Source organism: Ruegeria sp. CDSB136 (assembly GCF_059610965.1).
Window position 1 is genome coordinate 272,179 of record NZ_JBXWOP010000002.1, and the last position, 46,861, is coordinate 319,039.

The following is a 46,861-nucleotide window of genomic DNA, read 5'->3' on the forward strand; positions in this document are numbered from 1 at the left end:
GGTGATCGTAGGACAGCGCCAGATACATCATCGGGCGGATCTTGATCTCACCATTGATGACCATCGGACGATCCTGGATCTTGTGCATGCCCAGAATACCCGATTGCGGGGGGTTCAGGATCGGCGACGACATCAGAGAGCCGTAGACACCACCGTTCGAGATGGTGAAGGTGCCGCCCTGCATTTCGGCCATCGACAGCTTACCGTCACGGGCGCGCTTGCCTTTTTCGGCGATGGCTTTTTCGATTGCTGCAAAGGACATGCTGTCAGCATCACGGATGACCGGAACAACCAGACCTTGAGGCGTGCCGGCGGCAACCCCCATGTGCACGAAGTTCTTGTAGACGATATCGGTGCCGTCGATCTCGGCGTTGACTTCCGGAACTTCTTTCAGCGCGTGGCAGCAGGCCTTGGTGAAGAAGGACATGAAGCCAAGCCGCACACCGTGCTTCTTCTCGAACTGCTCCTTGTACTGGTTGCGCAGGGCCATCACCTCGGTCATGTCCACCTCGTTATAGGTGGTCAGGATCGCTGCGGTGTTCTGTGCATCCTTCAGGCGCTTGGCGATGGTCTGGCGCAGACGGGTCATGCGCACGCGCTCCTCGCGGGCCTCGTCCTCGGCGGCAACCGGTGCGCGCTGGGCCTGGGCAGCGGGGGCGGGCACAGCCGCCGCAGGCGCTGGGGCTGTAGCCGCTGCAACAGCTTTTGCCACGTCTTCCTTCATGATGCGGCCATCGCGGCCCGTGCCCGTGACCTGATCGGAGGACAGACCGGCCTCGGCCATCGCCTTTTCGGCGGACGGCGCGTTTGCAACGTCCTTGCCAGCGCTGGCCGCCGCCGGAGCAGCCGCAGCGGCAGCAACAGCCGGTGCGGGCGCCGCGCCAGCGGCCGCGCCCGAGATCACCGCCAGTTTCGCGGTTGCATCCACGGTTGACCCTTCGGGTGCCACGATTTCGGCCAGAACGCCGGCTGCCGGGGCCGGGACCTCGACTGACACCTTGTCGGTCTCCAACTCACACAGCATCTCGTCCTGGGCCACGGTGTCACCAACCTGCTTGAACCAGGTGGATACGGTTGCTTCGGTAACGGACTCGCCCAAAGTCGGGACCATCACGTCGACGCTGCCTCCGGATGCTGCCGGTGCTGCCGCCGGAGCCGGGGCGGCCGCAGCAGGCGCAGGGGCGGCGCCTTCACCGGCGGTAATGGTGGCCAGCAGGGCGTTCACGCCAACCGTTTCACCCTCTGCCGCTACAATCTCGCCCATCACGCCTGCGGCGGGCGAGGGTACTTCAACTGTCACCTTGTCGGTTTCCAGTTCACACAGCATCTCGTCCACTGCCACGGCGTCGCCGGGTTTCTTGAACCATGTTGCGACCGTGGCTTCTGTGACGGATTCGCCAAGCGTGGGAACACGAACTTCAATCGTCATCGCTTACTTTCCTTCAATGCTCAGCGCTTCGTTCACGAGCGCCTCTTGTTGGGCTTTGTGTTGGCTGGCCAGACCCGTCGCGGGCGAGGCCGAGGTTGCGCGACCGGCATAGACTGGGCGAGTATGTTTTGCGCCGATACGGGTCAGCACCCATTCGATATTGGGTTCGATAAAGGACCAAGCGCCCTGGTTTTTGGGTTCTTCTTGACACCAGACCATTTCGGCACCCTTGAAGCGCTCAAGCTCGTTGATCAGCGAATGCGCCGGGAACGGGTAATACTGCTCGATCCGCATCAGATAGACGTCATCAATGCCGCGTGCGTCGCGTTCCTCCAGCAGGTCGAAATAGACCTTGCCGGAACACATGACGACGCGTTTGATCTTGTCGTCCGCAACCAGCTTGGTGTCCGAATTACCTTTCTGCGCGTCGTCCCACAGCACCCGGTGGAAGCTTGAGCCGGTGGTGAAATCCTCGGCCGTGCTGACCGCCAGCTTGTGGCGCAGCAACGATTTGGGCGTCACCAGGATCAGCGGCTTGCGGAAGGTGCGGTGCAGCTGACGGCGCAGGATGTGGAAGTAGTTCGCAGGCGTCGTACAGTTCGCCACGATCCAGTTGTCCTGACCGCACATCTGCAAGAACCGCTCCAGACGGGCCGAGCTGTGTTCAGGTCCTTGACCTTCGAACCCATGCGGCAGCAGTGTGACCAGACCGGACATCCGCAGCCATTTGCTTTCGCCCGAGCTGATGAACTGGTCGAACATGATCTGGGCACCGTTGGCAAAGTCACCAAACTGCGCCTCCCAAAGAACCAGTGCGTTGGGTTCGGCCAGCGAATAACCGTATTCGAAACCCAGAACCGCATATTCGGACAGCATCGAGTCAATCACGTCATATTGCGACTGGCCCGCGCGAATATGGTTCAGCGGGTAATAACGCTCTTCGGTTTCCTGGTGGACGAAACCCGAGTGGCGCTGGCTGAACGTGCCGCGCGTCGCGTCCTGACCTGCCAGTCGCACCGGGTAGCCCTCGGTCAGCAACGACCCGAAGGCCAGCGCCTCGCCCGTGGCCCAGTCGAACCCTTGACCCGACTCGAACATCTGTTTCTTGTGATCCAGCAGACGACCCACGGTCTTGTGCAGGGCAAAGCCCTCGGGTGCACGGGTCAGCGCACCTCCGATTTCGCTCAGCGTTTCGGGTGTGATGGCCGTCTCGCCGCGCATGTATTCTTCTTTGTTCTTGTCCAGATGAGACCAGCGCCCGTCCAGCCAGTCGGCCTTGTTGGGTTTATAGTCCTTTCCGGCCTCGAACTCATTGTTCAGATGCGCCTGGAAGGCCGCCTTCATGTCCTCGATCTCGCCCTCGGGGATCAGGCCGTCCTTGACCAGCCGCTCGGTATAAAGCGACAGCGTGGTCTTATGCGTCTTGATCTTCTTGTACATAATCGGGTTGGTGAACATGGGCTCGTCGCCCTCGTTGTGCCCGAACCGGCGATAGCAGAAGATGTCGATGACCACGTCCTTGTGGAACTTCTGACGGAACTCGGTTGCCACCTTGGCGGCATGTACCACGGCCTCGGGGTCGTCGCCATTCACGTGGAAGATCGGTGCCTCGACCATCAGCGCGATATCGGTGGGATAGGGGCTGGAGCGCGAGAAGTGCGGCGCGGTCGTGAAACCGATCTGGTTGTTCACGACGATGTGCATGGTGCCGCCGGTCTTGTGCCCGCGCAGACCCGACAGACCGAACCCTTCGGCCACGACACCCTGACCGGCAAAGGCCGCATCGCCATGCAGCAGAATGGCCATCACCTTGGTGCGGTCGGTGTCGTTCAACTGATCCTGCTTGGCGCGGACCTTGCCCAGAACCACCGGGTTCACCGCCTCAAGGTGCGATGGGTTGGCGGTCAGCGACAGGTGCACCGAGTTGCCATCGAACTCGCGGTCGCTGGACGCGCCGAGGTGGTATTTCACGTCGCCCGAACCGTCCACGTCCTCGGGCTTGAAACTGCCGCCCTGGAACTCGTTGAAGATGGCGCGATAGGGTTTGCCCATCACGTTGGCCAGAATGTTCAGACGGCCCCGGTGCGGCATCCCGATCACGATATCGCTCAGACCCAGCGCGCCGCCGCGCTTGATGATCTGTTCCATCGCGGGGATCAGCGCCTCACCGCCGTCCAGACCGAACCGCTTAGTACCCATGTATTTGACGTGCAGGAACTTTTCGAACCCTTCTGCCTCGACCATCTTGTTCAGGATCGCCTTGCGGCCTTCCTTGGTGAAGGCGATCTCCTTGCCGTATCCCTCGATCCGTTCTTTCAGCCATGCGGCCTCTTCCGGGTCAGAGATATGCATGTATTGCAGTGCGAAGGTGCCGCAATAGGTCCGCTTCACGATCTCGACGATCTGACGCATGCTGGCCATCTGCAGGCCCAGAACGTTGTCGATGAAGATCGGACGGTCCATGTCGGCATCGGTAAAGCCGTAGGTCCTTGGGTCCAGCTCGGGGTGGTTGCTGGCGGCGCGCATGCCAAGCGGGTCCAGATCGGCCGCCAGGTGGCCCCGGATACGATAGGCCCGGATCAGCATCAGCGCCCGCAGGCTGTCCAGCACCGCGCGCTTGATCTGATCGTCGCTGACCTCGACACCCTTGGCCGCAGCCTTGTCCTTGATCTTCTTGCCTGCCGCCTTGGCGTCGATCTCGGCCCATTCGCCGGTCAGCGCACCCGTCAGGTCATCCGCCGGCACTGGCGGCCAGTCCGTGCGCGCCCAGGATGGCCCTTCCGCTTCTTTCTGCACATCCGGCGCGTCGTCGCCCATGGCTTTGAAGAACTCGGCCCAGGCGGCATCCACCGCACCGGGGTTCTTGGTGTACTGGGCGTAAAGCTGCTCCAGATATTCGGCATTGTGCCCCTGCATGAAGCTCGAGGCATGAAAGGCTGAGTTGGGCGAATGTTCGGTCATTGGGCTACCTCATATGGGTTGGGACCGTATTGGTTGGTGCCTGGCTGGCTGGGGCGGGTCAGCCACCACAGCACCAGAAGGGGCGACACAAACAGAACAAGCAGTGTCGGAATGACGATAAGCAGCGTGGCACGTGTCAGCAGAATATCCATCGTACCACCGTGGAACTGGTTGGCGAGGCCGATGCCAAAGATCAGAACCGCAAACGCGCCCACGATCAGCAGGATCGGCAGCAAAGCATAAAGCCCGCTGCGCCCGGTGTCGTGCATCCGGCGGAAGGCCACGGCCAGATGCGGAAAGAACACGATCAGGCCGACAATGCTCTGCACAGGTTGCCGGGACGTGGCGGCGACGGACTTGACCTCATCGCTTTCGCTGACAGCGACCTGAGTGAAGAACTGCCAGTCGATGATCCCGGCAATGATGTTCCAGATCACGATGAACAGGAAAAAGAACCAGTATTCGGGCCGCGAAGCACGACCCGAGAAGGTAAGGAACTTGCCGAAACAGGTGCGGATGGCGTCAGAGAAAGTCATGACAGTCCCAATCGGAGCTCAAGGCTATGAGACATTATTCGTCTCCCATCTGGTTCTCAGTGTGTTGCCAAATTGAGGCGACAACCATGAGTTCCCCGGGAAACTCTTGTTGGAGTTCCATGCTTATGTGCGCGGTGTCCCAAAGGTAAATCTCTACATTTTGTTCAATGCCATTGTGGTAATTGTTCCAAGTTCCAACACGAGCAACAAGTGAGCTCTCAAAGTTGGCAGACTTAAGGTTCCGTTGTAGGTGTGCGAAGAGACGGGGCGCAGTTTCTTGGATATAGAAAAAGGTGCAGGTAGTTCTTTCAAATTTCGGAAGATTATCTGCTTGAATACTAACTAAGTCTTGCGTGGAACTGTTTCGGAAAACAGCGCCACCGGAAAAGCTTGAAGCGGAAGTATTGCGGGCCATCTGCTGTTCGACGCGTCTAATCGCAATCTTGGCGGTCTCTTCGAAAGATTGCTGCCTATGGGGGTTATTTGGCCGCCGGGCTTTGAACAGGAAATGCTCGGTCGCAAGTATCTCTTTTTCATCTAGCGAGAGTTCGACTGGCATCACTTGTTGCCAGCCGAGACTTTGCAAATTGGCGTAAGCCGACTCTTCATCCAGTTGCATACACGCGAATGCGGCACGCTCGCTGGCGGTTTGTGCAAGTGCTGGCGTCGTAAAGCTCGCGACAGCACCTATGCAAATGGCCAAACCCCAATGGATGCTAAGCCGGTCAGAGGTCATGATTTATCCAATCGCTTCCAGCACAGCCTCACCCAGCTGTGCCGGGCTTTCGGCCACGACGATACCGGCCGAGCGCATGGCTTCGATCTTGTCCTCGGCACCGCCTTTGCCACCGGCAACGATCGCGCCCGCGTGGCCCATGCGACGGCCCGGAGGGGCTGTGCGGCCCGCGATGAAACCGGCGGTTGGCTTTTTGCGGCCCTTCTTGGCCTCGTCTGCCAGGAACTGCGCGGCTTCTTCCTCGGCGGAACCACCGATCTCACCGATCATGATAATCGACTCGGTCTCGTCATCTGCTAGGAACCATTCCAGCACGTCGATATGCTCGGTGCCTTTGATCGGGTCGCCGCCGATGCCCACACAGGTAGACTGGCCCAGACCCACATCGGTGGTCTGCTTGACGGCCTCATAGGTCAGCGTGCCCGAACGCGACACAACACCGACCGAGCCGCGCTTGTGGATGTGGCCGGGCATGATGCCGATCTTGCAGGCGTCGGGCGTGATGACACCGGGGCAGTTCGGGCCGATCAGACGCGATTTCGAACCTTCCAGAGCACGCTTAACCTTCATCATGTCCAGAACCGGGATGCCTTCGGTGATGCAGACGATCACTTCCATCTCGGCATCGATCGCTTCGAGGATCGAGTCGGCTGCAAACGGCGGGGGAACGTAGATCACGCTGGCGTTGGCTTCGGTCACATGCTTGGCCTCGTGGACCGAGTTGAACACGGGCAGGTCAAGATGGGTCATGCCACCTTTGCCCGGGGTCACACCGCCGACCATCTTGGTGCCATAGGCGATGGCCTGCTCAGAGTGGAATGTGCCCTGCGAGCCGGTGAAGCCCTGACAGATGACTTTGGTGTTTTCGTCGATGAGGACTGCCATTTACTTTCCTTTGTTCCTGCTAGCCGGGATAGGTCATAGAGACGCGCACAGTGCCCGGAGTTTCATATCTGTGGTTGTTCTGGATGGTTGAGAGTTCGATGATCAACGGCATGCCGCCGTCCAGTGAGATATGCCAGCTTGTCGGGCTGAACTGCTCAGTCGTCGGAAAATACTGGTAAAGCGTTCGGCCCACGATCGCCGCCATGTCCGCCTGATTCAGATGGGTTGTGTACACAGTGCAAAGACCGGCGGGACGGCTGGTATCGTCCACCTCGGCATGCGCCGTGTTTGCGGGTGCGTCGAAATAGTGGCTGCTGCCCCGATGAATGCCGTATTCGTTCACGCCGCGATCGACCTTGCGATAGGTGAACCCTGCCGCCGGAAAGGCCTGCGCGGCCTGCGCCCGACGGAACATCACCTCGACACACCAATAGGTCAGGCCGGTGACATTGGCCTGCGCCGCATCACGCAGCGTTACGCCCTGCTGCGCCAGAACCGGTTGCGCCAGCGTCAAAAGCGATATGAATGCCCAACGGATCATGACAGGGTTTCAGCGCCTTTCATGACGCACCTCTGTGCCGCTCGAGGGCGGCGATGACCTGTTCGCGTAACCAAATGCCCAATGACCGCTGGTTCTGCCCCGCCGGGCTTTGCAGATACTCGGGGTCCAGGTTGATCTCGCCTGTTTCCGAAATGGTCTCAACGGGGTCTTCGAAATTAAATGGCGCGGCGCAGGGGTTGAACCTTTGAAAGCCAGCATTGGCTCTTAGCCTTCCATTGACGGGAACGTAATGCATTGTGGTCAACAGGTAGGGTGTCCCGCTTCGCACGAAATTTTCGAAGAAGGCCCAGCGCAGCCACCATTTCAGGTGAAACAGGCAATCCCGGCACATCATCAGGTCGACCCGGGGCAACGGATCGGACGTGATGTCCAGATGCATGAAGGAACGACCCGGTGCCCCGTGCCGGGCTTTGACCGCGTCAACCACCTCAAGCGAGATATCGCCGCCGGTATAGTCGATGCCCGTCAGATCCACATGCTGCATCCATGTCCAGTCCCCACAGGGCGCATCAAGAAAGGTCCGGACCCGATAACTTTCAAAGATCCCGGGCAGTGCCGCGCGTAGCGGAGCCGTCGCCTCAAGCGTCGAGCCCTGACCCGAGCGCGGCCCTTTATGGCGCCCCGCCCAGCTCAAGTTTTCAAACGCGTTTCTCAGACCGCTGCGCATCCCGGATGTCCTATCAGCCCCTGTGGTTGAACCAGCTACCCGAGCTTACCCCTTGACCGCCTTCACGATCTTCTCGGCACCGTCTTTCAGGTTGTCTGCCGCAATCACGTCCAGGCCGGAGGTGTTGATGATCTCTTTGCCCTTCTCGACATTCGTGCCTTCCAGGCGCACGACCAGCGGTACTTTCAGGCCGACTTCTTTCACAGCCGCGACAACGCCCTCGGCAATTACGTCACAACGCATGATGCCGCCGAAGATGTTGACCAGAATGCCTTTGACGTTCGGATCGCTGGTGATGATCTTGAACGCTTCGGTCACTTTCTCTTTGGTAGCACCGCCGCCAACGTCCAGGAAGTTGGCGGGCTCGGCCCCATAGAGCTTGATGATATCCATCGTCGCCATCGCCAGACCCGCGCCGTTGACCATGCAGCCGATCTCACCGTCCAGCGCGATGTAGTTCAGGTCGTATTTCGACGCTTCCAGTTCCTTGGGATCTTCCTCGGTCGTGTCGCGCAGTTCGGCGATATCGGGGTGGCGGTAGACCGCGTTGCCGTCAAAGCCGACCTTGGCGTCCAGCACCTTGAGGTCGCCCTTGTCCGAGATGATCAACGGGTTGATCTCCAGCATCTCCATGTCCTTCTCGACGAAGGCGTTATAGAGCTGGTTCATCAGCTTGACGCATTGCTTGACCTGCGCGCCTTCCAGACCCAGCGAGAAAGCGATGCGGCGGCCGTGATAGGCCTGATAGCCGGTTGCGGGATCAACTGAGAAGGACAGGATTTTCTCGGGCGTGGCTGCGGCCACCTCTTCGATGTCCATGCCGCCTTCGGTCGAGCATACGAACGAGATGCGGCTGGTCTGGCGGTCCACCAGCAGGGCCAGGTACAGTTCACGCTCGATGCCCGAACCGGCTTCGATATAGATGCGGTTGACCTGCTTGCCAGCCGGGCCGGTCTGATGGGTGACCAGTGTGCGGCCCAGCATCTTCTTGGCTTCTTCGGCGGCTTCCTCCACCGACTTGGTCAGACGGACGCCGCCCTTTTCGCCGGCATCGGCTTCCTTGAATGAGCCCTTGCCGCGCCCACCCGCATGGATCTGCGCTTTGACGACCCAAAGCGGTCCATCCAGTTCACCGGCTGCGGTTTTGGCTTCCTCGGCGCGCAGAACCGCGCGACCCTCGGAGACCGGAGCGCCATAGCTGCGAAGAAGAGCCTTGGCCTGATATTCGTGAATGTTCATCGAAACTGTCCCGTCTGACTACGATTAAACCGTTATAGGGGGGTCTAAGGGACAAGTTTAAAGGGTTTTTTGATGGGGGTGGGGAAATTGGCGAAGATTTTTCGGATTTGTGATCACAGCGTTTTACCGTGTGATCACAAAATTCAACCGCCGTCGTCATTGATTCGAAAGTTCTTTGACCGCTCTGGAAAACATATTCAAAAAAGGCATTTGCGACGTTTGCGCCAACACTGCCGATTGGGTTTTGTTCTGAAATCCGTCGTCGTCCGGATAGTATGAAAAAAGAGCCGGCCCGAAACGGACCGGCTCAGCTTTAGTGCAGGCGCGAGATTAGCTCAGCGAGCCGTCGATGCCCTTGCAGGCTTCGATCAGACCTTTGACGGCGTTGACCGAGTTGTCGAACCCCGCCTGCTCGTCTTCGTTCAGCTTGATGTCGACGATCCGCTCGATGCCGCCGGCACCGATAACGGTCGGCACACCAACATACATCCCATCGACGCCGAACTCACCGTTGCAATAGGCCGCGCAAGGCAGAACGCGCTTTTGGTCTTTCAGATAGGCCTCGGCCATTTCGATCGCCGAGGTGGCGGGCGCGTAATAAGCCGAACCGGTTTTCAGCAGGCCAACGATTTCGGCGCCGCCGTCACGGGTGCGCTGCACGATGGCGTCCAGTTTCTCCTGCGTGGTCCAGCCCATCTCGACCAGATCGGGCAGCGGGATGCCGGCGACGGTCGAATAACGGACCGACGGCACCATGGTGTCGCCGTGGCCGCCCAGGACAAAGGCGGTGACGTCGCGCATCGAGACGTTGAACTCTTCCGACAGGAAATGCGCAAAGCGCGCCGAATCCAGAACGCCCGCCATACCGCAGACCTTGTTGTGGGGCAGACCCGAGAATTCGCGCAGGGCCCAGACCATCGCGTCCAGCGGGTTGGTGATGCAGATCACGAATGCGTCGGGGGCGTGGGCCGCGATGCCTTCGCCGACCGACTTCATGACTTTCAGGTTGATGCCCAGCAGGTCATCGCGGCTCATCCCCGGCTTGCGGGCCACGCCTGCGGTGACGATGCAGACATCAGCGCCCGCGATATCCGCATAGTCGCTTGTGCCGGACATGGCCGCGTCAAAGCCCTCGGACGGGCCGGACTCGGCAATGTCGAGCGCTTTGCCCTGCGGCAGCCCGTCAGCAATGTCAAACAGGACAACGTCACCCAGTTCCTTGACAGCTGCAAGGTGCGCGAGCGTGCCGCCGATGTTCCCCGCGCCGATCAGCGCAATCTTGGGTCTGGCCATTTGGAATATCTCCGGTCGGTTTTGAAATCGCGGTTTTGCTAGTCCTTAAATGGGTTTCGCGCAAGGGCCGCGCAGCGCGGCATGCGACCGCATACCGTTTGCGCCGGGCAATCAGTTTGCGCTAAACCGGCTGGGAAATATGCCAAATCGGGGCCGCCCGCATGTTCGATCTGAACCTGATGTTTTTTGCCGTGGCGATCCCGGCGGTGATATTTGCGGGGATTTCCAAGGGCGGTTTCGGCTCGGGCGTGGCTTTTGCGTCCTCGTCGATTCTGGCGCTGATCCTCGAGCCGGGGCAGTCGCTTGCCCTGATGCTGCCGATCCTGATGGTGATCGACGTGGCCACCCTGGGGCCCTACTGGAAACGCTGGAGCTGGCCGGATTCGCGCCTGTTGATCCTGGGTGGCGTGCCAGGCGTGGCGCTGGGCGCATGGCTCTATCGCGCCACCGATGACGACCTGCTGCGGCTTCTTATCGGCGGGATCTCGGTCGGGTTCGTGATCTGGCATGTCGCGCAAACCCGGGGCTGGATGCGCGGCTTCGCCAACCGGCTGCCGCCTTCGGCAGGTCTGACAGCCGGTCTGGTCGCAGGCTTCACCAGCTTTGTCAGCCACGCCGGCGGCCCGCCCGCCGCCGTCTATCTTCTGTCACAGCGCCTGTCGAAGACCGAGTTTCAGGCCTCGACCGTTCTGGTGTTCTGGGTGATCAACGTCGCCAAGTTCATCCCCTATGCTTTTCTCGGCCTGTTCACCTGGCATACCGCGCTGGCGGACCTTCTGCTGGCACCCTTCGCAATTCTCGGCGCCTGGCTGGGCGTCCGAGCGCACTGGATGATGTCCGAGCGCCTGTTCTTTGGCATCGCCTACGTCCTGCTGACCCTGACCGGAACCAAGCTGATCTGGGATGCGCTGACCTGACGGGTCAGATCTTGTCACCTTTTGGCGGCAGCGCATCCGCCAGCGCCTCATAGGATTGACCTGATGCGACCAGACACGCCATACCGTCAGGCAAGGTGACGATGATGGTCCAACTGCCGGTTTCGTCTGACGCGTAGATCTCCATCACCGCGCCTTGGCGGGCAATTCCGATGCCTTTTCGTGTTTCGCCGTATGTGGCCGCCAACCGCTCGATTACGTCCGGGCGCAGGGCGCAGGTGCCCGGCCGGGCAAAGACCTGCTGCGCGGCGGCGACCATGATTATCAGACCCAATGTCATCCTCAGAACCGTCATCCTCATATCCGACCCCTTTGCTGTAAGACCTCAAAAGCTGGCGGCAGAGGTGTGAAATCCGGTTAAGCCGCCGAGCGTTGCGTGCCGATGCTGCGCTGCGGCGATTTTTGCCTTGAACTTTCCGGTAAAAAATGCCCCATTCCGCGCAACATTATTTCTTTGGGAGAAGCCAGATGGACCCGCGCCAGCGCCCCTATCGTTCCGTTCTTTATATCCCCGGTTCGAAAGAACGGGCGCTGGACAAGGCGCGCACTCTGCCTGTGGACGCGATTATTTTCGATCTGGAGGATGCGGTTGCAGCAGACGAAAAGGACAATGCGCGCGAAACGCTGAAAGGTGTTCTGGCCCAAGGCGGTTACGGCAACAGGGTTCGGATCGTGCGAATCAACGGGCTCGACACCGAATGGGGCCGCGCCGATGCCGAGGCCGTGCGCGACATGGACGCAGACGTCGTGCTGCTGCCCAAGGTCAACTCTGCCGCAGATGTGGACGCGCTGGCGGCCATCACCGGCGATCTGCCAATTTGGGCGATGATGGAAACCCCGCGCGGCATGCTGAACGCGGCTGAAATCGCGGCGCATCCCCTGATGGCCGGATTTGTCATGGGAACCAACGATCTGGCCAAGGAACTGCAAACCCGGTTCCGCCCGGACCGGCTGCCTCTGATGACCTCATTGGGCCTGTGCCTGCTGGCCGCCAAGGCCGAGGGCCTCATTATCGTCGACGGCGTCTACAACGCCTTCAAGGACAATGACGGGTTGGCCGCCGAATGCGCGCAGGGTCGCGACATGGGCTTTGACGGCAAGACGCTGATCCACCCGGCGCAGGTCGACGTCACCAATGCGGCCTATGCGCCATCGGACGCCGAGATCGATCTGGCCCGTCGTCAGATCACCGCGTTTGAAGAGGTCGAGGCCCAGGGGCAGGGGGTTGCTGTCGTCGATGGGAAGATTGTTGAAAACCTTCACGTTGTAACCGCACGGGAAATTCTGGCAAAAGCAGAGGCAATATTGGCTTTGCAAGCGGGGTAGCCGGCAATGGGTTTTCTTCTTCTGATTCTTGGTGTGGCGCTTTGGTGGGCGGCGCATCTGTTCAAACGCGTCCGTCCGGAACAGCGCGCCGCCATGGGCGAAAAGGGCAAGGGCGCGGTGGCATTGGCGCTGCTGGTGTCGGTCCTGCTGATGATTTTCGGCTACCGCATGACCGATTTCATCCATGTGTGGTCGCCGCCGACCTTCATGATCCACATCAACAACCTGTTGGTCCTGATCGCGATTTTCATGATGAGCCCCGCAGGAACCAAGGGAAAGCTGCTCAACGGCATGCGCCACCCCATGCTGGCCGGGTTCAAGACATGGGCCTTCGCGCACCTGCTGGTAAACGGCGATCTGGCGTCGATCATCTTGTTCGGCGGGCTTCTGGCCTGGGCCGTAGTAGAGGTGATCGTGATCAACCGGTCCGAGCCTGAATGGACGCCCGGCGAACCTGGCACTTATGGCAAGGACGCGATGTTCTTTGTGGCCTCGATTGTTCTGCTGGGCGTCATCGGTTACATCCACGGGCTGGTCGGCCCCTCACCTTTCCCCTCGTAAGGAGCTGACAATATGGCATTTCTCTACCGTCTCCTGACCGAGGAGGACACGTCAGCCTTCTGCCACAAGGTTTCGGACGCGCTGGCCAAAGGGTGGGAATTGCACGGATCGCCGTCCTATGCCTTCGATCCGGCCGGCAACGTCATGCGCTGCGCGCAGGCCGTGACCAAAGAGGTTGCGGCCGACTATTCACCTGACATGAAACTGGGACAGCAATAATGGCAAAGACAAATCCGGGTCATTTCTTCGAGGATTATTCGGTCGGGCAGGTTCTGCATCACGCGGTGCCCCGCACCGTCACGACCGGCGAGCGTGCACTGTATCACGCGCTTTATCCCGCGCGGCATGCGCTTTACTCCTCGGATGAATTTGCCCGGAATTGCGGCCTGCTGCAAAGCCCGATTGACGATCTGGCCGCCTTTCACGTTGTGTTCGGTAAAACGGTCCCCGACATATCGCTGAACGCGGTGGCCAATCTGGGCTATGCCGAGGGTCGTTGGCTGCAACCCGTCTATCCCGGCGATACACTGCGGTCGGAATCCGAGGTGATCGGGCTCAAGCAGAACTCGAACGGCAAGGCCGGTGTGGTTTGGGTGCGTACCCGCGGGCTGAACCAGCGCGACGAAGTTGTGATCGAGTATGTCCGCTGGGTCATGGTGCGCAAAGCGAACCCCGATGCCCCTGCGCCGGAAACGGTTGTTCCGGATCTGAAAAAAGTGCTGGACCCGCAAGATCTGGTGGTGCCGCAGGGCCTCGATTTCTCGAAATATGACTTTGTACAATCCGGCGAATCCCACCGCTGGGATGCGTACAAAACAGGCGAAACCATCAATCACGTCGACGGCGTGAGCGTGGAAGAGGCCGAGCACATGCTGGCCACCCGCCTGTGGCAGAACACCGCCAAGGTTCATTTCGATCTGACCTTCCGACCCGAAGGACGTCTGATCTATGGCGGCCACGTCATCTCGATGGCACGTGCGCTGTCGTTCAACGGGCTGGCAAACGCGCAGATGATCGTCGGCCTGAACGGTGGTGCCCACGCCAATCCGTGCTTTGCCGGCGACACGATCAAGGCTTGGAGCGAGGTTCTGGACAAGGCCGAAACCGGCACGCCCGGCATTGGTGCCATCCGTCTGCGACTGGTGGCGACCAAGGGAGGTGAACCGTTTGCGTTAAGAAACGATGACGGAAAATACCTGCCGGACGTTCTTTTGGATCTGGACTACTGGGCCCTGATGCCGATCTGACAGATTACATTCATTTGAACGCAGATCGCGCCAACCATGCTAATCTGCGTTCATGTCTTGGCTTCGCAATATTCTGGCCTGTCTCTGCTTTGCTCCACCGGCAGCCGCGTGCGATCTGGCGCTGGCGCTGGCGGTTGACGTATCAGGATCGGTCGACGCGCAGGAGTTCCGTATTCAGATGGATGGCCTGTCTGCTGGATTGCGCGACCCCGTTGTGTCCGAGGCACTTGTCAGGGGACAGGCGCAACTGATGCTTGTCCAGTGGACTGGGTCCTCGCGTCAGAGGATCACGATCCCCTGGACCCGCATCGACAGCTTCGAAGCGCTCGACCGGTTTTCCCAACAGGTTTCTGATGATCCAAGGGTATGGCGCAACTTTTCCACGGCGATTGGCGAGGCACTGGAGATGACGGTTCCCAGCTTTGACGAGGTTGCGGACTGCAAACGACGCCTGATCGACATTTCCGGGGACGGGATTTCGAACGAAGGGGTTGAACCCTCGCAGCTCCATGCGGTTCTGCGCAGCCGGGGCATCACCGTAAACGCCATCGCAATCGAAGAAAGCGAGCCGGATCTGACCGCCTATTTCTTTGAGAATGTCATTGTCGGCGAGGGCGCATTTGTCGTCTCGGCGGCTGGATTTGACGATTACCCGGAGCGTATCCGCAAGAAACTGCTGCGCGAAGTGACGCAGCAGACGGCGGGCTTGCGACAGAGCAGATGAGATTCGTGATCACATTGCTTTGCCGTTGAAAACGCTAACATAGGCGGCGCAATATGTGATTTGTGATCACGAGAATATTTACCGTGATCACATATTAACTTTATCTGTGATTTTGGACCGAATATGCGGCTTTTTGCATCCGCAGCACGTGACAGACCCACAAAAAACGGTAAAACCTTCGGTAGCCAACCGAAAAGGAGCCGCCATGGCCGATGTTAATCGGGGCAACCGCCCGCTTTCTCCGCATCTGTCGATTTATCGTCCGCAGCTGACGTCGGTCACGTCCATCCTGACGCGCATCACCGGCAACGCCATGATCGTGGCCGCTTTGCTGATCGTCTGGTGGTTCCTGGCCGCTGCCACATCGCCCGAAGCGTTCGAGCGGGCCAACTGGTGGCTGACCTCGGTTCTGGGCGATCTGATCATGGCCTTTTCGTTGCTGGGCCTGTGGTATCACTTGCTGGCGGGCGTGCGGCATCTTATCTGGGACAACGCTGTGGGGTTGGACATTCCAACCGCCTACAAGCTGGGTTGGGCCGTTGTGATCGGTTCCGTTGTACTGACCGTTCTGACCCTTTTGATCGTCGGATAATTAGGAGGCCCTCATGCGTTATCTTACCGACCGCAAGCGTGCGATTGGCCTGGGCTCTGCCAAGTCCGGCACGGCTCATTTCTGGGCGATGAAGGTCAGCTCGATTGCGTTGCTGATCCTAGTGCCACTGTTCATTTTCACTTTTGGACCGATATTGGGGCAGCCGTTTGACGTGGTGCTCGACTACTATGCGCGCCCGTTCCCGGCCATTGTCGCCGCGCTGACCCTCGCGGTCGGTTTCAAGCACTTCGCCGACGGCGCGCAGGTGATGATCGAGGACTACGTGCATGGCACGATGAAAAAGGTCCTGATCATCCTGACAATCTGCCTGTCCTACGCTGCTGCTGCCGCTGGTATCTTTGCCATCGCGCGCATCGCCCTGTAACACCCCGGAGCTGAACGAAATGGCTGCATACGAATACGAAACACACGAATATGACGTGGTCGTTGTCGGCGCTGGCGGGGCAGGTTTGCGCGCCACGCTGGGCATGGCCGAGCAGGGGCTTCGCACAGCCTGCGTAACCAAGGTTTTCCCGACCCGTTCGCACACGGTTGCCGCGCAGGGCGGTATTGCCGCGTCGCTGGCCAATATGGGCCCCGACAACTGGCAATGGCACATGTACGACACCGTCAAAGGCTCGGACTGGCTGGGTGATACCGACGCGATGGAGTATCTTGCGCGCGAGGCTCCCAAGGCGGTCTATGAACTGGAGCATTACGGCGTGCCGTTCAGCCGGACCGAAGAGGGCAAAATCTATCAGCGTCCCTTTGGCGGTCACACCACCGAGTTCGGCGAAGGCCCCGCAGTGCAGCGCACTTGTGCGGCGGCTGACCGAACCGGTCACGCAATTCTGCACACGCTTTACGGCCAATCGCTGAAGAACAACGCCGAATTCTACATCGAGTATTTCGCCATCGACCTGATCATGTCCGAAGACGGGCAGTGTCAGGGTGTCGTCTGCTGGAAGCTGGACGACGGCACGATGCACGTCTTCAATGCCAAGATGGTTGTGCTGGCCACGGGTGGTTACGGCCGCGCCTATTTCAGCGCCACCTCGGCCCACACCTGCACCGGTGACGGTGGCGGCATGGTGGCCCGTGCCGGTCTGGCGCTGCAGGATATGGAGTTCGTTCAGTTCCACCCAACCGGCATCTATGGGTCCGGCTGCCTGATCACCGAAGGTGCACGGGGCGAGGGCGGATACCTGACCAACTCGGAAGGCGAACGGTTCATGGAGCGTTATGCGCCCCAGTACAAGGACCTTGCACCGCGTGACTATGTCTCGCGTTCGATGACCATGGAGATCCGCGAAGGACGCGGTGTTGGCAAGGACGGGGATCACATTCACCTGAACCTGAGCCACCTGCCGGCAGAAGCGTTGGCCGAACGTCTGCCGGGCATTTCGGAAAGCGCCAAGATCTTTGCCGGCGTTGACGTCACCAAGGAACCGATTCCGGTACTGCCGACCGTACACTACAACATGGGCGGCATTCCAACGAACTATTGGGGCGAGGTTCTGAACCCGACGGCCGAAGACCCGACCGCCGTGGTTCCGGGTCTGATGGCCGTGGGTGAGGCAGGATGTGCCTCGGTGCATGGTGCGAACCGTCTGGGTTCGAACTCGCTGATCGACCTGGTGGTTTTTGGCCGTGCGGCAGCGATCCGCGCCGGTAAGGTTGTGGACGCAGATGCGGCGAATCCTGTTTTGAATCAGGCGTCGGTCGACAAGGCCTTCGACAGGTTTGACGCCGTGCGTAATGCCGATGGTGCAATCCCGACCGCCGATCTGCGGCTCGAGATGCAGCGGACCATGCAGGCCGATGCAGCCGTGTTCCGGACCGCTAAGACAATGGCAGAAGGCGTCGAAAAGATGACTACGATCGCGGCCAAGATGGACGACTTGAAAGTCACCGACCGCAGCCTGGTCTGGAACAGCGACCTGATGGAATCGCTGGAGCTGACCAACCTGATGCCCAGCGCGCTGGCCACCATCGTCGGTGCCGAAGCCCGCAAGGAATCGCGCGGCGCCCATGCCCATGAAGACTTCACTGAACGCGATGACAAAAACTGGCGCGTTCACACCGTCAGCCGTGTCGAGGGCAACAAAGTCGATCTCAGCTATCGCCCCGTTATTGTCGATCCGCTGACGACCGAAGATCAAGGTGGCATAAACCTGAAGAAAATCGCGCCCAAGGCGCGGACGTTCTAAACAATTCCACAGGCCATTTCCAAACAAAATGGCCTGCGCTCTCGAGGCGGCGAATGCCTGCGAAAATACTTATCTTATTGTGCTGCGACGTAGCGGTGAATGTACGCCTGCGTATCCGCTTCGGAAATTGCTTGCCGCTGTGCCAGGATTTCAAGAATCTTGATGCTCACATCCGTGAAGCCGAAAACACCCTCGGACAATATCGCCATTCGTTTCAGCTCGGCCGTGCCGATCTTGTCGGGCATTGACAGATCCCGAAGATAGATGATGTCACCGTCCAGCATTTGCGAAGGTTTGAAATCGGTCAGCAGGCCGGACCATTTTGAAACAACCAAACGATTTTCGATATGGGCGAAGCTGTGCGGAACCAGCCCAAAGCTTCTTATGAGCGTATCTATTTCGCCGAAACCGGGCTGATCTTCGTAAAGCGGAAAGAACGAAACCTCGGTTTGTATCGCAACGACATCCCTGAGGGTGGTTTTTCCGGCCTCGAACACGGAAAGCTCGGCCCCCTGAATGTCGATTTTCAGAAAATCTACGCGACCGAGATCCTGAATATCATCCAGCTTTCGTGTCTGGATTTCCATCGAACCTATTTGCCGGGCCGCTCGGCGCAACCCTCTCAGGTGCCGCAATGTAGCATCGCGCAGGTGCAACAGCGACGTCAGGCCAGACCCTTTGTAGATGTTCAGGGTCGCCAGCCGTCCGTCGCCGACAGCGGTATTGAAATATTGCTCGTTCGGTCCCTTTTTCCGGATCAGGTCGCGCATGGTTTCTTCTTGGGGTTCAAAGCCGATGACGTCGCAATTTCCGGATGCCAGAAGATCGCGATAGGGCGCATCATGGCGCATGGGGTTGGCGCCGATATCGGCGATGCGCACCAGATCGGGAAGATCAAGAAGGCTATTGAGAGATGAGAGTCTGGAACTAAAGTCCTGATTCACCGACAAGCTCCTTCAGGGTGTTGGCGAGCATTTGGCTAACGTTCTCCGGGTGCCGCGCTGTGGCGAAATCGAAACAGGCCTGCCGTTTTTCGGATAGCTCCTGGTCGGTCATCTGCATCACGTGACGCAGCATTCGTATCAGACCCCGCGCGTTATGAGGCTGATACAGCAGATCATGGCAGGCCTCGGGTGTGGTATCTCGGTGCGCTGCCGTGTCGGGGGCAATGATCGGCAGACCGAAACTGAGTGCCAGCATGGCTGTCCCGGATGTGAATGTCTGAGCGGACGGTAACACATAAGCATGGGCCTGCGCGAAAACCTCAGGGATGTCTTCGTTGGGAATACGCGTATCGGTCACGTCAACAGTGTCGACTGACTGTAGCTGGCGGATCACGCGGCGATTGGCAGGAAATACCTTGCCCGCAACATGCAGATGAAAATCGTAGCCCCGTCGCGACAGCTTAGCGACCGCCGCGTGCAATATGTTCAGCTCGCGACCGCCTCGCATTGTGCCAAATGTAAGAAACCGGGTCTTGTCCCGCGCGGGAAGCGGGCGGTTCAGGGTGATCTGGCTATCTTCGTAAACGTCAAGATAGCTGGGGTGCGGGATCAGCCGGATCTTTTTCGGATCGGCATTGTACTCCTCAATCATGTGCTTTTTGGCATGCGGAGTGTGTACGTGGATCAGATCGACAAGCATGGTTAGCTGTATGCGACTGGCTCTGAATAACTCAATCTCACCGGGATTCGAATGCGCGACCTGATTGTGAATGGTCCAGATAACCCGGCCGCCATTGTCCTGAAACTGGCTCAGATTGTCGTGGGCTATCTGAAAACGCAAAATATGGGAGTCAGCCAGCCCGTCCTTGCTTTGAAACAACCGATCGTCCCAATGCAAATGAACAATGCCGTGCTGTTCCCTGAATTCCGGCTGACCAAAGGTTGCGAATTCTCCATTTCGGGCTCCGCGTAGGATGAATTCCGGCCCACATTTCTGGTACATCATGTGTTGATACGGATTCCCGGTGCCGAAAGGTATGTTGGCTACTTTTGTCGGCGGCATGAGTTAGGTTTCCGTCTCAAAACATCAAATAATCTCAGTGCTGCAGAAAGGTTTGTAAAGGTCAAATTTCCCAATTTATTCGGCTGTTTCAATGGCTATACTGTTGGCTTTTTGCGCTGCAGTATGTATCAATGGCCGTGAAATTCACGAGGTCGGAAATGGTACAACTTACCCTACCCAAGAATTCCCGTATCACGACAGGAAAAACCTGGCCCAGGCCGGACGGCGCCAGCAACGTGCGCAAGTTTCAGATTTATCGCTGGAACCCGGATGACGGGCAGAACCCGCGCGTGGATACGTATTTCGTTGATATGGACGATTGCGGCCCGATGGTTCTGGACGCGCTGATTTATATCAAGAACAAGGTGGATCCGACCTTGACGTTCCGCCGCTCGTGCCGTGAAGGCATCTGCGGTTCCTGCGCAATGAATATCGACGGGATAAACACTCTAGCTTGTATCTACGGCACGGATGAGATCAAGGGCGACGTGAAGATTTATCCTCTGCCGCACATGCCGGTGGTCAAGGATCTGATCCCCGACTTGACGCATTTCTACGCGCAACACGCCAGCATCATGCCGTGGCTCGAGACCAAGACCAACCGCCCGGTGAAAGAGTGGAAGCAATCCATCGAGGATCGCAAGAAATTGGATGGCCTTTACGAATGCGTTATGTGCGCCAGCTGCTCGACATCCTGCCCCAGTTACTGGTGGAACGGTGATCGTTACCTAGGCCCCGCCGCTCTGCTGCACGCCTATCGGTGGATCATCGACAGCCGGGACGAGGCCACGGGCGAGCGCCTGGATGAATTGGAAGATCCGTTCAAGCTGTATCGCTGCCATACGATCATGAACTGCGCCAAGACTTGCCCCAAGGGGCTTAATCCGGCCAAGGCTATTGCCGAGATCAAGAAAATGATGGTTGAGCGCGCCGTTTAATCGAAACACGACAATATGCGCTTGCCGCCTTGCGGCAAGCGCATTGCCCGTCTGCAAAATTGTATGATGTAGCGGTGACCCTGCAGCTATATCTTTGCGACAGGGAGGAGTGACAGGATCTAACGGGGTCACTCCGATGAAAAAATCTAAAGACAACAAAAAGATCAACGCGTCCGAAGCATTGGAAATTCTGGGTCAGGCCTGGGCCTATTACACGCCGGAACCTGTGCTGAGGCTGGCTGAGGGTGAGCCTGAGTTGTTCGAATACGCAAACGCAGCTTGATGCGCGCGGCAAGGGCAACCCTCTTGAAATTCACCGGCAGATGAGCAAAGCAGAACCATGCCAGTTCTTCTGCTTTTGCTCGCTGCGGGTGTTTTTGCTTATTTCTTTTGGAGGTCGCGCCATTCGTCTCTGACCCGGGATTGCCGGTGGCGTCAGCATCTGAAAGAGGGCACGTGGTCCTGCGCTTTTTGTGGGGCCGTTGTCCAAACAAATGATCAGCCTACGCAATGCCTGAGGAATCAGGCTTAGCCGGAACGCCGAGGCTTTTCAGGTCGGGCGATATGAGGCACTCTGGCCAAAAAGCTGGATGGACTGAAGATGGCTCTGCCCCCTGAAGATGCTGCGGCCCGCCGGGCGATAAAACCGGTAATCTGTTATCCTAATGACACTTTGCCCATGCCTGATATTGCGCTGTACCGGCGCGCCCGAAAGGATGCGATCAAGACGGATGACGTGTTGGTTCCCCCGCGCGATGCCCGGTGTTTCGAGGTGCCCGCAGGCCACTTCTTTCGCATCACTTCTGTCGAAGGGCCACAGGTCGGCGATCTGAATATTTGGAATCTCAACGACTTATCGGAACGATTCTATTCTGGCAAATCGCGCGCCCTGCATGGCACGCATCTGACAGTCGGAGAGCGGATGTGGTCAAGCTTTCCCAACCTGCGCCCGCTGGCCACGATTGTCGAAGACACGCTGGACTGGTACGGGATCGACGAATTTGGCGGGTCCGTGCATGACGTGATTGGAACCCGGTGTGATCCTTACACCGGAAACCTGTTGTCGGGGACGCAGTACCACCATTGCTGCCACTCCAATCTGACCCGCGCACTGGCGGACCACCTGCAAATTGAGATGTCCGAGGCTGAGCAGGCAGTTCACGACGTCCTTAACGTTTTCATGTGCACCGGATTCGCGCGAGATACCGGTCAGTATTTCATGAAGGCGTCACCCGTCCGTCCGGGCGATTACCTGGAGTTCTTTGCCGAGATCGACCTGTTAGGCAATCTGAGCGCATGTCCGGGCGGGGATTGTTCATCCGTGCATTCTTCGGATACCGCAACCTGCCATCCGTTGCTGGTTGAAGTCTTTGCCCCGTTGGACGGTGCGCTGGACGGCTGGGCAAGCCCTGATCCGAACGGGTATGACCGGTCGCACGGGCGTTAGACTGACGGGGCAATAAAGGGCGAAAGGACCGCCCCTAGTTTGGTCACGTCGCGTCCGGGAACGCGGCCTGCAATGCGATTTCGACCATGTCGCCAAAGCTGCTTTCACGTTCTGACGACGGCAGCGCCTCGCCGGTCAGCAAATGGTCTGAAACGGTTAGAACCGCCAGCGCCTGGCATTTGTGGCGGGCGGCCAGAATATACAGTTCTGCAGCTTCCATCTCGACGCCCAGAATGCCGTGCCGGACCATCTGTTCATTCAGATCGGGACGCTCATCGTAGAATACGTCCGACGAATAGATGCCGCCGACATGCGTGGTCGTGCCCTTGGCTTGCGCGGCGCTGGCTGCGGCCTGCAACAAGCTCCAATCGGCGCAGGGGGCAAAATTCAGTTCTTTCATGATCCCGCGCGAAGGCGTGCTGAGCGTGGTCGAGGTCATGGCCAGGATAACGTCACGGATATTGACGCTGTCCTGCATTCCACCGCACGAGCCGATGCGGATCAGGGTTTTCGCGCCATAATCACGGATCAGTTCATTGACGTAAATTGACAGGGACGGCATTCCCATACCGCTGCCCTGAATGGTTACAGGATTTCCCTTCCAGGTGCCGGTAAATCCCAGCATTCCGCGTACGTCATTGATTTTTCTGACATCCGTCAGAAACGTTTCCGCCGCCCATTTTGCCCGATACGGATCACCGGGCAAAAGAACGGTTTCAGCGATTTCACCTTTTTCAGCGCCGATATGAATAGTCATTTTCCGGCCAGCCCTGTCAGATTTCCAGATCTGCGATATCCGCGCCCGATTTCAGCGCGTCATGTACCCATTGCGGTTTGCGACCGCGGCCAGACCAGGTCTGTTCGGGTGCGGCCGGATTGCGGTATTTTGCCTTAGCTTTTGAGCCTTTGGGTCCACGCGGCGCGTCGCTCGACAATTCGGCCAGTGAAAACCCAAATTCGGCGGCAGCTTGTTCTGCCGCTTTCAAGGCGTTTTGGCGCTCGCGTTTTTCCGCTGTTTTAAGTGCCTTTTCGATCTGATCGCGCAATTCCAACAGGTCCTTGCGGGACATATTGTCCAGATTGATCCCCATTATTTCTCTCCCATTCATTTATTTTACGAAAGGCCAATTGGCCTTTCGCATCCCGAACAATGCCGTAATCCATTCATTCGGGTTTGGGAATAGAAACTGGGAATTAATCTCGGTTTTGTGCGTTATTCCGCTGCAAGGTTTTTTGGATCGGCCAAGGTGACAATATCGCCCATGATCGCATTCAGTTCGAAATTTTTTGGCGTGTAAATTTGGGCAACGCCAAATGATTTCAGTTTTGCCGCATCGTCATCCGGAATAATGCCGCCGACGATGACCGGGATATGATCCAGTCCGGCTTCGCGAAGCCGGGCCATGACATCCTGTACCAGCGGCAGGTGGCTGCCGGAAAGGATTGACAGGCCAATGACATGAGCGTCGTCCTCGATCGCAGCCGTCACGATTTCCTCGGGCGTAAGGCGGATGCCCTCATAGCTGATATCCATACCGCAATCGCGGGCACGGAAGGCGATTTGTTCGGCTCCGTTGGAATGACCGTCCAGCCCCGGCTTGCCAACCAGGAACTTCAGACGCCGCCCCAGCTTGTCGCTGACCGCGTCCACTGCGGCCCGCAGATCCTCCAGGCCTTCGGTCTTGTTCGAGACCGAGCCCGAAACGCCGGTCGGGCCGCGATAGGTGCCGTACACGCTGCGCATCTCTTCGGCCCATTCGCCGGTTGTTACGCCCGCCTTGGCGGCGGCAATCGAGGGTTCCATGACGTTGGCCCCGGATTGCGCAGCCTCGCGCAACGCCGCCAGAGCCGCTGCGACCGCGTTGTCGTCGCGGTCCGCCCGCCATTCGTTCAGCCGCCCGATCTGTTCCTGTTCAACCGCCGGGTCGACGACCATGATGCCGCCATCTTCGGTTTGCAGCGGCGAAGGCTCGCCTTCGGTCCATTTGTTCACGCCGACCACGACGGTCTCATTGCGCTCGATGCGGTTCAGGCGATCCGCGTTGGAATCCACCAGCCGCGATTTCATGTATTCGATCGCGGCAACAGCACCGCCCATCGATTCGAGGTTTGCCAGTTCGGCCCGCGCACCCTCTTTCAACTCTTCGACCTTTGCATCCACGGCCGGGTTGCCGTCGAACAGGTCGCCAAACTCAAGCAAGTCGGTTTCATAAGCCAGAATTTGCTGCATCCGCATCGACCATTGCTGATCCCAGGGCCGTGGCAAACCCAATGCTTCGTTCCAAGCAGGCAACTGCACCGCCCGGGCGCGCGCCTTTTTCGACAACGTCACGGCCAGCATCTCAATCAGGATGCGATAGACGTTGTTTTCCGGCTGTTGCTCGGTCAGACCAAGAGAGTTCACCTGAACGCCATAGCGGAATCGGCGGAATTTGGGGTCTTCGACCCCATACCTTTGTTGCAGGATTTCATCCCAAAGGTCGACGAATGCCCGCATTTTGCACATTTCAGTGACAAAGCGGATTCCCGCATTCACAAAGAACGAAATCCGTCCGCACAGCGCGGGGAAGTCTTCGGCCGGAACGCGCGGGCGCAGTTCGTCCAGAACGGCGATAGCGGTGGCCAGCGCATAGGCCAGTTCCTGTTCAGGTGTCGCGCCAGCCTCTTGCAGGTGATAGGAACACACGTTCATCGGGTTCCACTTCGGCACGTTGGTGTAGCAGTATTCGGCCACGTCCGCGATCATCTTAAGCGACGGTTTCGGCGGGCAGACATAGGTGCCGCGGCTCAGGTATTCCTTGATCAGATCGTTCTGAACCGTGCCCTGCAGCTTGGAAACGTCCGCGCCCTGTTCTTCGGCCACGGCGATATAAAGCGCCAGCAGCCAGGGCGCTGTGGCGTTGATCGTCATCGAGGTGTTCATCTGCTCCAGCGGAATCTGGTCGAACAGAACCCGCATGTCACCCAGATGGCAGACGGGCACACCCACTTTACCCACCTCGCCCCGTGCCAGCGTATGATCGCTGTCATACCCCGTTTGAGTCGGCAGATCGAAGGCAACGGACAGGCCGGTCTGCCCTTTAGCCAGGTTGCTGCGATACAGCGCGTTCGAGGCCTGTGCGGTGGAATGACCAGCATAGGTTCGGATGAGCCAGGGGCGGTCTTTCTGCATCTGCGTCATGGGTGGGCCTCGTGTTTGGGTGGGCAACATAATTTCGTCTAAGGGTTCTAAAGCGCAATTTTTGGGATATGTCAATTCGCTGCGTTGCGGCATCCCGAATTGTTCAGATTGTAGGTGTTTTGGAATAATGGCACTGTGCCGCCATGACGCAGACCGTGGAACTTCCGCTTTGGCTGTTTGTACTGATCGTGGTCTTCGCTGCGGTCACTTTTGCGTCGCATTTTCTGTTCCCGTCGGTGCGCTGGTTTTTTCGCCGCCGCCTGGAGCGGGCCGTGTCGCGCCTGAACCAGCGACTGCAAAGGCCGATTCAGCCGTTCAAGCTGGCCCGGCGGCATGACATGATCGAGAGGCTCATCTACGACCCGCAGGTTGGCTATGCGGTGCAGCGACATGCGCGTGAAGAAGGTATCCCCGAAGGCGTCGCCTTCGAGCAGGCTCGCCGCTTTGCCCGCGAGATCGTCCCGTCTTTTTCAGCCTTTGCCTATTTCAGCTTTGCGATCCGTATTGCGCGCATGCTGAGCAACGCGTTTTACGAAGTCCGGCTGAGCCATCAGGACGAGGACGCCTTAAAGAAAATAGATCCCGAAGCGACGGTTGTCTTTGTCATGAACCATCGCAGCAACATGGATTATGTACTTGTCACCTACCTGGCAGCGCAGCAATCGGCTCTGTCTTACGCGGTCGGAGAATGGGCGCGCGTCTGGCCGCTGAGCCGCCTGATCCGGGCGATGGGCGCGTATTTCATCCGGCGAAAATCGGGAAGTGACCTCTACCGTCATGTACTGGCTTGTTATGTGCGTCATGCAACCGAGGCCGGTGTTACGCAGGCGATGTTCCCCGAAGGCGGGCTGAGCCTGACCGGCGCATTGGGGCGGCCCAAGCTTGGCTTGCTTAAATACATCATAGACGGGACCACATCCGATGGACGGGATGTGGTCTTTGTTCCCGTGGCGCTGAACTATGATCGCGTGCTGGAAGATACGATTCTGACCCGGGCTGCGCTGGGAAGCGAGCGGCGCTTTCGCGCAAGGATCGGGGTTGTGACGCGTTGGATGCTCAAGCAGGTCTGGCGACGCATAATCGGTCGATACACAAGATTCGGCCTTGCCTCCGTGCGCTATGGCGAGCCCGTTTCGCTGCGGGCCTATCGGGCAGGTGGCAGCAAGGACCTGATGACCGATCTCGCACGTCTGCTGATGTCGCGTATTGGCGAGGCGATACCCCTGGTGCCTGCGCCTGCAGCCTGTTGGCTTGTGCGCGAACACGGCGAGATGTCCGGTGCAAAGCTGACCGACCTGATCGCCCGCTTCATGCAGCGGGACGGAGGCGGATCCGAATCCAACAGCGATGCGATCACGTCCGCTGTCAACCAGCTGGTCGAGCGCAGGGTATTGCGACAGGTTGACGGAAAAATCTCATCCTCAGGGCAAAGATTGGATCTTCTGAACTACTATGCCGCCTCTGCGCCAAAAGAAATCGAGACGTATTATGCTGCAGAAGCGAAAGGTCTTTCTGCAACTGCTGGGTCATAAAATTACAAAAACAGTGTCAATATCTATTGCAATGTTACTCGATGGCCAATATTCCATCGGTTAACGGGCGCGATTCTGCGTCGCGGCAAACGAACTGACTAAAGGAGGCCAACATGGCTCTGGACACCGACAGCGGTATCGCGTCGTACGAGGCACCTGAAAAAGACCTCTATGAGATGGGTGAGATCCCTCCGATGGGGTATGTCCCCAAGAAAATGTATGCCTGGGCCATCCGCAAAGAGCGCCATGGCGAGCCTGACACTGCCATGCAGCTGGAAGTGGTTGATGTGCCTGTATTGGACAGCCACGAGGTGCTGGTTCTGGTGATGGCCGCAGGTGTCAACTACAATGGCGTCTGGGCGTCGCTGGGCAAGCCGATCAGCCCGTTTGATGGCCACGGCCAGCCGTTTCACATCGCAGGTTCCGATGCTTCGGGTATCGTCTGGGCCGTGGGCGACAAGGTCACACGCTGGAAAGTCGGCGATGAGGTCGTGATCCACTGCAACCAGGATGACGGTGATGACGAGCACTGCAATGGCGGCGATCCGATGTACTCGCCCAGCCAGCGTATCTGGGGCTATGAGACTCCGGACGGGTCTTTTGCCCAGTTCACCAATGTCCAAGCGCAGCAGTTGATGCCGCGCCCCAAGCACCTGACCTGGGAAGAAAGCGCCTGCTACACGCTGACGCTGGCAACCGCATACCGGATGCTGTTCGGTCACGAGCCGCATGACCTGAAGCCGGGTCAGAACGTTCTGGTTTGGGGCGCGTCGGGTGGTCTGGGCTCTTACGCGATCCAGTTGATCAATACAGCCGGCGCGAATGCGATCGGTGTGATATCAGACGAAAGCAAGCGTGACTTTGTCATGGGGCTGGGCGCCAAGGGTGTACTGAACCGCAAGGACTTCAATTGCTGGGGTCAGCTGCCCACCGTGAACACGCCGGAATATGCTGAGTGGTTCAAAGAGGCCCGCAAGTTTGGCAAAGCGATCTGGGACATCACCGGCAAGGGTGTGAACGTCGACATGGTGTTCGAACATCCGGGCGAAAGCACCTTTCCGGTCTCGACATTCGTCGTCAAAAAAGGCGGCATGGTTGTGATCTGTGCCGGCACCACCGGCTATAACCTGACCTTCGACGTGCGTTACATGTGGATGCACCAGAAGCGACTTCAGGGGTCTCACTTCGCGCATCTGAAACAAGCCGCCTCGGCCAACCAGCTGATGGTCGAACGCCGTCTTGATCCCTGCATGTCCGAGGTCTTTTCCTGGAACGAATTGCCTGCTGCGCACATGAAGATGATGCGCAACGAACACAAGCCCGGGAACATGTCCGTTCTGGTGCAGGCACCGAGAACCGGTATGCGCACACTGGAAGAGGTTCTGGACGCGCGCGACTAAGTCCACGAAAGCCAATTTCAGCGCCCGCGAATCACATTTTTGGTTCGCGGGCGTTTCTTATTTTAGAGGGACTTCAATGCTTTCAGAGAGTTGCAATATCGGCCCCCGCTATTTTTGGGGAGTAGAAAGCAGTGAATATGCGAAAAAACACTATGCATGCTATGGTTGTGTTAACCCTTCGTTAACCGTTTCGGAGAGACCCTGATGGCGCAAAATGAGTGGATACTGGACGTATTGTCGGACCTCAACGCCTTTGCTTCGGCAAACGGTTTGACCGCGCTGGCCGAGCAGCTTGACGATACCAGGCTGATCGCAGCGGCCGAAATCGCGTCCATGAAGAATGAGGTGCGGGCGCCGGCGGATGGTCACAAGACTCGATTTGAGCCAGATCCTGGAGGATTTGGAAAACACCAGCACGCTTGATGAGCTAAGCGCTATCGCTGTTCATCTCAGAGACAAGCTGCAGATTGAACACATCATCTATCACTGGGTTGATGGGGCAGGGGACCAATACGGATATACGACCTATCCCGACGCCTGGGCCGAGCGATATCAGGAAAAGAACTATCACCGGATCGACCCGGTCATAATCGGGTGCTTCCAGCGATTTCATCCTGTTGACTGGAAATCACTGGACTGGTCCGGAAAGGTCGCCAAGGCTTTTCTTCTGGACGCGCAGCAGCACGGCGTCGGCAATCAGGGTTACTCCATCCCGATCCGCGGTCCCAACGGCCAGTTTGCTCTGTTTACAGTGAACCATTCCTGCGATGACGAAACCTGGCAGGATTTCATCTCCGAAAATGGACGTGGCCTGATTCTGATTGCCCATTACTTCAACCGAAAGGCGCTGGAGTTTGAGCGTGAGCGGCAACCGGACGCTCCACGTGCCCTGTCCCCGCGCGAGATTGACGCGATGACCTTGCTTGCGCTGGGCTATAGTCGCGCTCAGGTCGCGCACTCCCTGTCGATTTCGGAACACACGCTGCGTGTCTATATTGAAAGCGCGCGGGCAAAGCTGGGCGCACAGAATACCACCCATGCCATCGCCACGGCCCTCAGCCGGGGACTGATCGTGGTTTGATGGCCTGTGGTTCCGGTTTGTCTTTGTGGATGAGCAGGTGCTCAGCCTTTAGGGCCGGACGAATCTTGCATTACCGACCGAACGCACGCTCGTGGCTGGGGGTCGTTGTTGTGTCTGTCCGGTCGAAGAGGCTTGATTGAGAATCCCGCAGGCGACACCGTCGCCATTTGGATCGTTGCGTTCATGATACCCTGGTTGGCCCCGGATGAATGGTCCCGGGACAATCTTCAGAACGGTGTCACACCCCGCCATCGCCACAAGATGAATAATGGCGTCGTTTCTTTCGTACTCGGACGTCCGCAAATAGATGTTGACGGCGACCAGTGCCGTAGTCAGGGGCAGGGCCAGAACCATGAACAGAATGCGGATCGGGGACAGAGCCCTTTTGCGCGTCGCGTCTGCCCGACGATACCGGTGAGCGGCGCGCGAATTCAGTTCGGGCTCAGGTGGTACGGATCTTTTCAACATTTCGCGCTGATCTTCGCCCGGATTTGTGGCAAAGCTTTGGCCTCGGAATGGCGAATGCTGAAGGACTGAATATCAGCGTACTACGTGAACCGCGCAGGCCGCATGGCGCACCACATGGTTGGCGGTTGATCCAAGCAACAGATCCTGCATGCCCGGTCGGTGGGAAGCTATGATGATCAGATCAGGTTTGTGCTCCTGCGCCCAATCCAGAATGGTCCGGCCGGAATGCCCTTCGACCACAACGCCCCGCGCGTTGGGAATATTTGCTGCCAGTTTGTCCAACTCGGCTTGAATGGCCCTGCGGGCTTCGGTCAGATATTCCGTCGGCATGTACGAGATCGCGTAGCTTGGAATATGTTCAACGACATGCAGCAGCGTGACCTTTGCCTCAGGGGTCGCCAGAATTTGCGCCAGTTTCAGTGGTCCGGACGTGTCACGTTCGACATCGAACGAAATGGGTACAAGAATGTTGTGATACATGACACGAGCCTCCGTTTCAGGTTTTCAAACTGAACCCAAGTTCAGTTGTGGTCTTTGATTCAGGTCAGGATCAGCCGAATGTTTCCGCGACATCATACATGACCGGTTCGAAACTTTTGCACAGCTCATTGATCTTGCGGTTCCGGTCGCGCATCTCGGGAGTGCGGAGCATGGCAAGGAAGTCTTCGCGGCGTTCCCATTGCGAGTAGTTTGCGATCCTGGTTTGGGCATCGTTGACGTGCAGACCGGCGGATACGAAACCCGGTTGTTTTGAGATGAATTCCGCATAGGCATCCGTCAGCGCCTCAAGCAGGTCCTGACAGGTCCCCGGTGTCATTTCGAATGTGGTGATAACAGTCTGAACGCTTGCGGATTTTGAAATCTGTAGCATCTGGAATCTCCTTTGGCTTTTCTCAGCCTAACACAGGAACCGGAAACGTCTCGTGTTTCGTTTTGTGTCTTCGGGAATTAGTTTCCAGAAAACAAACGAAAAACTAACGATCCGTTAACCATGCTCGGGGAAGGTGCGGTCATGATCCGCATCTTGCTTTTCCTTTTTCTGATGACATTGGCCGGTCCGGTTTTTGCCGGGGCCTGGCTGAGGGAACAGAATACCGGCTTTGTCGCGGCTGCAATCACGGGATTCAGGACCGAGGACGGCAGCTACGAATACAAATCGTCACTTTATGCAGAATGGGGGTTACGCCCCGGACTGACGATTGGGCTAGACGCCGAGGAGCACCAACACCTTTATGGCCACGCTTTGATTTTCGCCCGTACTCCGGTCGCGGATCTTGGGCGCAAAGGTCGGTTTGCCGCCGAATTTGGTGTCGGCGCACATCACCGGCAAAAAAGCGCGTGGGCCTTGTACAAGGCGACTGTGTCTTACGGAAATGGGTTTGAAAGCGGTTGGGGAAATGGCTGGATCGCGATCGACGCAGCTTTGGAATACCGCACGCACGATGCGCTGTTTCGCAAACTTGATCTGACGGCGGGGCTGTCATCTCAGCGATGGATCAATCCACTGCTGCAGCTTGAAAGCACATATACCCCCGGCCGTCCGGTTTATTGGAGCGCACGGCCGTCAGTGATGATCCGCCGAAAGGGCGGGAGTACAACTTGGGTTGTTGGTGCCGAACGGAATGCCTTCCAAAGCAACGTCGGGATCAAATTTGCCTTGTGGCGCGACTTCTGATGCGGCGGGAGTTGGCCGTCCTCCGGGGACGGCCATGTCGGCCTCAGCTGTCCATGCGTAGGGTAACGGATACTTCCCCGCTAAGTTGCTCTGGCCAGCGGAGGATCACGTCGCGAGCGCCAAAACCCTGTTCGAGCTCGGCATATGGGCTCGCGTGGCTCACACTGCCAAACACCGTTCTCAGGGGACCAAGCGTGGTCACGGCGTCACACCCCCGCGCTTTGCCCGCGAATGGAAGCTTGCCCACCGACAACACACCCCATGCAAAGGATGGCGTCTGTTGCTTGTGCCGCACCCGAACCGGGTTTTCTGAATCCGTCAGCGTTCCGTGGAATGTATTGTGTTGGAACGTGACATTCATGTGCGCGTTATTGTTCAGGTCCGCAAAGCTCGTGTCCACGCGTTCGGCCTTGTAGATACTCCCGCTCGAAGACCGGAACTTGTTTCCGGTGACGATGAAGCCGTTCAGGAAGTGGCCGGGGCCGTGCGGTCGGATAACGATGAAACTGAACCATGACGGCGCCTCGCTACAGTAAAAAATATTGTCTGTGATACTCAGCGCGCTGAAGGAATAGCCGGACGTATAGGTCGGAGCGGCATCCCGTTCATTCGTCCATTCGAAGTAGCAATTGTCGATGTAGTTCTCAGCAATGGTCGAACTGTTGTAAGTGCGCGTCAGGATCAACCCGGCGGTTCGCAACCCCTGCGGAATGCTGTCGCCCTGAAAGAAATGATTGCCCAGAATCAAGTTGTTGGTGCCGCCCAACAGAGCAAAATGCAGGAACCGAACCGCCCGATTGTGCCGCAGTTTGACATCATTCGCTGTTGCATTGAGGGCGATCGAACGGCGATCGGTAACGTTCAGGGACTCCTCGGCAGACAGGAACTGGCAATTGTCGATCAGCAGGCCCTGACAACCGGTTCCGATGGATGTGATCCCCCGATCCATGGGACGGCTGATAAAGCAATTGCTGACCGCAAACGTGCTGCCGGATGGAGCCAGACGAATGGCGCTACATCTGCTGTTGCACTGAAATTCGATCTCTTCCAGGCCGAACTTCCGCAGCGTGTCGAAGCCGCTGAAATCAAGCAGATACTTGAAGCTGGTGAAGGTGAATGTCTGTGTGCCAGCAGCATTGTAAATCGGCGCGTTCAGCGTGATTTCACCGGCACCCTCGTTCTTCGAGCGGACATAAATCTCGCGCCCGACACCATTGCCCTGAATCAGGGCACCAACCGGAATATTCGCGACGTTAGCGACATTTGTCAGCCGTGTTTGGTCCGCAGGGTTGTAGGTTGCGACCGAGGTGAAGATCTCGGTGTCCCAGGCCGAGCTGCTTTTGACGTCAAACTGACCATTGCGGATCACGCGCCGGGTTAAAACCACTTTTCTTATTGGGAACGGCAGCGGCCATGTCGATGGGCTTGCTCACCGAAATCTTGCGCCCGCCCATATCCAGCGATTCATGATCTGAATTGTTCAGCAAAGCCTGAAACGCTTTTTTGAAGCCAAGCTCTTCATCGCCAAAAGCCGATATATAAGTCGGCAGGTCAAAACCTTGGGTCAGCAACAGCATCTTGTCGTCGGGCATTGTAACGGTGCCCGCAAAATCAACTTCTGACACGATGGTTGTGTTTTCTGCCAGCAAATAAGTACCCTGCGGCACAAATACACGACGGCCCCCCGCCGCCTGATCGGCTGCTTCGAACGCAAGGGAATCGTCCACAACCCCATCGCCGACTGCGCCGAAATCCGTGACATCCACGCTGCTGATCATGTCGCGCAGAAAAACACTCGTGATGTCGGTGATCTGAAGATCGTCAATGCGCACCACGGCCCCGTTTGGCCCGTCGATATCCAGACCGAAATGTCCATACAGTGCCTGTGCGCCCCACGCCATGTCGACGCCAGCCCGCTGGCCAGTTCCGACAATGGCGGTAATCTCATGAACTGTGCCGTACCCCGACAATTGCGCGGCAGGCCCCTGTTCGACGACACCGGTCACGTGCACGTCGCCGGCAACACCGGCCTACCCCTCCGATCCTGACGGTGGGCAGTGGACCACTGATGGCTTTGACCCGTGCCTTGATCTGCAGGTAACAGCCGGGCAGCAACGGCGTCTGCCCCATATACCGCAAGTGTTGGGTCGTGCTCACTTTGAGGATTTCAAGACATCCGGCAAAGTTCGGATCCGAGGGCACAAATGCGCCCGTACCCGACCCGGCATATGTCGGAGACCCCGGGGTGCCATCGCCGCTGGACCAGACGCCCAAATCATCTGCGAACTGAGGCGGCACAAACACGATGCCGTCGGTGATTGCCTTGTTCATTCGAATCCCTTTCCCAATCGCTGCCGATCAGATTGCAGCGCGCACCAGACCATTGCCCGGGTGAATTCCGGGCGCGAAAGTCTGGATATCGAATGGGGATTAACCGGGTCTCATGTCACCGTGACGGTCGTGTTGTGTCAGGCTGCGGGGTCTGCTTTCCCCAGCAACTGAACCGCGTTGATTTTCCAGCCGTCTTCCTGCTGAACCATCTGATAATCCAGGATATGGGTTTGGCCGCGACCGTCCACGATCAGAACTTTCTGCCACAACGCCCCGGCAATTTCGCGCAGTTCCAGAAACCGCAGGTCCGACGGGCGCCAGACCATCGGATATCCATTGCGAACCATTGCCCCGAAATTATCGGGGTTTCGGAACAGACGCTGGATATTTGGGCTGGCGAAAGTAAAGGCGGTATCAAAATCATCGACTTTGAACGCCTGAATCTGCGCCGCTATATTTGCCTCGATTTCGGAGCTTTGGGCAAAAACGCCCGTAGCCACTGCGACAGATAACGATAAGGCAAGTAATGAACGACGCATGGGGTCACCTCCAAACGGAAGGGTAGCCCTATGCGGGATCAGGTCAAATCAGGCCAGTTCTCCGGCCAACGCCTTGTCGATCAGCGCGATGGTTTCAGGCACGCCATAGAGCGCAATGAAGCCGCCGAAACGCGGCCCCTGAGAGGCGCCAAGCAACACTTCGTACAAGGCGGTGAACCAGCCGCGCATCGGATCAAACCGCTCGCGTCCGATGGAATAAACCACTGATTGCAGCGCCTCATCTTCAATCGGGCCGTCATAAACCTCCAGCGCGGCTTTCAGCGCCTCCAACGCCTCGCGTTCCTGATCCGTCGGTGCGCGATGTTTGCGGGTCGGCTTAACGAAATCATTGAAGTAACGCACCGCAAAGCCTGCCGCCTGATCCAAGTCGGGATGCGTCTCGGCCGTGGCCTCCGGCGCGTAGCGACGGATAAAGCCCCACAGCGCTTCTTTGTCTTCGGCACCAGATACCGATGCCAGATTCAGCAGCATCGCGAACGGAACCATCAGCGTGGATTCAGGGACATCCCCACCATGGATATGCCAAACGGGGTTGTTCAATTGCGCTTTCAGATCCTGCCCCGGATAAGCGCGCAACTGCTGATGATACTCATCATAGGCCTTTGGGATCACGTCGAAATGCATCCGTTTTGCCGTCTTTGGCTTTTGATACATGAAATAGGCCAGCGACTCGGTCGGCGCGTAGGTCAGCCATTCATCAATCGACACGCCATTGCCGGAGGATTTTGAGATCTTCTGCCCGTTCTCATCCAGAAACAGCTCGTAAGAAAAATGCTCGGGCGCGCGACCACCCAGGGCCCGGCAGATTGCGTCGTAGATTTTCTCGTTGGTGGCATGTTCCTTGCCATACATCTCGAAATCCACACCCAGCGCCGCCCAGCGCGCACCGAAATCCGGCTTCCACTGCAGTTTGACGTGGCCACCGGTGACAGGAACCGTCCATTCCTTACCAGTCTCATCGTCAAAGGTCACAGTATAGGTCTCGGCGCAGACCTTTTTCATCGGCACATACATCACCCGCCCGCTTTCGGGGTGCAGGGGCAGGAAGATCGAATAGGTCTGCTGGCGCTCTTCCCGAAGGCTTTTGAGCATGATCGCCATGATCTCGTCATAACGCTCAACTGCGCGTTTGAGCACCTCGTCAAACTGCCCGGACTCATAAAATTCCTTGGCCGAGTAGAACTCGTACTCGAAACCAAATGTGTCCAGAAACCGCCGCAGCATCGCATTGTTATGCTCGCCGAAGCTGTCATATTCGCCAAACGGGTCCGGCACCGAGGTCAGCGGGCGCTGCAGATGCTGCTCCAGAATCTCGGGGTTCGGCACATTGGTCGGCACCTTGCGCATCCCGTCCAGATCGTCCGAGAAGCAGATCAGCTTGGTCGGAATATCCGACAACGCTTCGAATGCGCGCTTGACCATCGTGGTCCGCGCGACCTCGCCGAAGGTTCCGATATGCGGCAGACCGGACGGGCCGTAGCCGGTTTCGAACAGCACATACCCCTTATCCGGAGCCCCTTTCTGATAGCGTTTGAGCAACCGGCGCGCCTCTTCAAAGGGCCAGGCCTTGGACGACATCGCGGTTTCACGCAGGTCAGACATTTGCTTTGAACTCCATAGGGAAATGCGCAGGCCGCCCGATGCGACCAACCCGGCCTCTCCTATTGTGCCGGTGCAGCATGAGTCAATAAAGGGCGTTCGTTTTCCCGGCAAATTCGAGCCGTCTGCCAAATGCACAGGGGTAAAACACTGAAAAAGGGCAGGCGACCACGGCTTTACTCGACGCGCAGCACAATTATTATTTTATATCGGATAACTTGGGTTACACGGAGGCGATCAAGATGCGGATTGCAAAGACTGCGGCTCTGGCGATGTTGATCGTCATACCGGGGATAGCACAGGCGGTCGGTTTTGGCATTGCCGTGCGGCCCGCGTTTCGGACCACGGTGACGCCGCTGCCAAACGGTGTCTACGAGGTTGCCGCGATCGGCACTTCTGCCCCGGTGGCGTACTGGTGCGGCATAGGGGATTATGCAATCCGGACGCTGAGAACCAAATCCAACCAACGCATATATATTGCCGGCGCCTATGTGCCCAAAGCAAGGACTGTACAGTTCTCGCTGACACCGCCCGAGGGTGCCGATACCAGCCCGGGCTATTCCGTCACCGTCAAACGGGTAGGCGCGAACATGACGGCGGCCTCAGCACAGGACTATTGCTATGACAATTTCATGGATTTCGGGTTCTGAACGAGATTGATCAGACCCATTTGGCCATAGGCGGCAGGCTCATCAGAACGGCGTCCGGATCGTGCCCGGTTTCCAGTCCGAATTTGGTGCCCCGGTCGTAGACCAGATTGTATTCCGCATAAAGCCCGCGATGCACAAGCTGAGCGTTCTTGTGGGTGTCATCAAAACCCTGGACCCGACGCCTTTCCACCAATGGCAGGAACGCAGGCAGGAATGCGCGGCCGATGTCCTGCGTCAGGGCAAAATCAGCCTGCCAGTCGCCGGTGCAGTAATCATCCATGAAAATGCCGCCAACCCCGCGTGCCCGCTTCCGGTGGGGGATATAGAAATACTCGTCAGCCCAATCCTTCAGCCGCGGGTAATGTCCTGGCCCGTGCGGGTCCAGATGGGCTTTTTGGGTGGCGTGGAAATGCGCAGTGTCCACGTCATATTCAATGCAGGGGTTCAGGTCTGAACCGCCCCCGAACCACCAGGCATGAGGTGTCCAGAACATCCGCGTGTTCATGTGCACCGCCGGTACGTGCGGGTTTTGCATGTGCGCGACAAGGCTGATGCCTGATGCCCAGAACCTGGGGTCTTCGGTCATGCCCGGAACACCCTTGCGGGCTGCCATGGCCTGCTGCGCACGCTCGCCCAGTGATCCGTACACGGTCGAGACGTTGACACCGACTTTTTCAAAAACGCGCCCACCGCGCAGGACCGACATCAACCCGCCACCTGCGTCCGATCCATCCTCTGATTGCCGCGTGGTTTGTTTGACTTCAAAACGTCCGGCTGCGGCGTCCGAAAACGGCCCGGTCTCATGTGTATCCTCCAGAGACTCGAACGCATCAACGATTTCATCACGCAATTGGCGGAACCATGCGGCAGCGGCGGATTTTTCGTTTTCGAACATTTGTCTCAGTGCGCTGGAGCGGCGACCGGATCCAGCAGGGTTCGGCCTCCGTCGATTGTCATGATCTGACCGGTAATGAAGCCGGCCGCATCAGAGGCCAGAAACTGCGCGGTTTCCGCCAGTTCGTTCGGAGCAGCAATCCGGGCCAAAGGCGTATGTTTTTCAATGTCTTTGCGAAAATCGCGGTTTTCTTTCAGGGTTGATTGCAGCGACGCACTCATGACCGAACCCAATGCGATGGAATTGACGCGGATACGGTTCGGCGCCAGTGCAACCGCCAGAGAACGCGTCATCTGATCCAGTGCAGCGGTCGAGACAGAATAGGCCAGCAAATCGGGGTGCGTGCGCCGCGCCGCTATGGAAGACAAGTTGATGATCGAACCCGCCGGGCCATCATCCTGATCTTCGGCCTGTTTCGTCATGCGTTTGGCAACCAGTTGACTTAGCCGCAAGGCAGGCATCAGGTTTTGGTTCAGCAAATCACGGACCGAGTCGTCTTCCGCATCCAGCGGGTCCGTCTGCCGGACCTGTCTTGATCCATTGACCAGAATATCCACCTGATCAAAGGCATCGATGGTTGCGGAAAGCAAATTGGCAATGGTCAGCTTCTCGCGCAGATCGCCTGCGAAATACCGAATGTTGCTGTCATCTGCCTGTTCCCCCAACTCCTCAATCAATCGCTTTTCGTCCATATCCGCGAACATGACGTTTGCACCCGCATCCGCAAAATGACGGCCGATTGCCAGGCCGACACCACTGGCACCGCCTGTTACGATTGCGGTTTTGCCTGATATGGAAAACGACATGAGCTTCCTCCGGAGGTTTGGCGCAGGTTAACCGGGATCACCGGCGAGGGCGAGAGGCGTGGAACACCTTGAAACGGTTGTCACCGGCGACCTCTTCAACTTGCCTGAAACAGTCTGACAACGTGGCCTCATAGGGCAGATGCCGGTTTGCGACGATCCACAGTTCGCCATTGCGGGTCAGGTTGCGTGCTGCCGCCTTGATAAAGTCCTGGCCCAGCGCAGGTTCAGCGCTTCTTCCGGTGTGAAAGGGTGGGTTCATTATCACCGTGTCCAAGGGCTCGGGCGCTTTCCACGTCACGGCATCAGCCCAATGAAAATACGCAACCCGAGAAGTCACGTTAGAGCGGGCGCAGGACAACGCTGTATGATCGGCCTCGACCACATGCAGCGTGCGAACTTCGGCTCGTTCCAGCAGTTTGGCCGAAAGAAATCCCCAGCCCGCGCCGAGATCGGCAACCCGAGGCCCCGGATTTTCAGGCAGTACCTGCGCCAGCAATGCCGATGCCGGATCGATACCGTCAGCCGAAAAGACACCGGGGGCTGTTAGATAGCCGTCAGCGTGCTGAACTTCCGGCGCGGCCCAGTCGGAAAAGGTCGATTTGTCGGACTGGAACCAGAAAATCTTGCCATGCGCCTTTGCAATCGGTCCCTCGACTGGCACCCGTTTGCGAACGTCTTTGAGAATGCTGTCAACGCCATTCGTTTTGCCGCCGTCGACGACGATCCTACCGCTGGCACGGTGACACGCCTGATGAATCATGGACCGGGCAAGCGCTTTGGCGCGTGGCAAAAAGACAATTGCGTCCTCGCACGGTTCCTCAGATGCCGGCGTGACATCGAAACCCAACGTCGCGAAATGGTCGTGGAAGGGTTTGAAGGGCTGAACCACCTGAGTTCCGCGTGGCAGAGCGGAAAGATTGCAATCCGGCGAAGGGCCGATCACGGTCAGCGGCTGCGACAGCACCAGACCGCTTTCCAGAGCAAGATCAATACGTGACGTCATGTGTGATACCGGCAAGAGGTCCGGCTCGGAGCATCAGGCCCGGCCGCTTTTGCTTACTCTTCTCTTTCCATGGTGCATTGCAGGGGGTGTTGGTGCCTGCGGGCGAAATCCATTACCTGTCCCACTTTGGTTTCGGCGATCTCGTGGCTGAAGACACCCACGACGGCAACACCCTTCTTATGGACCGTCAGCATGATCTCGAACGCCTGTGCATGGGTCATCCCGAAGAATCGCTCCAGTACATGCACCACAAATTCCATCGGCGTGTAGTCGTCGTTCAGCAGCAGAACCTTGTACAATGGCGGACGCTTGGTCTTGGGGCGTGTCTGCACAAGAACCGACGAGTTCGCATCGTCGTCCGATTGGTCAGACATCATCCATTGGTAATGCAGCATCGCGTTTAACAATTCGATTCAGGCTTCGGTTTATCTGAGCGCTTATATAACGTCGTTGGCGTCAGAGGAAAGAGCAAGCGGACGTATCGGAATGCATGAAAAACTGACCACCATCGGCTTCGATGCAGACGACACACTGTGGCACAACGAGCGATTCTTTCAGCTCACCCAGGCCCATTTCGCGGATCTGCTGGCCGATCACGCGGACCGCGATCACTTGATGGATCGCCTGTTGGCTGCCGAAAAGCGGAATACCCGGCACTATGGATACGGTATCAAGGGCTTTACCCTGTCCATGATCGAAACTGCGATCGAAGTGACCGAGGATCGGGTGCCCGCATCCGTCATTCGGCAGCTTATCAATGCGGGGCAAGAGATGCTGGCCCACCCGATCGAGCTTTTGCCGCATGCACAGGCCGCTATCGAAGGTGTATGTGAAACCCACCGTGTGGTTCTGATCACCAAGGGAGATCTGATCGATCAGGAAAGGAAACTGGCACAGTCGGGATTGGGCGATCTGTTTGATCACGTGGAAATTGTCTCGGAAAAAACACCCGAGGTTTATCGTGGGATTTTCGAACAGCATGGCGATGGTCCGCTGGCTTCGATGATGGTCGGCAACTCGATGCGGTCGGATGTCGTTGCGCCAATTCAGGCCGGCGCATGGGGCGTTCATGTACCGCACGGGCTGGTTTGGGAGGTCGAGCAGGCCGAAACCCCCAGCGACAATCCGCGATTCCACGAGCTTGCCGATCTGGGCGATCTGGTCGATCTCGTCAGGGGTCTGACCTGATGTTGCCAATAGGTCTCAGTTTCATAAATTCTTGATCTACCGTGACCAAACCCGAGTTCGGGGTATGCATCTAGTGGGCGGATTTGGTCGCGCCGCTACATATTGGGGTTTTGTTAGGCGTCACGAATGGGCGAATTGCCCAGCTTTCGGTTTATTTAGCGACAGCCCTGTGCTAGCCTTGTTGCCAACAAAATAAATGAAGCCGACCGGGAAAACCCGGCGGTGCGAGGCAGACAGAGGCAAAGATCGTGCAGATTCGGCGGACAGTTCCAGCCCGAATGGGCTTATTCCTTACAGCACTGTTGTGGTTACTTGTTTTTGTGCCATTGCAGGCCATTGCAGCACCCTACGCGGCGATGGTGATTGATGCGCGCACCGGTGAGGTTCTTCATTCGCGCAACGCCGATACGCGCCTTCACCCGGCCTCTCTGACCAAGATGATGACGCTATACATTGCGTTCGAGGCGGTGCGTAACGGTGAAATCACGCTGGATACGCCGGTTCGGATCACCAGCAAGGCTGCTTCCGAGCCGCCTTCAAAACTGGGCCTGCGGACCGGACAAACCATCGCGTTCCGCTATCTGATCCGCGCAGCCGCAGTAAAATCGGCCAATGATGCGGCCACGGCCATCGGGATTACTCTCAGCGGGTCCGAGGCAGCCTTTGCCCGCCGCATGACGCGGACGGCCAAGGCGATGGGGATGAGCCGCACGACCTTCAAGAACGCGCATGGCTTGACCGAGTCGGGTCATTTGTCGACAGCCCGCGACATGACAACGCTGGGGCGCCATCTGCTTTATGATTATCCGCAGTACTATAACCTGTTTTCGCGTCAGTCGACGCATGCGGGCATTAAGACCGTGCCCAACACCAACCGCCGGTTGCTGGCTGCGTACAAAGGCGCGGACGGGATCAAAACCGGATACACACGGGCTGCGGGCTTCAACCTCGTTGCATCGGCCAAGCGCAAGGATGAACGGATCATTGCAACTGTCTTTGGCGGCAAGTCGGGCGCGTCGCGCAACGCCAAGGTGGCCGAATTGCTGGACATGGGTTTCCGCCGGGCTCCGTCGCGCGCGCCAATTCGCAAACCCGCACGTCCCACCTATGCAGGAAACGCCGGACTGGGCAGTACAACACAGGTCGCCAGCCTTGTAGGCGCGCCGGAAAAAAGCCTGCGACCGGTCCTTCGCCCAACCGCTGGTGGTGCGGTGCAGGTGGCAGGAACCGTCGCCGAAACAGCAGCCGAGAACGGAGAGCGTATTCAGGACGGGATAGCGGCAGCGATTGCGGCGGCAGATATCGCGCCGACCGCACCTCCTGTCGAAAATTCGGACACGCGTCCGGCGCTTCGCCCGGACAATCTGGTTTTGGCGTCGGCCGAACCTGCAAAGGAGCCAGAACCCGAGCAGGAGGTCGTTACCCGGCTGTCTACTTCAGGTGGGCATCTATGGGGCGTGAACGTGGGACGCTACACAACTCGGTATGAAGCTGAGAAGATTCTGCTGAAAACGGCGCTGTCGGAGATGACCACGCTGGAAGGCACGTTGCGCAAGGTGAACCAAAGCTCGCGCGGGTTTGACGCCACCTTTCAGGGCATGACCCGCGAACAGGCCGATCTGGCCTGCCGCCGCCTTCAGGCGCGCAATGTCACATGTTTCATGATCGGGCCATCATAAGGCCCGGCATATTCTCTCCTGGATGGGTCTGGGCTGCGAGTTCCTCTCGCAGCCTTTTTTCAGTCGAATACGTGGCCGTGTTCGTATTGTTCATCCTGACCGGCGGCGGCTGTCAGGGCAGCGACGTTGTCCTTGGTGAAGAACCCGTCATACTTGTGGCAGCGTTCGATATACTCGGTGATCAGCAATGTATTCTTCGAGTGTTTCGAGAAGATCTGTTTAAGGTTTGGGTCGTCTTTGCATTCGCCCACCACATGGGCCAGAAACGGTACGCCCTTGTCCTTGAGGGTGTTCACCACGAAATCGACGTTCTTTTCACCAGCGCCGTGATCGCCATCCAATATTTCGACGGCCATGTGATGCAGGCGGCGTCCGAAATTGCGGACAAAATCCTCGGTCGGCATCGGCAGCTTGGCAAATGAATTCACGAATGACGGTGTGTTGTTGGCCGTGAACACCTTGGCAGGCGATTTCTTGTCGTCATCGACATTGGCGTTCCGGTTCACATTCGTGGACGAATTCATGTCAAAGATGTTGTACGCCCCCCAGAAATAGTAGGGAACCATGGTCAGAAACTCGAGGATCGCATCTTCCCGCTCACCGGCCAGAACACGGGTGGCCAGATGGTCGAACCCCAGCATCAGGGGACCGATCTTGGTGTCTTCCGCGAAGGCCGCCGCCTCATGCAGAAGCTGCTTCTCGGCGTCGCTCAACAAGACGCGGTCGCCCAGGCCAAGGCTGTCGGGATCATTGAAATCATGTGAGGAATAGCCGACCCGGTTGCAGGTGAAATCCGACGGGGTGGTAAAGCGGAATCCGTCCAGCGTGTAAAACGGGTTCTCGGTATCACCGCTATATTCAAATCGGATGTACTGATCTTCCAGCGTTTTGCTCAGATCATTCAGGTCCGAGGCCGCGAATACCTCACCCACGTAGCGGGTTTGCGGTGTTTTGCGCGCCAGAGGGTACATGCGGTTGATGCGGGGTATGAAATCCTCGAACGTGTCGCTCAGCGGCGCCATGATGATCAGCGACGGATATTCGGGATGAGAGTGCATTACCGCGAATTTGTGCGTCGCCCCAAGATAGCTTGCCGAGTGGCGATACGGCGTCATCACGTAAAGTTCGACCATCGTGTCGAACAACGCATTCGGTTCAACCTGAATGACAATCGCCCGCATTGGTCCGACCTGATCAGCAATTCCGGAACTGGTTCGCCGCTCATAAATCATTGGCAGATACTCAGCGAAAAATTCGGAATTCTTCTTGTCGCCTCTGGGCTGATACGACATCAGGTCGAAAGACATTTGTGTGCCTCCTTGCGAGAAAACAGGCTGCGACGGTATTGGCCGGACCAACCATCGCGAATTACGTTGTTTTAATTACAGTATTCAGAACATGCACTTGCGCACATGCTAGGGGCTGACCGGTGATCGGGCAACAGTAAGATACTGGGGGCAGATGGTTGCGAAGACCTGTCTATCTGGTGAATTTTGTGACCTCGACCCCGCCGTCAATCAGGTTCTGGCGTACCGAGCGGGCGATCTGAACAGCGGTCGGTCCATCGCCGTGCAAACAGATCGTGTCGATCGAAGTTTCCAGCCGCTTCCCGCTTTCGGTGATGATTGCGCCCTCCCGGATCATGTTCAGAATGCGTGGCCCGGCGATGTCGGCGTCGTGAATGACGGCTCCGGGCAGGCTGCGGTCGACCAGAGTGCCATCATCGTTGTAAGCGCGATCGGCGAAGATCTCGCCCACCCAGTTGCAGCCCAGTTCGCGCACGGCTTCTTCCTGCCGGGTTACTGCCAGAACCATTATGATGATGTCGGGGTCCACGTCCAAGGCACCCTGATAGCAAGCCCGCGCCATGTCTAGATCGACCGAGCACATGTTGGCCAGCGCGCCGTGCAGCTTCAGGTGGCGTACATGGGTCCCCACCGCTTTCGCCACCCCAATGGCGGCGCCCAATTGATACCGCACCAGATTGCGCAGGCTGGCATGCGGCACTTTCATGTTGCGCCGTCCGAAGCCCTGAAGGTCCGGGAAGCCGGGATGCGCGCCGATGCCGACGTCATTTTCAGCGGCAGTGGCCATTGCTTTTGCCATCACATCCGGATCGCCTGCGTGAAAGCCGCAGGCTATATTGGCCGAGGTGATGATCTTTAGAAGGTTCTCGTCGTCCCCCATTTTCCAGGGTCCAAAGCTTTCACCCATATCGGCATTCAGATCAACGCGGGGCATCGGCATATCTCCTTAGTCGGTGGCAGAGACGACTCCGCCGATTAATTGGTAAGACAACAGGTCGGCGATGTCATGCGGATCGCGCACAAGTGCCTCGACACGGCCCGGCAGGCGCGCAAGTTCAGATTGGTAAGCGGCATGCAGGTTCAGGGCCTCGTCCACGGTGACAAACAAAAACCGGATTTTTCCACCCGCCGGGGTCTGCGCAGCGCGCGGCAAATCGCATGGTAGAACGGTAGCGATACGCGGGTAACCTCCGGTGGTCTGGCACTCGGGCAGCAGAATGAACGGGTTTCCAGTGCCGGTCATCTGGATGTCGCCGGGCGTAATGACCTCGGACAGAATATTGAGCTGACCTTTGGCGGCAAAGCCTTCGCCATCACTCTCCAGTTGCATGCCCATCCGATTGGCCCGCGTGCCCCGCTGGAACTCGGTGGCGGCAAAGCGGTCCAGGGTTGCATTGTCAAACAGAGGGGTCTGAAAACTTCTGACAACGCGCAGTACGCCACCCGAAAACCGATCATCGGGGCGCAGTTTCATCCCAGTATTGCCGTTGTCAGATCCAGCGACCAAAACATCGCCAGGCTGCAATGGTTGCCCGATCCTGGCGGTCAGGTGGGTCGAGCGGGACCCAAGAAAAACCTCGGCATCAACGCCACCGCCCAGATGCAGGTAGCCATAGTTGCCTTGAAGCGCCGCCCCGATTACCAATCGCTGCCCGGTCTCCAAACTGTGCGAGGCGTGCCACGCGACGGCGCTGCCATCAATGCTGGCCTGCATCGGTGCACCGGTCAAAGCGATGCGAATGGTCTGGGTGGCTTCGAACTCCCCCCCGGTCCCCGCCAATTCCAAAGCTGCACATTCCGGGCTTTGCCCCAACAGGGCCGCGCCTTCGTGCAATGCAAGATTATCGGCGGCTCCTGACCTTGAAAGACCTTGATCCAGATAGCCAGAGCGTCCCTGATCCTGGAGCGTGCAAGACGGGCCAATGCGATGGACGATCAGACTCATCAGACAATCTCCTGACAGGTCGCGCCACCTGTGCCGTCACTGTTTGTTGCCTGAATATGTTCCAACTCCTTACGTGAGACGGGTTCGAATTGCATTTCGTCCCCAGGATTCAATGCAAAGCACGGATCGCTCTCGGGCCGGAAACAGCGAAAGGCAGTCTGCCCCACATGCCGCCATCCGGTCGGCGTTGGGCCGGAGAACAGCACGAACTGCGAGATTGCCAGAACCAAAGCCCCTTCTGGCACCATCGGGTTCAAATCCTTCAGTCTGGGAATGTTGAACTCCGGACCCAATGGCCCGAGATATGGCTGCCCCGGTGCAAAGCCGATTGTCAGCACACGAACCCGGGACTGGCCAAGCCGATGAATCGCTTCACTTGCTGTCAGCCCGGCCGCCCTGGCGGCGTCCTCCAGTTGGGGTGCCAGTTCCGTGCCAAATACCGTTGGCACTCGCCACAGCTTGCGGCCCGAAGGCAAAGCAGCATTGTACCAGTCGTGCTGTTTCAGAAGCGCTTGGACGCGAATCTCCAACTCACGATAGTGCAGGCGTAACGGATCGAACCGAATGTAGACCGATGCAAGAGAGGTCGATGTTTCGCACACACCTTCCCAGTTCCAGTTTTCAACTTCTGTCCGAAACGCCAGCGCTGCACGATTTGACCGTTCTGTCATGGTATCGGCGTAGGTCACCAGAATGCCGTCAAGGCCGACGGTTCGAACCATTGGGAAAGGATCAACGGTATTCATGTTTTTCCAAAGCCAGCACAGTTTCAGTCGCCCGGGAACCTGACCGCATCTGACGTGCGTGTGCAAGTGTTTGGCTGGATGTATCTCCGGTTATCGCCTGCTGGCAAACAAATGGGTGCGGGAAATCGATCACCAATGTGCCTTGTTGTGTGAATCGTATCGCCAAACTTGGCGATTCAGACACGGAAAGACCGGCGACTCGCACAATCCGAGTCGTGGCTTCTTGTGTAGTGTATCCACGTAGCCTCTATATATTGTGTGCTGGTGCTGGTCCCCGTACGATTCCAACAAAGGGTTCCGCCTGCTAACCGTGATGAGGGTATGGATTCTAGGGCAGTATGGCATCTTATAATATTGATATTATTTCAGAAAATCGCCCTTCGCAAAAAATTTCCGCAGAACGTGTTTTTTCACTTGCGGCTGATAAGTGTTATGCTTAGAACCCCCTTCACCGGCGCTGCTGAGGCGGTGCTGACGGGTCGGGGAGACGGCCTGACGGACTGGAAAGACGGTTGAGACG

General features: G+C 57.8%; 49 protein-coding genes and 1 pseudogene (1 of these 50 cut by a window edge). 21 read left to right on the top strand and 29 right to left on the bottom strand.

The genetic code is table 11. From position 1 onward, the window contains the following. The 9 genes from odhB to mdh all read right to left on the bottom strand — a co-directional run. Positions 1-1,429: the 5' portion of a 2-oxoglutarate dehydrogenase complex dihydrolipoyllysine-residue succinyltransferase gene (gene odhB / locus AC2FIR_RS03805; RefSeq protein WP_170614397.1), read on the bottom strand. The gene continues 89 nt to the left of window position 1, outside the view; 1,429 of the gene's 1,518 nt are visible here — the first part of the coding sequence; it begins with the start codon at positions 1,427-1,429; its stop codon lies beyond the left edge, outside the window. A 3-nt stretch (positions 1,430-1,432) separates the two neighbouring features. After that, entirely contained in the window at positions 1,433-4,390 is a 2,958-nt protein-coding gene (locus AC2FIR_RS03810) for a 2-oxoglutarate dehydrogenase E1 component (RefSeq protein ID WP_321249281.1), read from the bottom strand. Then, positions 4,387-4,926 (bottom strand): DUF805 domain-containing protein, encoded by a 540-nt coding sequence (locus tag AC2FIR_RS03815; RefSeq protein WP_170807415.1) that lies wholly within the window; start codon positions 4,924-4,926, stop codon positions 4,387-4,389. Before AC2FIR_RS03815 ends, AC2FIR_RS03810 begins: the two co-directional genes overlap by 4 nt. 34 nt (positions 4,927-4,960) lie before the next feature. Further along, positions 4,961-5,662: a hypothetical protein gene (locus AC2FIR_RS03820; protein ID WP_496744945.1), complete on the bottom strand. Its 702-nt coding sequence runs from the start codon at positions 5,660-5,662 to the stop codon at positions 4,961-4,963. A 3-nt stretch (positions 5,663-5,665) separates the two neighbouring features. Further along, complete coding sequence (gene sucD, locus AC2FIR_RS03825) at positions 5,666-6,547, bottom strand: succinate--CoA ligase subunit alpha (RefSeq protein ID WP_058278790.1); 882 nt, start codon at positions 6,545-6,547, stop codon at positions 5,666-5,668. A gap of 19 nt (positions 6,548-6,566) precedes the next feature. Beyond that, complete coding sequence (locus tag AC2FIR_RS03830; protein ID WP_170807417.1) at positions 6,567-7,088, bottom strand: hypothetical protein; 522 nt, start codon at positions 7,086-7,088, stop codon at positions 6,567-6,569. 19 nt (positions 7,089-7,107) lie between these two features. Beyond that, positions 7,108-7,776: a class I SAM-dependent methyltransferase gene (locus AC2FIR_RS03835; protein ID WP_496744943.1), complete on the bottom strand. Its 669-nt coding sequence runs from the start codon at positions 7,774-7,776 to the stop codon at positions 7,108-7,110. A 45-nt stretch (positions 7,777-7,821) separates the two neighbouring features. Beyond that, complete coding sequence (sucC, locus tag AC2FIR_RS03840) at positions 7,822-9,015, bottom strand: ADP-forming succinate--CoA ligase subunit beta (protein ID WP_170614402.1); 1,194 nt, start codon at positions 9,013-9,015, stop codon at positions 7,822-7,824. A gap of 330 nt (positions 9,016-9,345) precedes the next feature. Continuing rightward, a complete protein-coding gene (gene mdh, locus AC2FIR_RS03845) occupies positions 9,346-10,308 on the bottom strand; it encodes a malate dehydrogenase (protein ID WP_170614403.1) in 963 nt (320 codons plus the stop codon). 161 nt (positions 10,309-10,469) lie between these two features. Here mdh and AC2FIR_RS03850 point away from each other — a divergent pair, with 161 nt between their 5' ends. Then, positions 10,470-11,225 carry a sulfite exporter TauE/SafE family protein gene (locus tag AC2FIR_RS03850; RefSeq protein WP_480912507.1) on the top strand — a complete coding sequence of 252 codons (756 nt, stop codon included), beginning with the start codon at positions 10,470-10,472 and terminating at the stop codon, positions 11,223-11,225. Between the two features lie 4 nt (positions 11,226-11,229). Here AC2FIR_RS03850 and AC2FIR_RS03855 read toward each other — a convergent pair whose 3' ends face one another. Next, the gene (locus AC2FIR_RS03855; RefSeq protein ID WP_170807421.1) at positions 11,230-11,544 is read right to left on the bottom strand and encodes a hypothetical protein; all 315 of its coding nucleotides are present in this window, start codon (positions 11,542-11,544) and stop codon (positions 11,230-11,232) included. 167 nt (positions 11,545-11,711) lie between these two features. Between AC2FIR_RS03855 and AC2FIR_RS03860 the strand changes: the two genes are divergently transcribed. From AC2FIR_RS03860 to sdhA, 8 genes are all read left to right on the top strand, one after another. Continuing rightward, a complete protein-coding gene (locus AC2FIR_RS03860) occupies positions 11,712-12,569 on the top strand; it encodes an HpcH/HpaI aldolase/citrate lyase family protein (RefSeq protein WP_496744940.1) in 858 nt (285 codons plus the stop codon). A gap of 6 nt (positions 12,570-12,575) precedes the next feature. Next, positions 12,576-13,130 (top strand): NnrU family protein, encoded by a 555-nt coding sequence (locus AC2FIR_RS03865; protein ID WP_321249260.1) that lies wholly within the window; start codon positions 12,576-12,578, stop codon positions 13,128-13,130. A gap of 12 nt (positions 13,131-13,142) precedes the next feature. Beyond that, the gene (locus AC2FIR_RS03870; RefSeq protein ID WP_170614408.1) at positions 13,143-13,349 is read left to right on the top strand and encodes a DUF1737 domain-containing protein; all 207 of its coding nucleotides are present in this window, start codon (positions 13,143-13,145) and stop codon (positions 13,347-13,349) included. Beyond that, positions 13,349-14,377: a MaoC family dehydratase gene (locus AC2FIR_RS03875; RefSeq protein WP_496744938.1), complete on the top strand. Its 1,029-nt coding sequence runs from the start codon at positions 13,349-13,351 to the stop codon at positions 14,375-14,377. The genes AC2FIR_RS03870 and AC2FIR_RS03875 overlap by 1 nt, the downstream gene beginning before the upstream one ends. Before the next feature lie 52 nt (positions 14,378-14,429). After that, positions 14,430-15,101, top strand: a complete 672-nt coding sequence (locus AC2FIR_RS03880) for a DUF1194 domain-containing protein (protein ID WP_170614410.1) — start codon at positions 14,430-14,432, stop codon at positions 15,099-15,101. A 205-nt stretch (positions 15,102-15,306) separates the two neighbouring features. Further along, on the top strand, positions 15,307-15,693 hold the full coding sequence (gene sdhC / locus AC2FIR_RS03885; protein ID WP_170614411.1) for a succinate dehydrogenase, cytochrome b556 subunit: 387 nt from the start codon (positions 15,307-15,309) through the stop codon (positions 15,691-15,693). 13 nt (positions 15,694-15,706) lie between these two features. Further along, a complete protein-coding gene (sdhD, locus tag AC2FIR_RS03890; protein WP_496744936.1) occupies positions 15,707-16,078 on the top strand; it encodes a succinate dehydrogenase, hydrophobic membrane anchor protein in 372 nt (123 codons plus the stop codon). Between the two features lie 19 nt (positions 16,079-16,097). Beyond that, positions 16,098-17,903 (top strand): succinate dehydrogenase flavoprotein subunit, encoded by a 1,806-nt coding sequence (gene sdhA, locus AC2FIR_RS03895; protein WP_496744934.1) that lies wholly within the window; start codon positions 16,098-16,100, stop codon positions 17,901-17,903. Between the two features lie 74 nt (positions 17,904-17,977). On the opposite strand, the gene AC2FIR_RS03900 is transcribed toward sdhA, so the two are convergent. After that, complete coding sequence (locus AC2FIR_RS03900) at positions 17,978-18,847, bottom strand: FkbM family methyltransferase (RefSeq protein ID WP_480912502.1); 870 nt, start codon at positions 18,845-18,847, stop codon at positions 17,978-17,980. Beyond that, complete coding sequence (locus AC2FIR_RS03905) at positions 18,831-19,547, bottom strand: glycosyltransferase family 4 protein (RefSeq protein ID WP_480912501.1); 717 nt, start codon at positions 19,545-19,547, stop codon at positions 18,831-18,833. The genes AC2FIR_RS03900 and AC2FIR_RS03905 overlap by 17 nt, the downstream gene beginning before the upstream one ends. Before the next feature lie 51 nt (positions 19,548-19,598). Between AC2FIR_RS03905 and AC2FIR_RS03910 the strand changes: the two genes are divergently transcribed. The 4 genes from AC2FIR_RS03910 to AC2FIR_RS03925 all read left to right on the top strand — a co-directional run bounded on the left by AC2FIR_RS03910 (position 19,599) and on the right by AC2FIR_RS03925 (position 22,295). Beyond that, the gene (locus AC2FIR_RS03910; protein ID WP_496744932.1) at positions 19,599-19,820 is read left to right on the top strand and encodes a hypothetical protein; all 222 of its coding nucleotides are present in this window, start codon (positions 19,599-19,601) and stop codon (positions 19,818-19,820) included. A gap of 248 nt (positions 19,821-20,068) precedes the next feature. Further along, positions 20,069-20,848, top strand: a complete 780-nt coding sequence (locus AC2FIR_RS03915) for a succinate dehydrogenase iron-sulfur subunit (RefSeq protein ID WP_496744930.1) — start codon at positions 20,069-20,071, stop codon at positions 20,846-20,848. 136 nt (positions 20,849-20,984) lie between these two features. After that, the gene (locus AC2FIR_RS03920; protein WP_480904784.1) at positions 20,985-21,131 is read left to right on the top strand and encodes a hypothetical protein; all 147 of its coding nucleotides are present in this window, start codon (positions 20,985-20,987) and stop codon (positions 21,129-21,131) included. 318 nt (positions 21,132-21,449) lie between these two features. Then, positions 21,450-22,295, top strand: coding sequence for an urea carboxylase-associated family protein (locus AC2FIR_RS03925; RefSeq protein WP_496744928.1), 846 nt, complete (start codon positions 21,450-21,452; stop codon positions 22,293-22,295). Between the two features lie 43 nt (positions 22,296-22,338). Here the strand turns inward: AC2FIR_RS03925 and deoD are convergent, their stop codons facing one another. The 3 genes from deoD to AC2FIR_RS03940 form a co-directional block, all read right to left on the bottom strand. Further along, a complete protein-coding gene (deoD, locus tag AC2FIR_RS03930; RefSeq protein ID WP_496761929.1) occupies positions 22,339-23,052 on the bottom strand; it encodes a purine-nucleoside phosphorylase in 714 nt (237 codons plus the stop codon). A gap of 16 nt (positions 23,053-23,068) precedes the next feature. Beyond that, positions 23,069-23,386 (bottom strand): H-NS histone family protein, encoded by a 318-nt coding sequence (locus AC2FIR_RS03935; protein WP_170614421.1) that lies wholly within the window; start codon positions 23,384-23,386, stop codon positions 23,069-23,071. A gap of 122 nt (positions 23,387-23,508) precedes the next feature. After that, positions 23,509-25,476 (bottom strand): protein meaA, encoded by a 1,968-nt coding sequence (locus AC2FIR_RS03940; protein ID WP_496747936.1) that lies wholly within the window; start codon positions 25,474-25,476, stop codon positions 23,509-23,511. Positions 25,477-25,619: 143 nt separating this feature from the next. On the opposite strand from AC2FIR_RS03940, the gene AC2FIR_RS03945 reads away from it, so the two are divergent. From AC2FIR_RS03945 to AC2FIR_RS03960, 4 genes are all read left to right on the top strand, one after another. After that, positions 25,620-27,008: a 1-acyl-sn-glycerol-3-phosphate acyltransferase gene (locus tag AC2FIR_RS03945; RefSeq protein WP_496747938.1), complete on the top strand. Its 1,389-nt coding sequence runs from the start codon at positions 25,620-25,622 to the stop codon at positions 27,006-27,008. Between the two features lie 113 nt (positions 27,009-27,121). Further along, positions 27,122-28,408, top strand: a complete 1,287-nt coding sequence (gene ccrA, locus AC2FIR_RS03950) for a crotonyl-CoA carboxylase/reductase (RefSeq protein WP_170614424.1) — start codon at positions 27,122-27,124, stop codon at positions 28,406-28,408. Positions 28,409-28,612: 204 nt separating this feature from the next. Beyond that, entirely contained in the window at positions 28,613-28,831 is a 219-nt protein-coding gene (locus tag AC2FIR_RS03955) for a hypothetical protein (RefSeq protein ID WP_170614121.1), read from the top strand. Continuing rightward, positions 28,770-29,489 (top strand): helix-turn-helix transcriptional regulator, encoded by a 720-nt coding sequence (locus AC2FIR_RS03960; protein ID WP_170614425.1) that lies wholly within the window; start codon positions 28,770-28,772, stop codon positions 29,487-29,489. Before AC2FIR_RS03955 ends, AC2FIR_RS03960 begins: the two co-directional genes overlap by 62 nt. A gap of 48 nt (positions 29,490-29,537) precedes the next feature. On the opposite strand, the gene AC2FIR_RS03965 is transcribed toward AC2FIR_RS03960, so the two are convergent. The 3 genes from AC2FIR_RS03965 to AC2FIR_RS03975 form a co-directional block, all read right to left on the bottom strand. Then, complete coding sequence (locus AC2FIR_RS03965) at positions 29,538-29,957, bottom strand: excalibur calcium-binding domain-containing protein (RefSeq protein WP_496747940.1); 420 nt, start codon at positions 29,955-29,957, stop codon at positions 29,538-29,540. A gap of 72 nt (positions 29,958-30,029) precedes the next feature. After that, the gene (locus AC2FIR_RS03970) at positions 30,030-30,437 is read right to left on the bottom strand and encodes a universal stress protein (RefSeq protein WP_170614427.1); all 408 of its coding nucleotides are present in this window, start codon (positions 30,435-30,437) and stop codon (positions 30,030-30,032) included. A gap of 70 nt (positions 30,438-30,507) precedes the next feature. Then, positions 30,508-30,828: an antibiotic biosynthesis monooxygenase family protein gene (locus AC2FIR_RS03975; RefSeq protein WP_170614428.1), complete on the bottom strand. Its 321-nt coding sequence runs from the start codon at positions 30,826-30,828 to the stop codon at positions 30,508-30,510. A gap of 141 nt (positions 30,829-30,969) precedes the next feature. On the opposite strand from AC2FIR_RS03975, the gene AC2FIR_RS03980 reads away from it, so the two are divergent. Beyond that, positions 30,970-31,632 (top strand): hypothetical protein, encoded by a 663-nt coding sequence (locus AC2FIR_RS03980; RefSeq protein WP_170614429.1) that lies wholly within the window; start codon positions 30,970-30,972, stop codon positions 31,630-31,632. A gap of 43 nt (positions 31,633-31,675) precedes the next feature. Here the strand turns inward: AC2FIR_RS03980 and AC2FIR_RS03985 are convergent. The 3 genes and pseudogenes from AC2FIR_RS03985 to AC2FIR_RS03995 all read right to left on the bottom strand — a co-directional run bounded on the left by AC2FIR_RS03985 (position 31,676) and on the right by AC2FIR_RS03995 (position 36,125). Further along, positions 31,676-33,963 (bottom strand): annotated as a pseudogene (locus tag AC2FIR_RS03985) (glycosyl hydrolase family 28-related protein). 137 nt (positions 33,964-34,100) lie between these two features. Continuing rightward, positions 34,101-34,502, bottom strand: coding sequence for a DUF4864 domain-containing protein (locus tag AC2FIR_RS03990; RefSeq protein ID WP_321249229.1), 402 nt, complete (start codon positions 34,500-34,502; stop codon positions 34,101-34,103). Positions 34,503-34,550: 48 nt separating this feature from the next. Further along, positions 34,551-36,125: a lysine--tRNA ligase gene (locus AC2FIR_RS03995; protein ID WP_496747943.1), complete on the bottom strand. Its 1,575-nt coding sequence runs from the start codon at positions 36,123-36,125 to the stop codon at positions 34,551-34,553. A gap of 239 nt (positions 36,126-36,364) precedes the next feature. On the opposite strand from AC2FIR_RS03995, the gene AC2FIR_RS04000 reads away from it, so the two are divergent. Continuing rightward, positions 36,365-36,772, top strand: a complete 408-nt coding sequence (locus AC2FIR_RS04000) for a hypothetical protein (RefSeq protein ID WP_170679731.1) — start codon at positions 36,365-36,367, stop codon at positions 36,770-36,772. 10 nt (positions 36,773-36,782) lie between these two features. Here AC2FIR_RS04000 and hemF read toward each other — a convergent pair whose 3' ends face one another. The 4 genes from hemF to clpS are packed head-to-tail and all read right to left on the bottom strand — an operon-like array spanning position 36,783 to position 39,871. Beyond that, the gene (gene hemF / locus AC2FIR_RS04005; protein WP_496747945.1) at positions 36,783-37,667 is read right to left on the bottom strand and encodes an oxygen-dependent coproporphyrinogen oxidase; all 885 of its coding nucleotides are present in this window, start codon (positions 37,665-37,667) and stop codon (positions 36,783-36,785) included. Positions 37,668-37,672: 5 nt separating this feature from the next. Beyond that, positions 37,673-38,473, bottom strand: coding sequence for an SDR family NAD(P)-dependent oxidoreductase (locus AC2FIR_RS04010; RefSeq protein ID WP_170614435.1), 801 nt, complete (start codon positions 38,471-38,473; stop codon positions 37,673-37,675). Between the two features lie 37 nt (positions 38,474-38,510). Continuing rightward, positions 38,511-39,476, bottom strand: coding sequence for a class I SAM-dependent methyltransferase (locus AC2FIR_RS04015; RefSeq protein ID WP_496761935.1), 966 nt, complete (start codon positions 39,474-39,476; stop codon positions 38,511-38,513). Positions 39,477-39,529: 53 nt separating this feature from the next. Further along, a complete protein-coding gene (gene clpS, locus AC2FIR_RS04020; RefSeq protein WP_170614437.1) occupies positions 39,530-39,871 on the bottom strand; it encodes an ATP-dependent Clp protease adapter ClpS in 342 nt (113 codons plus the stop codon). A 91-nt stretch (positions 39,872-39,962) separates the two neighbouring features. Here clpS and AC2FIR_RS04025 point away from each other — a divergent pair, with 91 nt between their 5' ends. Together AC2FIR_RS04025 and AC2FIR_RS04030 are read left to right on the top strand one after the other, a co-directional pair. Continuing rightward, a complete protein-coding gene (locus AC2FIR_RS04025; protein ID WP_496761937.1) occupies positions 39,963-40,664 on the top strand; it encodes an HAD family hydrolase in 702 nt (233 codons plus the stop codon). A gap of 278 nt (positions 40,665-40,942) precedes the next feature. Beyond that, positions 40,943-42,343 carry a D-alanyl-D-alanine carboxypeptidase family protein gene (locus tag AC2FIR_RS04030; RefSeq protein WP_496761940.1) on the top strand — a complete coding sequence of 467 codons (1,401 nt, stop codon included), beginning with the start codon at positions 40,943-40,945 and terminating at the stop codon, positions 42,341-42,343. A 59-nt stretch (positions 42,344-42,402) separates the two neighbouring features. Here the strand turns inward: AC2FIR_RS04030 and AC2FIR_RS04035 are convergent, their stop codons facing one another. The 4 genes from AC2FIR_RS04035 to AC2FIR_RS04050 all read right to left on the bottom strand — a co-directional run bounded on the left by AC2FIR_RS04035 (position 42,403) and on the right by AC2FIR_RS04050 (position 46,341). After that, positions 42,403-43,650 carry a hypothetical protein gene (locus AC2FIR_RS04035; RefSeq protein ID WP_496747953.1) on the bottom strand — a complete coding sequence of 416 codons (1,248 nt, stop codon included), beginning with the start codon at positions 43,648-43,650 and terminating at the stop codon, positions 42,403-42,405. Between the two features lie 172 nt (positions 43,651-43,822). Further along, positions 43,823-44,584 (bottom strand): LamB/YcsF family protein, encoded by a 762-nt coding sequence (locus AC2FIR_RS04040; RefSeq protein WP_496761943.1) that lies wholly within the window; start codon positions 44,582-44,584, stop codon positions 43,823-43,825. A 12-nt stretch (positions 44,585-44,596) separates the two neighbouring features. Then, entirely contained in the window at positions 44,597-45,595 is a 999-nt protein-coding gene (locus AC2FIR_RS04045) for a 5-oxoprolinase subunit C family protein (protein ID WP_496747957.1), read from the bottom strand. Next, on the bottom strand, positions 45,595-46,341 hold the full coding sequence (locus AC2FIR_RS04050) for a 5-oxoprolinase subunit B family protein (RefSeq protein WP_496747959.1): 747 nt from the start codon (positions 46,339-46,341) through the stop codon (positions 45,595-45,597). The genes AC2FIR_RS04045 and AC2FIR_RS04050 overlap by 1 nt, the downstream gene beginning before the upstream one ends. Positions 46,342-46,861 lie beyond the last annotated feature (520 nt).

Coding starts and splice junctions, on each gene's coding strand:
- AC2FIR_RS03810 (WP_321249281.1), bottom strand. CDS start 4,390: ATGACCGAACATTCGCCCAACTCAGCCTTTCATGCCTCGAGCTTCATG.
- AC2FIR_RS03815 (WP_170807415.1), bottom strand. CDS start 4,926: ATGACTTTCTCTGACGCCATCCGCACCTGTTTCGGCAAGTTCCTTACC.
- AC2FIR_RS03820 (WP_496744945.1), bottom strand. CDS start 5,662: ATGACCTCTGACCGGCTTAGCATCCATTGGGGTTTGGCCATTTGCATA.
- sucD (WP_058278790.1), bottom strand. CDS start 6,547: ATGGCAGTCCTCATCGACGAAAACACCAAAGTCATCTGTCAGGGCTTC.
- AC2FIR_RS03830 (WP_170807417.1), bottom strand. CDS start 7,088: ATGATCCGTTGGGCATTCATATCGCTTTTGACGCTGGCGCAACCGGTT.
- AC2FIR_RS03835 (WP_496744943.1), bottom strand. CDS start 7,776: ATGCGCAGCGGTCTGAGAAACGCGTTTGAAAACTTGAGCTGGGCGGGG.
- sucC (WP_170614402.1), bottom strand. CDS start 9,015: ATGAACATTCACGAATATCAGGCCAAGGCTCTTCTTCGCAGCTATGGC.
- mdh (WP_170614403.1), bottom strand. CDS start 10,308: ATGGCCAGACCCAAGATTGCGCTGATCGGCGCGGGGAACATCGGCGGC.
- AC2FIR_RS03850 (WP_480912507.1), top strand. CDS start 10,470: ATGTTCGATCTGAACCTGATGTTTTTTGCCGTGGCGATCCCGGCGGTG.
- AC2FIR_RS03855 (WP_170807421.1), bottom strand. CDS start 11,544: ATGAGGATGACGGTTCTGAGGATGACATTGGGTCTGATAATCATGGTC.
- AC2FIR_RS03860 (WP_496744940.1), top strand. CDS start 11,712: ATGGACCCGCGCCAGCGCCCCTATCGTTCCGTTCTTTATATCCCCGGT.
- AC2FIR_RS03865 (WP_321249260.1), top strand. CDS start 12,576: ATGGGTTTTCTTCTTCTGATTCTTGGTGTGGCGCTTTGGTGGGCGGCG.
- AC2FIR_RS03870 (WP_170614408.1), top strand. CDS start 13,143: ATGGCATTTCTCTACCGTCTCCTGACCGAGGAGGACACGTCAGCCTTC.
- AC2FIR_RS03875 (WP_496744938.1), top strand. CDS start 13,349: ATGGCAAAGACAAATCCGGGTCATTTCTTCGAGGATTATTCGGTCGGG.
- AC2FIR_RS03880 (WP_170614410.1), top strand. CDS start 14,430: ATGTCTTGGCTTCGCAATATTCTGGCCTGTCTCTGCTTTGCTCCACCG.
- sdhC (WP_170614411.1), top strand. CDS start 15,307: ATGGCCGATGTTAATCGGGGCAACCGCCCGCTTTCTCCGCATCTGTCG.
- sdhD (WP_496744936.1), top strand. CDS start 15,707: ATGCGTTATCTTACCGACCGCAAGCGTGCGATTGGCCTGGGCTCTGCC.
- sdhA (WP_496744934.1), top strand. CDS start 16,098: ATGGCTGCATACGAATACGAAACACACGAATATGACGTGGTCGTTGTC.
- AC2FIR_RS03905 (WP_480912501.1), bottom strand. CDS start 19,547: ATGCTTGTCGATCTGATCCACGTACACACTCCGCATGCCAAAAAGCAC.
- AC2FIR_RS03910 (WP_496744932.1), top strand. CDS start 19,599: ATGCGCGACCTGATTGTGAATGGTCCAGATAACCCGGCCGCCATTGTC.
- AC2FIR_RS03915 (WP_496744930.1), top strand. CDS start 20,069: ATGGTACAACTTACCCTACCCAAGAATTCCCGTATCACGACAGGAAAA.
- AC2FIR_RS03920 (WP_480904784.1), top strand. CDS start 20,985: ATGAAAAAATCTAAAGACAACAAAAAGATCAACGCGTCCGAAGCATTG.
- AC2FIR_RS03925 (WP_496744928.1), top strand. CDS start 21,450: ATGGCTCTGCCCCCTGAAGATGCTGCGGCCCGCCGGGCGATAAAACCG.
- deoD (WP_496761929.1), bottom strand. CDS start 23,052: ATGACTATTCATATCGGCGCTGAAAAAGGTGAAATCGCTGAAACCGTT.
- AC2FIR_RS03935 (WP_170614421.1), bottom strand. CDS start 23,386: ATGGGGATCAATCTGGACAATATGTCCCGCAAGGACCTGTTGGAATTG.
- AC2FIR_RS03940 (WP_496747936.1), bottom strand. CDS start 25,476: ATGACGCAGATGCAGAAAGACCGCCCCTGGCTCATCCGAACCTATGCT.
- AC2FIR_RS03945 (WP_496747938.1), top strand. CDS start 25,620: ATGACGCAGACCGTGGAACTTCCGCTTTGGCTGTTTGTACTGATCGTG.
- ccrA (WP_170614424.1), top strand. CDS start 27,122: ATGGCTCTGGACACCGACAGCGGTATCGCGTCGTACGAGGCACCTGAA.
- AC2FIR_RS03955 (WP_170614121.1), top strand. CDS start 28,613: ATGGCGCAAAATGAGTGGATACTGGACGTATTGTCGGACCTCAACGCC.
- AC2FIR_RS03960 (WP_170614425.1), top strand. CDS start 28,770: ATGGTCACAAGACTCGATTTGAGCCAGATCCTGGAGGATTTGGAAAAC.
- AC2FIR_RS03965 (WP_496747940.1), bottom strand. CDS start 29,957: ATGTTGAAAAGATCCGTACCACCTGAGCCCGAACTGAATTCGCGCGCC.
- AC2FIR_RS03970 (WP_170614427.1), bottom strand. CDS start 30,437: ATGTATCACAACATTCTTGTACCCATTTCGTTCGATGTCGAACGTGAC.
- AC2FIR_RS03975 (WP_170614428.1), bottom strand. CDS start 30,828: ATGCTACAGATTTCAAAATCCGCAAGCGTTCAGACTGTTATCACCACA.
- AC2FIR_RS03980 (WP_170614429.1), top strand. CDS start 30,970: ATGATCCGCATCTTGCTTTTCCTTTTTCTGATGACATTGGCCGGTCCG.
- AC2FIR_RS03990 (WP_321249229.1), bottom strand. CDS start 34,502: ATGCGTCGTTCATTACTTGCCTTATCGTTATCTGTCGCAGTGGCTACG.
- AC2FIR_RS03995 (WP_496747943.1), bottom strand. CDS start 36,125: ATGTCTGACCTGCGTGAAACCGCGATGTCGTCCAAGGCCTGGCCCTTT.
- AC2FIR_RS04000 (WP_170679731.1), top strand. CDS start 36,365: ATGCGGATTGCAAAGACTGCGGCTCTGGCGATGTTGATCGTCATACCG.
- hemF (WP_496747945.1), bottom strand. CDS start 37,667: ATGTTCGAAAACGAAAAATCCGCCGCTGCCGCATGGTTCCGCCAATTG.
- AC2FIR_RS04010 (WP_170614435.1), bottom strand. CDS start 38,473: ATGTCGTTTTCCATATCAGGCAAAACCGCAATCGTAACAGGCGGTGCC.
- AC2FIR_RS04015 (WP_496761935.1), bottom strand. CDS start 39,476: ATGACGTCACGTATTGATCTTGCTCTGGAAAGCGGTCTGGTGCTGTCG.
- clpS (WP_170614437.1), bottom strand. CDS start 39,871: ATGCTGCATTACCAATGGATGATGTCTGACCAATCGGACGACGATGCG.
- AC2FIR_RS04025 (WP_496761937.1), top strand. CDS start 39,963: ATGCATGAAAAACTGACCACCATCGGCTTCGATGCAGACGACACACTG.
- AC2FIR_RS04030 (WP_496761940.1), top strand. CDS start 40,943: ATGGGCTTATTCCTTACAGCACTGTTGTGGTTACTTGTTTTTGTGCCA.
- AC2FIR_RS04035 (WP_496747953.1), bottom strand. CDS start 43,650: ATGTCTTTCGACCTGATGTCGTATCAGCCCAGAGGCGACAAGAAGAAT.
- AC2FIR_RS04040 (WP_496761943.1), bottom strand. CDS start 44,584: ATGCCCCGCGTTGATCTGAATGCCGATATGGGTGAAAGCTTTGGACCC.
- AC2FIR_RS04045 (WP_496747957.1), bottom strand. CDS start 45,595: ATGAGTCTGATCGTCCATCGCATTGGCCCGTCTTGCACGCTCCAGGAT.
- AC2FIR_RS04050 (WP_496747959.1), bottom strand. CDS start 46,341: ATGAATACCGTTGATCCTTTCCCAATGGTTCGAACCGTCGGCCTTGAC.